Origin of the sequence: Stenoxybacter acetivorans DSM 19021 (genome assembly GCF_000745895.1) — a bacterium.
GTDB classification, from domain to species: domain Bacteria; phylum Pseudomonadota; class Gammaproteobacteria; order Burkholderiales; family Neisseriaceae; genus Stenoxybacter; species Stenoxybacter acetivorans.
Window position 1 is genome coordinate 1 of record NZ_JQKE01000017.1, and the last position, 47,416, is coordinate 47,416.

Here is a 47,416-nt window from a genome sequence, read left to right on the forward strand (position 1 = left end):
TGACGCTGATAGGGCAGTAAACGGGTTCTTTTATGAATATTCATTACAGTATTTTCCTATAAATACTGTAAACAACGCTAGGAATTCTTACACCTTTTCTTATTTCTTCAGACTTTTCGGTTTTTTCCGGCGGCGGTTGATTGTGCTTTGGTTTTTTCGGAATGTTCTGTGTTTGTGCTGATTTCAGCAACCGCCCGCGCTCGCCGCTGTACTGCTCAGTAAGCGCATCAACCTTGAAATATGTCCAGCCCTCAATTGAGCCTTGACGCAAAATTGCATCAATATCCAAGCCGCGATTGTGCAGCACAGTCAATGCCCGTATATGGCTGTTTTTACCGGCTTGCTTAAAGGGTTTACCGCGCTTGGTTTCCGCTACTTCCAGCCATTCTTGCCATAAATCGGCATTGAGCCATTCAGGCAGCTGGTTTGGGTCTTTTTTAAAGAATGTCGCATAAATAGAAAAAGGTTTTCCGAGCTTTTCAAAAAGCAGCTGCTCTAAGCGAGCAATATTCAGCCGCCAGTGCATTTTTCCATGAACTCCGCCACGGCGGTATTCAATCACACCCAAATCAAGGAGAATACGGCGGGCTTTTTCGTAGGCGCGGCGGGTGAAGCCGAGTTTTTCGAGCAAATCCCGAGCGGTTTCCCACGACCAGCCACAACGATGCCCGTACTTGGCAGGATCGTGTTCCATGATGCCGCGCATTTGCAACAGATAGTCCACCATGGCGGCGGCTACTCCGATGCCGTCGCATAACACCAATGTTTCGGCGTAGCGTTGGTAGCGTGGGGGGAGGGCGATAGGGGTCATTAGTTTACTGATTTTTTTGCAAATCTTTGTGTAATTTTAAAAGTGCCTCACCGATTTGATATTTTACGCTTGCCTGTTTTCCTGTAGAAAGAAACGAAATTGTTCCTTGAGAACAATTACTTAACTTTGCTATTTGATATTGCCGTAAACCTGAATTTTCTAAATCATGAATAATTTTTTGCCAATTCATAGTGATAATCCTTATTAAATTCCTCTCATTCTTATTATATATTAGCAATCTAATTATTAGCAATAGCCAATCCACTTGATTTTACAAATAAACTCTATTTAGGAATTTTTAAAAAGACGTGTGAAGTTATGAGTGATATTGGACATCGTATTAAAAAACGGCGAGAAGAAATAGAGCTTAGCCAAGCAGAATTGGCAAGGCGATCTAAAGTTAGCCAAGGAACGATAGCACAATTAGAAACAGGGCGAAATCAAAGCTCTGCGAAAATTGTTGAGTTATCCTATGCTTTAGGCGTATCTCCTGAGTGGTTGCTCTATGGTAAAAATACTCCCACCATTCCTGAGCGTTCAACCAACATCATTGAAACACAATCATTTCTAACTTCAGAGAAAAGTAATTCGGGGATTAAACCAAAACTACTAGAGAAAAAACAATGGGATGCTGATTATATTGAATTTATTCAAGCCAATGATGAGAGTATGTCCCCTGTAATAGGCATCTATGATGACGTTGCTGTAAATAAATTAGACACAACACCCCATGAAAATGGTGTATTTGCCATTCGACGGAAAACAGGAATAATTATTATTCGTAGATTGGTGGTAGATTTTAATTATAGTTGGATTTACCGTTGTGATAACCCTGATAAAACCAGATTCTCTGATATTCCACGCAGTGAAGCCGATACGGTAATTGGTCGTGTTATTTGGCGGGGTGGCTCAGAAATGTTTAATTGTTAAAAAGAAAAAAGCAACTGACCTATGTGTCAGTTGCTTTTTTAATTTTTAAATTGCCTCATGTTGGATAGGAACAATTTGAAGCGTATAGCCAAGCGGGGTCAGTATTTTAAAAAGGGTGTCAATTTGAGGAGTTGCTTTTAGGCTTTCCAAACGCGCGATCGCTGGTTGCTTTACTCCTGAAACATCTGCCAACGCTTGCTGTGAAAGTCCGCGAGCTTCACGCGCCTCAATCATTTTTCCAATGAGTTCAACCTCAAAATAGATGCGCTCCCTGTCTGCGGGACTCACACGTGTTTCATCATTCATATAGTCTGCAAAATTTCTAACTTTTTTTCGTTTTTTAGTTTCCATTTGGTTTATTCCTTTCTATAAAATCTTTCATTTTAGCTCGAGCCTTTTCAATTTCTTGAGGTGGTGTTTTTTGCGTTTTTTTGATGAAATAATGCAACATTATGAATTTTTTGCCTGTCCAATGAAAGAAAAAAATACGATTAGAAAGTGGACGCAATTCCCATAAGTTGCCGTCTATATGTTTAACAACAGGCTTTCCTACTCTAGTCCCATACCGCTCCAACAAACCGAAGTAAGACAGTATTTTATCGAGATTAATTCGTGCCGTTTTACTGGTTGCACTCCGTTCTCCCAAGTCATCTAAATAATCAACAAGTTCTGAATCTCCATTTTTATCCTCGTAAAAATCAATGTGATACAAACTCTTATCACTGTCTTTCATACCCACTCCTTGTTATTTATTGAAATAATAACGAATTTGTTATTAAAAATCAAATAATATTTAATTTGCACGTTGCTGTATTTAAAATTACAAAACTATTTACAATAATAAATTAGAATGCTAATATAACCGCATCGAAGCAACACCTGCTCTTTAACAACCCAGTCCGACTAAGCCCGCGCCACCAGAAAGCGGCGGCGGTAACAAGGAGAAAAGATTACCGCCCTTGCCCTGAAAAGCAAGCAAGTTAGCGGTACGGCGCGGCTGTTCAGTCGCCGCGCAAGCTGTGAATAGCCCGACTGCAATAGACAAAAAATCTCACTAGCGGGGAACTGAACCGACTCAACTGCGAAATGCGGGTGTTTGATGCGAATATACCGTCAAACCCGAGCGTGGTCGTAATAAAACGGCAGTAAGCAATCAAATTCGGCAGATTGGCAACAGTCTGCCGATATGTGATTGTTTTTTTTAAGGCGATATAATATACGATTCTAAGACTTAATAACGATTGACGTTATTAACGAATTGCGTTATTATAAATTCATGATTACTGATTTTTACTGCGAAGAAACCCAAGCCCTTTTCGAAGGGAATCGAGTAAAACGTTTCGCCAACATTGAAACCGTTGCCATGCGTAAATTACAGCAACTACATGCAGCAACAGATTTAAATTTTCTACGCATTCCACCCGGAAACCACTTAGAAGCGTTGAGCGGCAACCATAAAGGTCAATACAGCATACGTATTAATAACCAATGGCGGATTTGCTTCATCTGGCAAAATGGACACTCAACCCATGTAGAAATCGTTGATTACCATTGATTTAATGGAGAAAATAATGAATAAACGCCAAGTTCCTTTGATTCACCCCGGTGAAATTTTGCTTGAAGATTGGTTGAAGCCAATGAATATTAGCCAATACGCACTGGCAAAAGCCATTGATGTATCGCCGCGGCGAATCAATGAAATTGTGAAAGGCAAACGTGCTATTACCGCCGATACAGCCTTACGGCTGGCTGCTTTCTTTGGTACTGATGCACAAAGTTGGCTGAATCTACAGAGCCATTACGAAACAGAGCAAACACGCACGATGATTGATGACGTGCTCAATCGTATTCACCCTTATACTGAAGCAAGAGTACGCCAGTCCACTTTGATAGGCAACCGCTAAAATTAAAATGAGGAAGATTTCATTACACTTGTTGCCTTTTTAAGTAATTTATCCGATTACCCAAGCCTTTTTCTTCAGGAAAGAGGCTTTTTTATTGCCTTTTACTTTTTCAGGAAGCCATGATGGAAAACCCCGCAAGTAATAAGGGCTATCTACCCGCAGCCCTGCTGCATTTTTATCGTGCCGTCGGTGCGTCTGCTTGGGAATTTCGCAAAGCGGTTATGTTGGTGGAAGTTGAAACACGCTGCTGCTTCTTTCAAAACCACCCTGATTTGATTGAACCGTTGCGCCAACTGAACACTTATCTACTGACAGTCAGCGCGTATTGTCATCATGATTTTGGTTATGGTTTCGGCTTTGACGGGGTTGCCCGCGACATCAAAGGCGGCAGCAGTATTTTACCTGCTTTGCCCGGATTGCCCGACAGTCCGCGCTTAGCATTAGCACAATTGATTGATTTCAAAGCATTCAACCTGAAAGATAAACTCGCTTTTGCCTGTAAAAAAGTGCCGCTGGCGACTTTGGGTGAGGTTGAACATATCCGCACCATGTTAGCCGTATGGCGGCAATTTACTGAGTGTGTGGCAACAAAATACAGCGGCAAAGAATGGTTTGAGTATGAACGCCACAACTTCACGCTGGTTGATGAACTGATTAACTGGCTGGGTTGTGTGCGTTTGCATATTGACGCAGGTTTGCCGATGAAACGTGAAACTGTGCAATGGCAAGAAATCAGCCCACCCGTGCCATTGGTTTTTCAGGCGGTAGAGCAAGAATTCGGGCGGAAGCGTCCGATGTATTTGTAAGTTGGAAGATTAATATTTTTTAGGGTTTTGTAAAAAGCACTTTGTTTTCAAAGTGATTTTTACTGTATAGCCTGACAGCTGTCGGCAAAAATCACACAGCGGGACGACATAGAAAGATGCTGCTATGGAAACTACGGAAATGATACAGAACGTGATGAACATTATCACAGTTATACTGGGCGCAATAGCTATTTGTATGGCTTTGGTCATGATAATCGGCAATTATTTTGAATATTCATATTATGAGTGTGAATATTATGTAGTTAACTTTATATTAAAATTAATCTTAATAGTTATTATGGTTACCATCTCTCCGATACTGCTTATCGTATGGATTGTGAATAAATCTCTGGTACTGGCTAGAATGTTGTGGTGTATCGGCATAAAAGATACTAAAAAACATGAAGATTAGAATACTTTTCCTTTGGTATTGATAATTTCAATTTTGGTAGTTACATTATTTGGAAATTTATTGGCAAAAAATTTAAGTTTAATAGAACGTTTGTAATTTTTCCATTTTTTAGGTCTGGGTGGTATTCGCAATTTCAACGTGATCCCTTTGTTTTCCGGATCATTTATCTTTTTTTCTGAAAAGACAGATATATTGACATCGGCAAACCGAAATTTATCAAAAATGGTACATTTTCCTTTTAATATCTTGAAGAAGAAAAATTTATCTTTCTGAATAAACCATTTTTTGATACCAAACCAACTGGGCTTTGATAATCTAATCCTGTATGGTTCAGTCATTTCTTCCCAAACGTTGACAGTACACTCTTTTTTGTGTGGTTGAAACGTTTGAAGTATTTGATAAGTAACCTTACCACTGGTAACTGGTCCAATTAAGGTGATCCGTTTGATGGTATACATCTGTTTCTCTAATCGGTCTAAGCGAATGGTAATTTCTGTATAACCTTTGCCATCTTCTGGTTCATCGATTTCGTAATCTATGTCAGGTTGAATATCAGAACGCTTGCTGACTTTAATTGCATGGTATGCAATCCAAGCGGCAATCAATGCTGCAATGAAGGATAGCACTGTTGCAATATCTGCTGCCTCGTCCCAGTAATTCCAACTGACTAATTTTTCTAATACGTAAGTTATCAGTTCCACTGGGTTGCTCCTTGTGTATGGATTTGAATGTGAGAACCTCAATCATAGCACAAGCCAAGCAACCCGCCTTTTACCCAAAAGTACTTTGTTTTCAAAGTACTTTTTCTTTTTCTGTTCTTTAATTTTCAGGAAGTCCATGATGAAAAAACTGCTTATCTCCTTAACCGCTGCTGCCTTATTGTCGCCGATAGCTCACGCTGAAAACACCGACGGTGATTTACTCACTGGTGATGTCCGCCTCGCTTGTGAAGCAATCTTGTGTTTGAGTTCGGGTGATCGCCCCAGTGAATGCGCCCCATCATTAAAACGGTATTTCAGCATCAACCATAAGAAGCTGAGCGACACCCTGCGTGGACGTAAAAATTTCTTAGAGCTTTGCCCGGCAAGCAATGAAGAAAACATGCCCGAACTCATCAATGCCATTGCCAACGGCGCGGGGCGATGTGATGCCAAAGAATTAAATCGCATCAATCAAAGAATCATTACAGTTGAAAATCCCGAATGGAAAAGAAGAGGTTGTGATAAACCGGGCTACGGAAAATGGCGGCTCTGCGACAACATCAAGCCTTATATGCAAATCACCATTATCGAAAACAAACTGCCGCAATACTGCTCCGCATACTTTGATCATGCGTGGACAGATTTAAAAGGCAAAGGCAGTACTCAATACCAAGGCAATCCAAAAGAGGGCGGGCATTGGGTTGATATTCAATAGGCTGCCTGAAAGTTTCACTCCGTAATCCATTTAATCAAGTGGGAATGGATTACTCTTTTTACCGCCGTGTGTTTCCTTAAAACTCACGGCGGCTTTTTCTTGATAGAGAGAAAGACATGGCTTGGGTGTATTGTTCCTTGATCCACCGACAAAATCACACAGCCGTGTCTTTCTCTCTGTACAGAGCAAGAGCAACAACAATCATGTTTCATTCATTTCATTTTTTAAGGAAACCAACATGCAACAAGCACATTTTATTTTGCAGGGAAAAGGCGGTGTCGGCAAATCACTGGTTGCGTCAATATTGGCACAATACCTGACGCAAACTTTTTCAGGCAGCTTACCGGTACATTGTTTTGACACTGATCCGGTAAACCAAACATTCAGCCGCTACAAAGCCCTGAATACACAAATGGTCAAAATTCTTAATCAGGACGATAACATCGACAGCCGCTTATTTGACGGACTGATTGAGGAATTACTCACCGCAGAGGGTATTGCTGTAATTGATAACGGTGCAGCGACTTTTGTGCCGCTGGTGGGCTATCTGAAAGAAAACGGCATTATTGAGTTCTTGGAAGCCAACGGTGTACATGTTATTTGCCATGTTGTAGTAACGGGCGGACAAGCTATGGAAGATACTTTTTACGGCTTAGCAGCGGTACTACACAAATTGCCCGTGAAAGTCATGGTGTGGAGCAATGAGTTTTTCGGTGCGATTGAGCAAAACGGTAAATCACTGATGGATCTCAAAGTGATGAACGATAACCATGACCGCATCGTTGGTGTAATTCGTATTCCTCGCCGTACTGCCGACACATTCGGCAAAGACATAGAAAATATGGTGAGTGCCAATTTAACGTTTGATGAAGTTGAAAAAACACCTGAATTCGGCATCATGAGCCGCCAACGTCTATTGACGGTAAAACGAGATTTATTCACGTCTTTAGACCAATTGTCCTTTTCAGGCAACCTGTTGTAATCGTGTTTACAGAGATACAGAGACGCATATATGCGTCTCTGTTTGTTTAAGGAAATATCATGAGTGAACCCGAAAACAGCATTGCATCGTCAGAAAAAAATGTGCCTGAAATCATCAACAGGCTCATCAATGAAACTTTTATTGCCACAAAAACCCAGCTGGACAAAAACGACCCTTTAATAACTGTGTTGTATATGCAGCACTTATACAACCAAGAATTAGTCGAACATTTTCAGGCAACAATACAAAACTTACTGAACAAAGACGACATCAAAAAGCAAAACTTTGAACAATTTTTTGACGACAAATCAACCGCTGTTATTGAAGCCGTAGACAAATTGGAAGAAGTACGAGACGCATTGCTGGAACAACTGGGACAGAAACATAAAATCGCCGTATCCACTGCTGCCGATAAATTGTACGGCAACATCAGTGATCGCGTAACCGCCCAAGCCCGCGACATATTGCGCACTGGGAAAACCGCGCAATGGTTCAGCATTATTATTGCGATATTGCTTGCGGTTGCGGCAATGATTTCAGTGGTTTTGCTGAAATAAAAAGGAGCAAATCATGAAAATCGAACGAAGCACAATTATAGACGGTGAGCTACATCTTTTTTGTACCGGCTGCCAAGAATATTTGCCCGCCGATCCCGAATTTTTTTACCGCAACAAAAATAGAAAAACTGGATTTAGATCGCGATGCAAAGCCTGTTATTACGAAACCCCGTCCGCGATCGCTCGCGATACCGCCCACATTCAACGAGGACAAGTAATCGGCGGCTTATTTCGCGAAAGCGTAATTACCCGTGTTCTTGCCCGCGACACCAAGAAGCAGGGAAGGAATTGAAATGGAAAAAATTGAATATATCCGCATCGTTGCATTCTTGCGAAGAGTACCAACAAAAAAACTGGCTGAAAAATTAGATCGCGTGGGCTGGACGCGTTATTCCGCGAGTGTGTACGTCCGTATGACTCGTACAGATCTTATAGGGTTTAGGGTTGAAGAACTTCAATTTGCAATTAGAGACCACCCGCCAGAAAAAATAATCACCATGCCTGAAGAGAATTTTGTCGCGTGGCAACCGTACTGGGAAGAAAACAGATACATGCAAAACCCCGAGGATTAAAAACATGAAAACATTTAACGTAGCGCAAGCAGCAGCACTCTGTCATTGCCACATGGAAACCATACGCGAACATATCAGAAGCGGCAAACTCGTTGCTGTTCGCATTGGTCGCAGCTACGTCATCACTCAACCCGCGCTTGACGCGTTCCTCAACACTTTAGAAAATGATGCCATGCGGGCATCACTTCAAAAACGGAGTGAAGAAAAATGCCGATTTATCAACGAAAAAACGGTACTTGGTACATCAATCTCACAACACAAGGCGGCAAGAGAATTAGATATTCTCTTAACACCCAAGACAAGAGGCAGGCGCAAGAGCTGCACGACAAAATCGCGCATGAGCAATGGCGTGTAGAAAAGCTCGGCGATAAGCCAAAATATACTTGGGACGAAGCCGCCGCTCGGTGGATAAAGGAGAAGCAGCACAAACGAAGTATTAATGACGACAAAACCAAAATCAGACGACTTGCCACATTGCGCGGAATACCGTTGGAATTATTAACGAGAGATTTTGTCATGAAAATGGTTGCCGAATTGCCATGTGGTGATTCCACCAAAAATCGTTATCTGACATTGATTCGTTCTGTTCTAAACAAATGTTCGGGAGAATGGGAATGGCTGGATAAAGCACCCAAATTTACGTTATATCGCGAACCAAAAAAGCGAATCAGATTTTTGACTCGTGAAGAAGCGGACAGGCTGATATTGTCATTACCGGAACTGTATGCGGATTTGGCAGAATTCAGTTTCATGACAGGTTTGCGACAAACCAACGTGTTGCATTTGGCATGGTCTCAAATTGATTTAAATCGCAGAATTGCATGGATACACGCAGACCAAAGCAAATCGGGAAGACCAATCGGTGTACCTTTAAATAACAGAGCAGTCAGTGTATTGGAAAGGAGGTTTGGCGCACATAAAACTTTCGCATTCGTCAATGAACGCACACAAAAACCATTAAATGGGATTTGTTCCAAAACATGGAAAGAGGCATTGCAAAAAGCAGGATTAACCGATTTTCGTTGGCACGACATTCGCCATACGTGGGCAAGCTGGCTGATACAATCGGGTGTTCCGTTAATGGATTTAAAAGAAATGGGTGGTTGGGAAAGCATCGAAATGGTACAAAAATATGCCCACTTAGCACCCATGCATTTACATAAAAATGCGGTTCTGCTTGATGCACTTTAACGAAAATTTGGCACAAATTTGGCACACGCCAAAAATAAATCCCCGCAAAATGTAATATTTTAAGCGAGGATAATCAGAAATTTCACTAATTTAATCAGCAAGATACTGGCGGAAGCGGTGAGATTCGAACTCACGGAGGGGACAAACCCTCGACGGTTTTCAAGACCGCTGCATTAAACCGCTCTGCCACGCTTCCGTTCTTGAGAGGGCGCATGATACGCGAAACAGCATCTGTTTGCCAAGTGTTTTTTCAGCAAAAATAGCGGCAATGCCGTTTTTCAGCGAATAAACACCCATTCGGTTTCATTGGACATGGCTTCATTGTAGCCATAACCCTCAGCGTCAAAGGCTTTGAGCTGATGCACATCAGTGATGCTGTTTTCGGCGGCAAAACGAGTCATCAAGCCGCGTGCGCGTTTGGCGTAGAAACTGATGATTTTATATTGTCCGTTTTTTCCATCTTTAAATATCGGTGTGATGATTTTGCCGTGAATACGGGCTGCCTGAACGGATTTAAAATATTCCTGCGAAGCCAAATTCACCAATACGGCATCATCGCCTTGCTGTGCCAATGCCTCATTAACTGCCCGATTGATGTGATTGCCCCAAAAAGCGTATAAATCCGCACCGCGCGGATTGGCTAATTTGGTTCCCATTTCCAATCGATAAGGCTGAATCAGGTCAAGCGGACGCAGCAAGCCATACAAACCCGACAAAATTCCCAGATGTTGTTGTAAGTACGCCACACTCGCTTCAGGTAAACTGTGCGCGTCCAAACCTTCATACACATCGCCGTTGAATAAATAAACGGCTTGCTTGGCATTTTCCGGCGTAAACGGTGTTTGCCAACGAAAAAAGCGTTCGGTGTTTAATAAAGCCAGTTTGTCGGAAATACGCATTAACTGCGCCAACGCTTGCGGCGGCATGGCTTTTAAAACAGGCATCAATTCTTCAGCTTGATCCAGCAAACAAGGCATGCTGAAAGCCGATACCGGCACGGCAGCGTTTTCGTTTAGATTTTTGGCGGGAGACAAAATTAAATACATAGTCAAAATTTTCTGTAAAGGCGTGATTAAATAAAGTAATTGCTACAGTATAATCCGCGCTCGCAACGGATTTGCCGCACTGCCGCAACTCAGTATCATCTGCGCCGCCATTGCGAAAAAAGCATAAACCGAGGCGGGAATATTCCGCGCACCGACACTCTCAACCATAAAAAGCAGATTGCCGCATCACAGCCAACAACCCGCAATAACCGCTTAGCGGTGTGAATACATTGTTGGGTTATATTTTACTGCAATACTCAAACGGGATAATAAACGCAATGAGTTGGACGACAAACGACAGTGCCGGGCTTTACGGCATCAACCACTGGGGCAGTGATTATTTTTTCATCAGCGATGCAGGCGAAGTCATGGTGCGTCCGAATGCACAATCCAATACGGCAGTGAGTTTATTGGTTTTGGTGGAAGGATTGCATGAACGCGGACAAGATTTGCCGATGCTGCTGCGTTTTCCCGATATTCTGCAAGACCGTGTCGCGAAACTATGTGCTGCATTCAATCGCTCAATCCGCAAAAATGATTACCAGGGCAGTTATACCGCGATTTATCCGATTAAAGTGAACCAGCAGGAAAGTGTGGTGAAAAACATCATTATTCCGAAAAATGATGATGTTTCCATTGGCTTGGAAGCCGGTTCTAAACCGGAATTGATGATTGTGCTGGCGTTTGCGCCCAAAGGCGGCACGATTGTGTGCAACGGCTACAAAGACCGCGAATTTATCCGTTTGGCACTCATGGGGCAGCGGCTGGGACATCACGTTTTTATTGTGATTGAAAAAGAGGCTGAAGTGGATTACGTGATTGAAGAATCACGCAATTTGGGTGTAACCGCCAACATCGGTTTGCGGGTGCGCTTGTCATCACTGGGTTCAGGCAAATGGGCAGACACCGGCGGCGACAAGGGTAAATTCGGTTTATCGGCAACACAACTATTATCAGCGGCAGAAAAACTCAGCCGAGCAGGCTTGGCGCAGCACGTGCGCTTGATGCACTTTCACATGGGCTCACAAATTGCCAACATCAGCGACTACCGCGCCGGCTTCAAAGAAGCGGTGCGCTATTTTGCCGAATTACGCGCCTTGGGTTTACCGATTGACCACATCGACGTTGGCGGCGGTTTGGGCGTGGATTACGACGGCACACATTCGCGCAATGCCAGTTCAATGAATTACGACATCGGTGAATATTCACATGTGATTGTGTCCATGCTGGCAGAATGCTGCGCCGAAAACAATTTACCGCAGCCGCATATTTTTTCGGAATCCGGCCGCGCCATGACCGCACATCACGCCGTGTTGATTATGAATGTAACCGACGTAGAGCGGCTACCTGAACAGATGCCGCCGCTGGAAAGCACCGACAACCTGAGCTTTCCCACCAAAAAACTGCTGGAAAAATTGAATGTTGCCGACAGCGAAATGGTCACGGAAACCTATCACCGCATCAGCCATTATTTATCGGAAATCACCGAAGATTATGTGGCGGGCAAAATTCCGCTGGCAGAAAAAGCCTTGGCAGAGCAGCTGTATGCCGTATTGTGCCGCCGATTAAGAGCGCAGCTGCAAGCCGATTACCGCAGCCAGCGGCAAGTATTTGATGTATTAACCGATAAGCTCGCTGACAAATATTTCTGCAATTTTTCGGTATTCCAAAGTTTACCGGACACTTGGGCAATTGGACAAGTATTGCCGATTATGCCGATACACCGCTTAAACGAACGCCCTACCCGCCGCGCCGTATTGCAGGATTTAACCTGCGATTCCGACGGCAAAGTCAGCCAATATGTGGATCGCCAAAGCATCGAATCCAGCATGCCGATTCACGCACTGAATGCGGGTGAGCCCTATTTGCTCGGCGTGTTTATGGTGGGCGCGTATCAGGAAATTCTCGGCGACATGCACAACTTATTCGGCGACACCGATTCGGTCAATGTGCTGGTGCGCGACAACGGCACGGTGGAATACGTTGGCATGGAAGAACACGACACCATCGAAGACATGCTGCGTTATGTGCATTTATCGCCCGATGAAGTGCTGAATAAATTTGAAGAAAAAGCCCGCTTTGCCAAACTCGACAGCGTAAGCCGCAATCTGTATTTTGCCGAATTTTGCCGAGGCTTAAAGCAATCTTCGTATTTGAGCAGCACGGAATAAGGCTGCCTGAAAACCCCGCTGCCTATTATGAACCTGCAAACGGTGCGCTCATTTGCCGTTTGCAGCCGTTGCTTTGCCAAATCAGTTACTTCCTTACTGCCGCTTGTCGTCATGGCACGGGTTGTCTCACATCTTGTTTTCCGGTTGCGGCACATTTCAATTTCTGCATAAATTTTTTGACAACATTTGCTCAACCAATTGTTTTAATTGTTGTTTATTTACAATACATCAATATCACCATGAAATACCCGAATGTATTTTCAGGCTGCCTGAAAACCATGATTGACAAAATATAATAACGTCTGAAAATACCAATTGCCCAAACCCAAGAAACAGAAGCATAATTGTATTGCCTATCTCTTGAAAGGACAGTCAAATGAATCAATCAAAGCTGGAATTACTCACGCCGCACAACTGCCAAGTTATCTTTATTGATCACCAGCCGCAAATGGCATTCGGCGTACAATCCATCGACCGCCAAGTTTTAAAAAACAACACCGTTGCCTTAGCCAAAGGCGCAAAAATCTTCAACATTCCCGCCATCATCACCACAGTAGAAACAGACAGCTTCTCCGGCTACACTTATCCGGAGCTCTTGGACGTTTTTCCCAATCAAAAATTGCTGGAACGCACCTCAATGAATTCTTGGGACGACCAAAAAGTGCGCGACGCACTGGCTGCCAATCAGCGCAATAAAGTGGTGGTATCCGGTTTATGGACCGAAGTATGCAACAACAGTTTTGCCCTCAGCGCAATACTTGAAGGCGGCTATGAAATTTATATGGTAGAAGACGCATCGGGCGGCACATCAAAAGCCGCGCATGACTATGCCATGCAGCGCATGATTCAAGCAGGCGTGATACCGGTTACTTGGCAGCAAGTGGTGCTGGAATGGCAGCGCGATTGGGCGCGCAAAGAAAGCTATGATGCGGTCATGAAGTTGGTGAAAGAGCATTCGGGCGCATACGGCATGGGCGTGGATTATGCCTACACCATGATACACAAAGCCCCGCAGCGCACCCAAACCGCTCACGAAGCCATTGCACCCGTACCTGCCAAATAATTGGGTGTTGCCGCAAACTTGAGTTTGTTTTCAGGCAGCCTGAAACACAAAAACAGTTGCGGCGATTTCTCACAAGCAATCGTCAGTTCATTGTTTACCATTGCCATTTTCAAGCCGAGTTACCCGCTTTGGAAATGGCTTACCGTATCGGTTTCATTTTTTCGCCATAACAACCGATCAATTTATCGGTATGTCTTCAGGCTGCCTGAAGCATAAAAATGACTTTATTTTCCTTTCACCGCCACTGAAACCACCGCAACCAAACAGGTCATTTATGAACACCCCGCCCTCTCCCGACAACAATACACCAGCACTGCCAACGCAAGCCGTTGTCAAACAAAATCCGTTTGCCTACAAAGCCTTTACGGTGTTGTGGCTGGCAACCGTATTGTCCAATATCGGCACATGGATACACGATGTCGGCGCAGGCTGGCTGATGACGTCATTGTCGCAATCCTCTCCTGTGTGGGTATCGCTCACGCAAGCCGCCACAACGCTGCCTGTATTTTTATTGGCTCTGCCGGCAGGCGCATTGGCAGACAAGGTAAACCGCAAGTACATGCTGATGATTGTGCAGACATGCTTATTGTTGGTGGCAAATATATTGGGTATCGTGGTGGCAGCGGGTAAAGCCACGCCTTTAATATTGCTGTTGTTCACCTTTTTTATGGGCGTCGGCGCGGCAATGACTTCACCCGTTTGGCAAGCGATTGTGCCAAGTTTGGTGCCGCGCGCCGCCTTGCAGCAAGCAGTGGCGATGAACAGTGTTGGCGTAAACATCAGCCGTGCCATTGGTCCGGTATTGGCGGCAGTGTTGATTGGCTCTCTGGGTATTGCCGCACCGTTTTTTGTTAATGCCTTGAGTTTTATGCTGGTATTGCTGGCACTTTTCTGGTGGCAGCCGCCTGCCGCCGCCGAAAAACGGCTGCCGCCTGAAGCACTGGCAGGCGCAGTGCGGGCCGGCTGGCGTTATGCCCTGCACAGCGAATTATTGCGCGCGCCCTTATTGAAAGCAGCGGGATTTTTTGTGTTTGCCAGTGCTTATTGGGCATTACTGCCCTTGATTGCCAAACAAGTATTGCACGGCAATGTCAGCCTTTACGGCATATTGCTCGGTTGTATCGGCATCGGTGCAATTGGCGGTGCATTATTACTGCCCGCGCTGCGTAAACGGAAATCGGCAGATCAATTATTGCTGCTGGGCGCAATCGGTACGATTTTGACTTTGTGCGTATTTGCCTTGGTGCAAAACAATTACGCTGCGGGTGCAGTCTGTTTGATTGCAGGCGCATCGTGGATTGCCGTACTGACTTCTCTGAACACATCGGTACAAATCTCCCTGCCCGATTGGGTGCGCGCCCGCGGCTTGGCGGTGTTTATCATGGTGTTTTTTGGTTCTCAAACACTGGGCAGCATCATTTGGGGTCAAGCGGCGTCTCATATCGGCATTCAGGCAGCCTTATTATTGGCGGCGGCTGGTTTGGGTTTGGCGATGTTTATCATGCGTCGGCTGCATTTGCCCAATGATCAGACGGTTAATTTAGCGTCTTCTCTGCATTGGCCTGAACCCTTGGTTGATGCCTCGGTAACACATGATCGCGGCCCGGTCATGATTACGGTAACGTATCAGATTGCGCCGGAAAATACCGCAGTGTTTTTAAGTGCCGTTTACCGTCTGCGCAAAGAACGCTTGCGTGACGGGGCATACAGCTGGGGCATATTTGAAGACACCGTACAAAAAGGGCAGTATCTGGAATATTTTATCGTGGCTTCATGGCTGGAGCATCTGCGCCAGCACGAACGGGTTACCGAACACGACCGCGACATTCAAACCGAGCTGCTGCAATACCATTGCGGCGATGAACCGCCCAAAGTGGCACATTTTGTTGCACCGTATCCGGACAGCATCAACGCGGCGGATAAATAATCAAAATAGATAAATAATCAACATAATCGGTTAATGTGATTTAGAAATTGGTGCGTTTTCAGGCGGCCTGAAAGATAAAAAAATGCCGCCTTGCGCACAACACAGGAGCAGTATCATGAATGCAGACATGATTTTAATCAACGGTCAATTCAGCACCTTAGACCGCAGCAAACCGCAAGCCCAAGCGGTTGCCATAACCAACGGCGTATTCAGCGCAGTGGGCAGCGAAGCGGAAATATTGGCGCACCGCGGTGAGCGCACTGCCGTTATCGACCTCAAAGGCAAACGCGTGATTCCCGGTTTAATCGACAGCCACCAGCACATCATTCGCGGCGGGTTGAGCTATAACTTGGAATTGCGCTGGGACGGCGTACCGACGCTTGCCGAAGCCATGCGCCGCTTAAAAGAACAGGTTGATAACACCCCTGCACCGCAATGGGTGCGCGTCGTGGGCGGATTTACCGAACATCAGTTTGCTGAAAAACGATTGCCCACGCTTGATGAAATCAACGCCATTGCCCCCGACACACCGGTATTTATTCTGCACTTGTATGACCGCGCTTTACTCAACCGCGCCGCTTTGCGTGCCGTGGGCTATACCGCCGACACCTCCAATCCGCCCGGCGGCGAAATTCAGCGCGATGCACACGGCAATCCCAACGGCCTGCTGCTGGCACGACCCAATGCAGGGATTTTGTATGCCACGCTGGCAAAAGGACCGAAACTGCCGCCGGAATACCAGCTCAATTCCACCCGCCACTTTATGCGTGAACTGAATCGGCTGGGCGTTACCGGCGTAATTGATGCAGGCGGCGGCTTTCAAAACTATCCCGAAGACTATGAAATCATCGCCAAGCTGGCACAAGACAATGAATTAACCGTGCGTATTGCCTACAATTTATTCACCCAACACCCGGGTGCGGAATTGCAGGACTTCCAAGGCTGGGTATCATCACTCACCGCCCACCGCGGCAATGACTATTACCGCCACAATGGTGCGGGAGAAATGCTGGTTTATACCGCTGCTGATTTTGAAGATTTCAGAGAGTCGCGCCCTGAAATGCCGCCAAACATGGAAACCGATTTAGAACCCGTGGTGCGGGTGCTGGCAGAAAACCGCTGGCCGTGGCGGCTTCATGCCACCTACGATGAAACCATTTCCCGCGCCTTAGATGTGTTTGAAAAGGTAAACCGCGACATTCCGCTGCAAGGCTTGAATTGGTTTTTTGACCATGCCGAAACCATCAGCAAGCGCAATATTGACCGCATCGCCGCTTTGGGCGGCGGCATCGCGGTACAGCACCGCATGATGTATCAGGGCGAGTATTTTGCCGAACGCTACGGCACAAAAGCCGCGGAAAACACCCCGCCGATTGCCGACATGCTGGCAGCAGGTATTCCCGTGGGCGCGGGAACAGACGCCACCCGTGTTGCTTCCTACAACCCTTGGGTTTCGCTGGCATGGCTGGTAACGGGGCAAACACTCGGCGGATTGCGCCTGTATCCGCGCAGCCGCTGTTTAAGCCGCGAAGAAGCCTTGCGCTTATGGACTGAAGCCAACACATGGTTTTCATCGGAAACGGGCAAGAAAGGGCAAATCAAAGTGGGGCAATATGCTGATTTGTGCGCATTAAGCAGCGATTATTTTCAGGTTGCCGAAGAAGAGATTCGCCACATTGAAGCCGAATTTACCGTGGTGGGCGGCAAAATTGTGCATGGTGCGGGCGATTTCACCGATTTTGCACCGCCTTTACCCGCCGCCATGCCCGATTGGTCGCCGGTGAATCGGTTCGGCGGCTACTACCGCCCCGTCCCTGCCGCCAAAACCAAAGCCATTGCTGCCTGCGGCTGTGCCAACGCTTGCAATGTTCACGGTCATGCGCACACCGCTGCCGACAACCGTGCAGTGTCTGCCGATGGACAAAAAGCATTTTGGGGCGTGTTTGGGTGCAGTTGCTGGCTGTGATGCGATGAAGATTCTACACAGCATAATAACAATCATTCGCATAAAAACTGTCTTTACGAAAGCGAGAAAATGAGTAGAGAATTCATCGTATTACTGGGTGCCAATCAGTATCTCAGAGAACGGGCGCTGGCGGGTGCCCGTCAATGCACACAGGCAGAGGTGTGGATTGCCGACCCTTTGGCTGTTTTGAACAAAAACAGGTATTTTGACGGAAGCCTTCCTGCCAGCCCTTATGATGCAAAAAGCATTATTGAGCAGGTTGAGAACATGAATAACATGAAACTGCTTTCCGTTATTCCGCTTAATGACTGGGTTCTTGAAACGGCAAACAAAGTTAATGCTCATTTTGGATTACCTGCGCTTAGCGAGCAGACAGTGGTGCGTGCCAGAAATAAATTTGCAATGAAGCTGATGTTTTCTGAGCATCATATTCCGATTGCGGATTACTTCCTTCTGAGTAACGATGATGAACTGCCTGCGGCATTAGCACATGTTGGACTCCCTGCGATAATAAAACCCTATGATTTTGGCGGCAGCGGCGGTGTTTTTGTGGCAAACACCCACGAAGAAGCGGTTAAATATCTCGGTGAATCCAGAGAACTCATTTCCATGCACAAAGATGCGTTCAAAATAAAAGGTGATAAGTATCTTATCGAGGAATACATCAATTCAGTTGATGAAGTTTCCGTTGAAGTGATCTGTTTCAGAGGGAAATACAAAACAGTAACCGTTACGGAAAAATATCTTTCTCCTGAACCGTGGTTCAGCGAGCTGGGGCATCTTGTTCCCAGCTTCCGCCATAAGGACGAAGAACTCAGGTCGCTTGCGGAAAAATCCTGTGCGGCTTTGGGTATTGAATTTGGCATGGCCCATGTAGAAATAAAAATAAGAGATGGTCAATTCTATGTCATTGAGATTGCCGCCAGACCCGGAGGCGACGGGATTATGGATCAGGTTGAAACCGCCTTTGGTATCAATCCGTATGCGTTGCATATAGGTGCTTATCTGGGACAGGATACGACGGAGACGCACATACCTGAACCATCAGGAACAGCTGCCATTGCCTTTCTCAAAGCGAAAGAAGGGGTAATCACCAAGATTAATCGAGCGGAAGATCTTGAATACGATAAAAACCTGTTTTCGCTGAAGATAACAACTGAGGTTGGCAAAAAAAGCGAACCGCCAAAAAATTGGAGTACCAGAGAGGGCGTGGCAGAGTTTTACTGGTACGGCTATTTTGAAGACAAAAAAACACTGCTGCCCCTTGATAAGGCCCGCGCAATATCGGCGAAATTATTTGAGGTGGAATAAATAAGTGTATCTTTATATATTAACATCGGCTCTGTATCGGCTCAGCTGCGGTGCGCTCATCATCGCTGTTAATTGGTTAATGGTAATCAGCAGCTCATCACTTGGCTGGCTGGCGACAACGGTGGCACTGACATTTATTCCGGCAATGGTTGTGCCGCTTATCTGGCGGGGCAGCAATGGAAATTTATCCGGCAAGACGCTGACTCAATACAGTCTGCTGGCTGCCGCTGTGATTTCTGTCATCATGTTTATGACAGACAGTCAGTATTTTCTGTTGGGTCTGAATACGGTTATCTGGTTTTTCTTCTTTGTCATGGAATCCAGCTGGGAATCATGGTTTGCAAGCGAGTGCAAAAACCTGAATGATAAGGAAATAGAGCGATTCAGTTCAATAACCATGACTGCCAACCAGGCGGCTTTGATGATTGGTCCTGTTGTTGTTGCCTACATATTTGAAAATCAACCCGAATATGTTATTTTATCCTGTGCAGTATTGTATCTTTTCTGCTTTATTGCCCTGTGGTTTGCAGGCTCAGATAAGCCTGTTTTATCCAATCATTCAACAGGCGAAGCTGAACCGAGTGATAAGTTACAGCACCTTAAAATTTCAGGTGTTGAAGCGGCACTGCTGCTTATCTGGCCTACTCTGGCAATGTTTAATTTTATGCTGCCTGCTCAGGTGGTGGCTGCGCACGGCAGCATGACTCAAGTTGGATTGCTTGATGCGCTGATGGGTGTCGGCATGATTGTTTCCGGCTTTGTCGTTGCCCATGCGGGATTAAACAGAATAATCGTCAAGTATCAATTAACCTCGGTGTTAATCATTATCGCCATGCTGTTATGGGGTTTGGGTGGCAACATCGTATGCTGGTTATTGGCGGTATTTCTCTTGGGGGTATCATTCAACAGCCAGAGAATTATCGTCCGAGGTGAACTTGCTAAAAAATATCACCCGAATCTTGTCGGTAAAATTGTTTCGGGTGCAAATGCCTTTTCCTTTATTTTAATATCATTCTCATTGATGGTATTTCACGGTAAAATCAATGTTAATTGGATAATTCCCTTTGTATTCAGCTTGTTAATGGGCGTAATTATCCCTTTAAAAGGTAAATCAGAAAACAGCGCAGAACGCAGCCGCTGATACTGCCGAATGCTGGTTACCATAAACAGGCTGCCTGAATGGGTGCTTTGTTTGCTTTTCGATAACAATTGCACACACAATTCAGGCAACCTGATAATTAAAAAATCAACCCAAAATCATTTCATTGCATCGCTCAGTGCTTTCACGTTGTAGCGAAACATTTGTATATAGGTTGCTGCCGGTGCACCCGCACTCAATGAATCGGCATACAGCACACCGTTTACTTTAACACCGGTTTCTTTGGCAATGCGCTCAATCACACGCGGGTTTTTGATGTTTTCGGTGAACACCGCTTTGATATTTCGCTGTTTGATTTGACGAATAATCGCCGCTACTTGTTTGGCAGACGGCTCTGCTTCTTCACTGACGCCTTGCGGTGCTAAAAATTGCACGTGATAGCGGTTTCCCAAATAATTGAACGCATCGTGCGAAGTAATGACCTTGCGTTTGGATTCGGGAATGGTGTTGAATGTTTGTTTTGTCCACACGTCCAGTTGGTTTAATTCGGCTTGAAAATTTTTCAGCCGCCGCTGGTAGTAAACCTTACCTGCTGCGTCTGCCTGAATCAGCGCATCGGCAACATTTTTAGCGTAATCTTTCATCAAAACCGGGTCTTGCCAAACATGCGGATCAAGTTCATGGTCGTGGTCATCATGACCGTGTTCATCTTCCGGCATGGACAAGGCTTTGATGTTGGCGGCGGCATAAAACAGCGGCACTTTGCTTTGCTCGGCGGCACGCACCAAATTGGCGCGTTCAAATCCCAAGCCATTGAGTAACAACACTTTGGCTTGGCGAATTTTGCGTACATCAGCATTACTCATGGTATAAACATGTGCGTCTTGCCCGGGCGCAATGATGTTTTGCACCGTTACGCGCTCGCCGCCGATTTGCTTTGCCACATCGCCCAAGATGCTGAAACTTGCCGTTACCGGTAATGGCTCTGCCATCAGGCTGCCTGAAAGCAGGGTAAGCGCAAATCCAAATAATCGTTTTTTCATTTTTTTCTCTTATGTATATCAATGCTGTATAAGAATCAATGCGCACGATGGCGGCGATGCCGCCACCAGCGCGGCAGTAAACCGCTTTCTTGCCCGAAAATCAGCGACAACACATAAACCAAGCCGCAGCACAAAATAATGGCGGGACCTGAGGGCAATTCCACGTAATACGAAAACAATAAACCCGCCAAGCCGCACGATATTGCCATCAGCGTTGCCAGCGCAATCAAACCGCCCATGCTGTTTGCCCACAACCGCGCACTGATGGCGGGTAGCATCATCAAACCCACTGCCATCAGCGTTCCCAATGCCTGAAAACCGGAGACCAAATTCAGAACCACCAGCACCAAAAACGCCAAATGCCACACACTGCCGCGTCCGCCCACCGCCTGCAAAAACAAGGGGTCAATGCTTTCCAGAAGCAAAGGGCGGTACATCACCGCCAGTGCCAGCAAGGTGATGCTGGAAACCACTGCCACCAAAGTTAATGCGGGCAAATCCACCGCCAAAATTGAACCAAACAATAAATTCAATAAATCCACGCTGTTGCCGTTACGGCTCACCAGCACCACCCCGATTGCCAAGCTGCTTAAATAAAAAGCGGCAAAACTCGCGTCTTCTTTGATGTTGGTAAAACGGCTTGCCAAGCCCGCCAGCAATGCCATTGTTAATCCGGCAACAAAACCGCCGATACTCATGGCAGGCAAACTCAATCCTGCCATTAAATAACCCACTGCCGCACCGGGTAAAATGGCATGCCCCAGCGCATCGCCCACCAAACTCATGCGCCGCATCATTAAAAATACGCCAATGGGCGCAGTGCTGACCGCCAAAAACACCATTGCCGCCAAAGCATAACGCATGAAATCAAATTCAATAAAAGGCTGAAACAGCCAGTTAAACATAGACATAAACTCACTTTGTTTCATTTGCGGTTTTAAAAATAACCATTATTCGGAACGGCTTGCTTTTAAAACACAACCCTGTTTTTTTATCCGCATTGTTTGTCGAATGCAATATCGCTGACAAATTTTGGTTCAAGCCGCTATACCGCGCACCATTCGGCACTGTCATGGCGGCGCATGGCATCATTGGCTGCCTGAAAATGCGCCGCGCTTAATACTTCATCGGTTTTGCCTGCCGTCACATACTCCCGCGCCAACATTAACGCATACGGAAAATATTGGCGTACTTGTTCATTATTGTGCAGCACCGCAATCAACAAACAACCTGTCTGCGCTTGGTGGCGGCACAACATCTCCAGCAATACTTCGGTGGTGCGCACATCTACTGCGTTAAAAGGCTCGTCCAGCAGCAATACTTTGGCGTTTTGCACCAATAACCGAGCAAATAAAACCCGCTGAAATTGACCATTGGATAATTGTCCGATACCGTGCGCGAAAAAATCACTCATGCCCACTTGCGCCAAGGCGGCATGAACGCGTTTATGCTGAGTCGGCGACACACTGCCGAAAAAACCGATTTCATGCCACAATCCCATTGCCGCCAATTCATAAACGCTCAAGGGCTGGCTGCGGTCAATGTCGGATTGCTGCGGCAAATAAGCAATGTCTTTGCACGTGATGCCCTGCCAATCCACACAACCCGTATCGGCTTTAATCAAGCCCATCATCGCTTTTAATAAAGTGGATTTGCCCGCACCGTTCGGACCGATAACCGCCCACATTTCACCCATACCGAATTGCACGTTTAAATGATGTATTGCCGGACGGCGGCGATAACTGACCGTTAAATTACGAACCAACACGCTCATATTGACTGAACCGCCCAATAAAAAATACCCCACAGCAGAACCAATAATATTGCCGCCCCCAGCAAACGCTTCGCCAAGCCCGTCAATAATAATGAAAACATATTATTTCCTTAAAAACACATCGGCGGCAGAAAAAACCAACGTTTTTTCTGCCGCTTTATTTTACGTCCTGTATCAAAAATACAGCAACTTGCTGTAAAAGCAGAACTCATCTCGAAATAACACTGTAAAAATACAGTCAATTCACTAAAAATAGCACACACCAGCATCAAGAGCGATTGCAAATATCGCGGCAATTTGCTGTTTCCGCTGATTCAATCAAAATATTTGGGTTATGACAACCAAGGCATTAAAATGTCTGGAAAGGAGTCATGATCTTATATTTTACCTTATCAATATTTTCATACGCTTATTGCGGCAGCGGGCGCAAACGGCAAGGAGTGATTACATCCAGTTTGGGGTCGTATTTTTCTGTTTTCACCTCCAAAATTCCAAGCATAGTATGAAAAAGATTATCATGGCTGTATTTGTTGTTTTGAGCCTCATTTTTGATACACTCATAATCAACATGGTCATATTTTTTCATATTTTCGCTCATCCACAACGCCATAGGTACCTCTTTTTGCTCTGTTGGGGCTATTTTGTAGGGAAAACCATGCAAGTAGATATTGTTTTCGCCAAGAGATTCTCCGTGGTCTGATAGGTAAAGCAAGCCCGATTCAAGCTCGGGAAATTTTTTAAGACTGTCTATCACAGAAGAGATGATAAAGTCGGTATATAAAATCGTATTGTCATAAGTATTTATAATGGCTTCCCTTGAGCATTTGCTTAAATCTGCCGTATCACATGTAGGCTTAAATACCTTAAATTTATTAGGATATCGTTTGTAGTACGTGGGTCCGTGGCTTCCCATAGTATGCAACACTATCACGGTATTTTTCGTTATCTGTTTAAGTCTGTCTTCAAATCCATCAATCAGGGCTTCGTCTATGCAATATTCGCCGTTACAATATTTCGGATTATTTGTTTTCACCATATTTTCCGTATAAACACGATTGCAAACGCCTTTGCAGCCATCGTCATTTTCAAGCCATATAATGTTATATCCGCTTTGCTTTAGCAGATCCATAACATTTTCCGTAAAAGCAGCGTCATTGTTGTTGAATTTGCTCGCGCTCATGTGCGAAAACATACATGGTACAGAAACCGCTGTTGCCGTTCCGCAAGAGAAAACCTCTTTAAAATACGCCATATCTTGTTTGGAAAGCTGCGGATTGGTTTCTTTTTCGTATCCGCCCAAAGAGAAATTTAAAGCCCTCGCTGTTTCTCCCAAAACCAACACAAACACGGTAGGATAAGGATCTTCAAACGGCACAAGCTTAGCATTCTCGTCAAGCCTCATAAATTGCCTTTTCGCCAATGCCTCAATTTGGAAATAGCGAACTAAAGCATATATATGATTGGCTGGATTTATCAGTTTGCGTACTTCTCTATTATTGCGTCCGAAAGAGGCATAATCTTTATAAAAAGCGAAAGCCAATACAGCAGTGGTGGAAAAGCATACTAGAAGCACAAAAGTACCGCGTTGCAATTCCTTGAAAAACGGCTTATATTCTATTTTTATAAAAAAAAGAGCTATGGCGGGCAATATTCCAAGCATTAACACCCACGCCAAAAGCCCAAGAGTGATGAGGTCAAATGCTTCACGGCTATTTGTCTCAAATACATTTCTTATCATATCAGAGTCTATGTATATGCTGTATTTATACATCATATAATTCGCAGTGCTTGATATTATCAACAACAATCCCAAAAGCGGTTTTGTTATGTACGGCAAAAGAATTATATTAAATATCGCAGCAAGCAGAATAAATAAAAGAAATGGCATAGAACAAACAAAAAGCAGCGTCTGAAAATCTTCAATCTCAATATGCGTCAATATATATCGCCAAAATGAGAAATTCAATATAACCGTAAAATATGCCGCAGCGATAGCAATCAACCAAATTCTCGTTAATGAAAATCTTAATTTTTCGAATTTCATAAATTTTGTTCTCTCGCTAAATTTATATTGCACGGAGGAGATTTTAGTTTAACACAGATAAAACTGTTTAAAAAAACCGTTACCGTTTTGAAAGTAAATCGTTGTACCACTGCAAAAACGCATCGAGCGGCACATAACCCAGCAAAGGTTCACTGCGGCTGCCGTCGGCATACACCACGAACAAGCCGGGCGGACCAAATAAGCCATATTCTTTAAGCATGGCTTGCTGCACGGGTGTATTGGCGGTTACATCAATTTGTAAAAAACGATCCTCGTTCAACAACCGCTTCACTTTCGCATCACTGAAAGTATAAGCCGCCATTTCTTTGCACGACACGCACCAATCGGCGTAAAAATCCACCAATACCGGTTGTTTGGCATCTTCGGCAAATGCGGCTTCCATAGCGGTGCGTACATCGTCCGGGTGGAAAAAACTGCGGCCGAAATGCGCTTCATCAGACGGATACAATGTCAATGCCCGATGAAAAATCGTACTTTCTTGGCGAACCGAACCTGCTGCAAAATACACCGCCGCCACCAGCAACAGCACGCCCAACAGATTGCTGACCGTTTTCAGGCTGCCTGAAAACACCCGCGCCTTCACCAATAACAAACCGGCGGGAATCAATAACAGCAAAACATAAGCAATCACCACCACACCATACGGCAAAAACGGCGTGGCCAAATAAATCGCCGCCGCCAGCAGCAAAATACCGAATGTATATTTAATGCCATTCATCCAACTGCCCGAACGAGGCAAAATATGCGAACCGAAAACCGCTACCGCAATCAACGGCAAACCCGTACCCAATGCCAAAACATACAAAGCCAAACCGCCCAATACAGCATCACCCGTTTGCCCGATATAGCCTAAGGCAAATGCCAAGGGCGGCGCCACGCACGGGCCGACAATCAACGCCGAAAATATGCCCATCACCAACACTGAAACCAATTTACCGCCGCCTAAACGGCTACTCTGTGTTTGGAAAAACGCTTGAACACGATTGGGCAGCTGAATGCTGTAAACACCAAACATCGCCAGTGCCAGCAACACCAATACCGCCGATGCCGCCAACACCACCCAAGCCTGTTGCAGCCACACCGTAACCAATGCGCCCGTCAAACCCGCCGTGATGCCGACTGCCGCATAAGTAATCGCCAAACCTTGCACATACAGCACCGACAACAGCAAAGCGCGGCGTTTGCTGTGATTTTGTCCGCCCAGCACAATGCCGGAAACAATCGGCAGCAAAGGATACATACAGGCAGTTAAACTCAAACCCAACCCGGCGACAAAAAACGCCAACAAGTTGGCGCTCAAGGTTTCCCAAGACAGCTTAAACCGGCTACTGTCCGTGTTCACTGGACGCGGCGGCAGCGTGGGATTCACCGAATTTTGCGGATTATTTTCCAAAAAAGGCTGTCCTGCCGATACACTTTGCCGCCGATATGTTCCGTCGCCATTGATGTAAAACACCGCCGCCGCCGGCGGATAACACACACCGACATCAGCGCAGCCTTGATATTCCAACGTTACCGTAAAAGGTTCATCGCGCTTTGCATTCGGCTGATACAGCCAATTTACTTCGACTTCATGGTGATATACTTCTTGTTTACCGAAAAATTCATCGTTTTTTTCCTGACCCGCGATTGGAAATTGCCCGTCGGCAACCAATTGACCGGCGGGATCGGTATCAGCGAAAATTTTCTCGCGGTAAAGATAATAACCCTCGGCAATGGCAATTTTTGCCGATACCTTGTCGCCGCCAACCGTTAGCTGCGGAACAAAAGCCTTATCGGCACTCAATAATTTACTTGCATCAATTGCCCATGCTGCCTGAAACAAACCCAGCAGTAAAAAGGCAAGACCGAGCCATTTTTTCAGCATAAAAAAACCATTTTAAAAAACAAGCCGTTTCTTATATCACATCAACGCAACACCGGCACTACTTCTTACGGATAAATACTGTGTATCGAAAACCGTTTACAGTGCTTGCGGATTGTTTAAAATTTTATTGTTCAATTGGAATCAGCCGTCAATTCGGCTACGGAAATTGAATCATTGCGTATGCGGAATGATTGTGTATTGATTCAAAATTTTCACTCTCTACAGTGAACGCATCAATCCGCGGATCGGCTTTAAGGGCGGTGGCAATATCGCGCACCATGTCTTCCACAAATTTCGGATTGTCGTAAGCGTGTTCGGTAACAAATTTCTCATCGGGTCGTTTCAGCAAGCCGTACAACTGGCAAGAGGCTTGCGATTCCACCAAATCAATCACTTCTTCAATATTCACCACCCGAGTACAGCATAAAGACACGGTAACGTGCGAGCGCTGATTGTGCGCGCCGTATTGCGAAATTTCCTTGCTGCACGGGCAAAGGCTGGTTACCGGGACCATCACCTTCAGGGTGTGGCGGTATTGCCCGCTGCAGATTTCACCGCTCAGGGTTACATCGTAATCCAAAGTGCTTTTAATGCCGGAAATCGGTGCGGTTTTTTGACGGAAAAACGGAAAATTCAGGCTCAGCTTCCCCGAATGCGAATCCAGCCGCTCCAGCATTAATTCTGTGAGCCGCCGCAAACTGTCAAACGCAACAGCGTGTTCAGATTCTTCCATTAGCGCCACAAAACGCGACATGTGCGTGCCTTTTTGGTCGGCGGGCAAAAACACAGTCATCGTAAACCGCGCCACCGTATGCTGGCTGCCATCGTCAGAGGCAATCACCACCGGCAAGCGCAAATCCTTAATGCCCACCTGATTAATCGGCATATTGCGTTTATCAAGACTGCTTTGCACATCGGCAATGGCATTCATGCGTTGAACTTTCTGCTGGTATAAACGTGGGCTAAATGTGTGCGCTTACCCAAATCTCAAGCCCGCACCGACTCCCCGGGCATTTTTCGATGCCAATCACTCACCTGCTGTATCTGATGCGCTGCATTCAGCAATTTCGCTTCTGCAAAATAATTACCAATGAATTGCACCCCAATCGGCAAGCCGTCGGCAGAAAATCCGGCAGGCAGTGTGATGCCCGGCAATCCTGCCAAATTTACAGAAATAGTATAAATATCAGATAAATACATTTGAACAGGATCATTAATATCGCTGTTCAGCTTTGGTGCGGCGGTGGGGGCAACGGGTGCGAGAATCACATCACACGCTTTGAAGGCTGCCTGAAAATCATTGGCAACCAAGCGGCGCAGTTTTTGCGCTTTCAAATAATAGGCGTCGTAATAGCCGTGCGACAACACATAAGTGCCAATCATGATGCGGCGTTTGACTTCGCTGCCGAAGCCTTCGGTTCGGGTATTGCTGTACATTTCGTCCAAATTATTAAAATGTGCGGCACGATGCCCGTAACGTACGCCGTCATAACGCGATAAATTGGTGCTGGCCTCGGCAGAGGCAAGTACATAGTAAGCGGGAATGGATAATTCGGTTTGCGGCAAGCTCACGTCCACCATTTGCGCACCCTGCGCCTTAAGCACTGCCACCATGCTGCTGATGGCTTGCTGCACATCGGCAGCCAAACCTGCGCCGAAATACTCTCGGGGCAAACCCACTTTTAACCCTGCCAGCGGACGGTTTAAATCACGGCAATAATCTTCTTTTGCGCGTTCTAAACTGGTGGAATCACGCGCATCAAAACCCGCCATGGCATTTAACAATACCGCACAATCTTCAGCGGTTTGCGCCATCGGTCCCGCCTGATCAAAACTGGAAGCATAAGCAACCACGCCGAAACGGCTGACAATGCCGTAAGTCGGTTTAATGCCGGTAATGCCGCAGTGAGATGCGGGCTGACGAATCGAACCGCCGGTATCCGAACCCAATGCCGCCGGCGCAAGACGCGCCGCCACCACGGCAGCCGAACCGCCTGAAGAACCGCCGGGAACATGGTTTTCATTCCACGGATTGCGCGTTGCGCCGCGAAACGATGTTTCCGTGGTGGACCCCATGGCAAACTCGTCCATATTGGTGCGCCCCAAAGTAACCATGCCTTCATTCAGCAGGTTTTGCACTACGGTAGCGGTATAAGGTGAAACAAAGTTATCCAGCATTTTGCTGCCGCACGCACTTTTCCAGCCCGTTTGACAAAATATGTCTTTATACGCCATCGGCACACCGGTAAGCAGGCTGCCTGAACCGCTTTGCAAACGCGCATCGGCTGCCTGCGCTTCTGCCAAAGTGCGCTCTTTGTCTAAAGTAATATAGCCGTTAATGGCTTCATTTCCGGCTGCAATGGCTTGTAAATAATCCTGTGCCAACTCAACGGCACTGACTTTTCGGGTTTGCAGTAAATCACTGCATTGTTTGACGGTGTAATTATTCATGGTGGTTGTATTTGATGTAGTGGAGTATTTAAGAATTGTTTACCGCAGATTGTTTACCGCGGATTATTTACCTCTTTACAGGCAGCCTATTGTTTCAGGCAGCCGCTGATTGGGTTTACTCAATCACTTTGGGTACCAAATACATACCATTTTCCACCAAAGGCGCAACCGCTTGGTAACGATCACGCTCATTGGTTTCGGTAACCGCATCTTCCCGCAGGCGCAAAGCGATTTCGTGCGGGTGTGCCATCGGTTCGACACCGTCGGTATTGACACTTTGCATCTTTTCCACCAATTCAAAAATACCGTTCAGTTCGCTTAATGTCTGCGCCGCTTCGGCATCAGACAAATTCAATCGGGACAACTTGGCAATTTTTTCCACATCAGCCAAAGTTAAAGCCATGTTAAAATCCTCTTGTCGGTTTAATAAACCCGAAAACTACGCTATCATTACGCGTTTTTAAAGATGTACGGTGCAGTACTTTTAAGCACCGGAATTCGATGATTATAACCGAAAACAGACAAACCGCACCCGCATCGGACGCTTCCGCACGCTGCGCAAAACACGTTTTCCCATACTTTTAATATATTATTATTTACACCGGAATTTGACACTCTTTAAGGATAAGCCATGTTTCGCTTCTTCACCCGCTACTTTTCTAACGATTTGGCCATTGACTTAGGCACAGCCAATACTTTGATTTATTTAAAAAACAAAGGCATTGTTCTGGACGAGCCTTCAGTGGTTGCCGTGCAAACCGAAATTTCCAGCGGCAAAGAAACCATTTTGGCAGTGGGCAGTGAAGCCAAAAACATGCTGGGGCGCACACCGGGCAGTATCCGCGCCATTCGCCCAATGAAAGACGGCGTTATTGCCGACTTCAATATTACCGAAAAAATGCTGAAGCATTTCATTAAAAGCGTCAATAAAGGGCATTTATCCGCCGCTCCGCGCATTGTGATTTGTGTTCCTTGCGGTTCAACCCAAGTGGAGCGCAAAGCCATTCGCGATTCGGCTTTGGCGGCAGGTGCTTCTTTAGTCAATTTAATTGAAGAACCCATGGCAGCTGCTATTGGTGCAAATTTACCCATTGAAGAACCCACGGGTTCTATGGTTGTGGACATCGGCGGCGGCACCACTGAAATCGGTGTTATCTCTCTTTCCGGCGTTGTCTATTCCCACTCTATCCGCGTAGGCGGCGATGCTTTCGATAAAGCCATCATCAATTACGTGCGCACCCACTTCGGCACCACCATCGGCGAACCCACTGCCGAAGAAATCAAGAAAAATATCGGTTCTGCTTTTCCGGGCATGGAAGTGCATAACATGGAATCCAAAGGGCGCAAACTCGACGAAGGCATTCCGCGTTCATTTACCATTTCGTCAAATCAAGTTTTAGAAGCCTTGAGCGAACCCTTAAACCAAATCACCCAAGCCGTGAAAAACGCGCTGGAACAAACACCGCCGGAATTGGGTGCTGACATTGCCGATCGCGGCTTGGTATTAACCGGCGGCGGTGCTTTACTCAAAGGCTTGGATCGCATGTTGTCCGAAGAAACCGGTTTGCCGGTGATGATTGCCGAAGACCCGCTCACTTGCGTTGCGCGCGGCTCAGGCAAGGCTTTGGACATGATTGGCAAATTGAATTCTATTTTTATTAACAATCCTTAAACCCAAATTTTTAATTTCTGTTTATTTTGTTTAAACCATGTACAACAATGACAGCTCACCCAGTTTCGCGAATCCGCGCCTGCGCCCTGCCAGCAAGCTTGTGTTTCTTGCTTTGGCAGCGGTGGTGCTGTTGCTGTTGGATCACCGCTATGCGCCCATTGCCCGTGCCAAATCGGTGGTTGCCACTGCGCTTTATCCTTTGCAATGGCTCGCCAATCAACCGATAAACGGTGTACGCCGCGGCGTTGCGTTTTTACAAAACCAGCACCACCTGCTTGCCGAAAACCAAAGGTTGCATGAAGAAAACGCACAATGGGCTCAGCGTTGGCATTTACAGCAAGCCCAGCTGCAAGCATTAACCCACTTAGACGCCATACAGCACTTAAAAAACCAAGCCTTGCCCAATTCTATTGTTGCCAAAGTCATTTCCGTCGGCAGCAACACCGATTCCGATTTATTGGTGATTAACCAAGGCAGTCAAAACGGCATCACCGCCGGCGATCCCGTTACCGATGAACACGGTTTAATCGGACAAATCACTGCTGTACAGCCATTCAATGCCGAAATCACTTTGGTTACCAGCAACCGCACCGTTATCCCTGCCATGGTCGCACGGACAGGAGTGCGTACCTTAGTGTACGGCAACAGCAACAGCATTGATTTACCCTATTTCCCTGCCGATGCCAGTTTGAAAACCGATGATTTACTGATTACCTCCGGTGTGGACAGTATTTATCCTGCGGGTATTCCCATTGCCCAAATCATCAGTGCGGAAACCGGCAACGGCTCGCCCTACTACCGAGTTGAATTGCGCCCTGCTTCAGACAGCCGCCGCAGTCAATTTGTGTTGATTTTGCCGCAAACCAAACACAGTGAACCATCGGTTGAACCGAAACCGCAAACTGCTTCGGAAGTCCGGTTATGAACAATATCCGCAGCTTTTTTTTACGCAAACCCAAACGTTTGGTCATTGCCAGCTTGATTGTTTCCGTATTTTTAGACTTTATTCCCTTTGATGCGTCATGGTCGTTTTGGCTGCCTGAATGCACGGTATTGCTGTTGCTGTACTGGACACTGCACCGTCCGCAGGACGTTGGGCTGGGTACGGCTTTTTTAATGGGCTTGATCATTGATATAGGCACGGGTTCACCTTTCGGACAGCATGCGTTGTCTTATATTTTTGCCGTATTTTTTATCCAGCAGCAACGCCGCTTTGTTTTGTCCTATACCTATGGTTTTCAATGCGTAGTGCTGGCGGGTGCTTTATTGATTAATACCATCACCACCACCTTGATTCATTTTTTTGAAGCCCATTATTTCATCGGCTGGTCGGCATTTGTTTCTCCGTTCACAGGCGCACTGTTGTGGCCATTATTGAATAAATTCATGCTGTTTATCTCCAATCATCAGTCTGACTAAAAACAATATTCAACAATGAAATTAAAATTCCAATCAACCAAACCCCCACCGCCGCCGCGCAATCTCAAGCGCGATCATGTCCTGCGCATTATGGTGGCTTTAGGATTGATTGTACTGTGTTTTTTTCTGCTGGCAACGCGGTTTTTCTATTTGCAAGTCATCAAACACAGCGAATATTCGGCACAAGCTAACAACAACCGCGTATCGCAGATTCCCACCGCGCCGATACGCGGTGAAATCATTGATGCCAACGGCGTGGTATTGGCACACAATTATCCTGCCTATTCATTGGAAATTATTCCCAACCAGCTGGCAGGGGAATTAAGTGAAACCATTGATGCCTTGCGCCAATATGTCAGTATCACCGATGGCGATCTCAAACGTTTCCAAAAATTCCGTACCGACTACCGCTCTTACGAAAGAATTCCGCTTAAACTCAAATTAAGCATGACGGAAGCCGGACAAGTTGCCGCGCAGCTTTATCGATTTCCCGGCGTGGAAGTAAACGCACGCACATTCCGTGATTACCCTTACGGCGAATTAACCGCCCACATCATCGGCTACATCGGACGCATCAGCGACAGCGATGTCAAAGAGCTGGAAGAAAACAAACGCATTCAAAACTATCGCGCCAGCACCCACATCGGCAAAATGGCTTTAGAAAACTATTATGAAAGCCAGCTGCACGGTTTACCCGGCTATCAAGAAGTGGAAAAAGATGCGCAAGGACGCATTGTGCGCACACTCAAATCCGTACCCTCCGTCACCGGACACACTTTGCAGCTGGCTTTGGATATTCGCATGCAAAAAGAAGCAGATCGGCTTATGGAAAACCGCCGAGGTGCATTGGTGGCGATTAATCCGCAAACAGGCGGTATCTTGGCATTGGTTTCCAAACCTTCATTCAATCCGTCTTTGTTTATCGACGGCATTGACACCGAAACATGGAAAAGCCTGAATGAAGACTGGCAGCGGCCGCTCATCAACCGTGCCACACAAGGATTGTATCCACCTGGTTCTACCTTCAAACCGTTTATGGGCATGGCGGCACTGGAAAGCGGACAAATCACCCAAACCACCGTTCTGCCCTCTCCGGGTGCGTGGAGCATTCCCGGCTCTTCTCACTTATTCCGCGATTCCGTGCGCCGAGGGCACGGCTCTGCCAATTTAAGCCGCGCAATCCAAGTATCGTCTGACACATTTTTTTACCGCTTGGGCTACGATATAGGCATTGATAAAACCGTGCCGTATCTGGCGCAGTTTGGTTTGGGTTCGCCCACAGGCATTGACTTAAATCACGAATACCAAGGCATTTTGCCCTCGCGCGAATGGAAAGCCAAACGTTTCGCCAAATCCAGCGAAAAAGTACGCTCATGGCAAGCGGCAGATATGGTGAGTTTCAGCATCGGACAAGGCTATAACGCCTATACACCCCTGCAAATGGCACACGCCACCGCCACACTTGCCAACGACGGCGTGGTGTTCCGCCCGCATGTGGTGAGTAAATTACTTGATCACAGCAACCAGCAAATCACCCTCATTGACCCCAAACCCGTCAAAACCCTGCCTTTTGACCGCAGTAATTTTGAATACGTCAAAAATGCCATGGCATCGGTGTTAAAATCCGGCGGCACTGCATGGCGCGTGGGTACAAATCTGCACTACACCATGGGCGGAAAAACCGGCACCGCACAAGTGGTGCAAATCAAACAAGGCGCACGCTACAACGCTTCCGAATTGGCAGAGCAGCACCGCGATCACGCTTGGTTTATTGCTTTTGCACCGGTGGAAAATCCGCAAATTGCCGTGGCAGTTATTCTCGAAAACGGCGGCTGGGGCGCAACCGCCGCACCGATTGCCCGATCCTTATTTGATTTTTATTTGCTGACACTCAATCAATTGCCGAAAAACCAAACACCCGCTTCAGCAATACAAACAGCACCCGTTATCATCAGCAAACCCGGCAATACCATTGACAGCACCGCTTTGCAGACAAATCTTCTGCCAAACAACGCCGCCTATGCCCCGCCGCCGTTGATGAATGCCTTCCAAACACAGCAAGACACCGCATCGGTGAGCCAACCATGAATCACGATACTTTTCTGCTGAAACGCCTCTGGCAGCACTTATCTGCCCCCATTGACGTATGGCTGTTTTATACCATGCTGGTTATTTACGTCATGAGTCTGTTTCTGCTTTACTCCGCCGACGGGCACGATTTTGGTCAATTGGAACAAAAAACCATTCACACCATTTTGGGTTTTGTTATCTTATGGTTTGTGGCACAAATGCCGCCGCAAATTCTCAGCAATTTTGCCTTGCCTGTTTATCTTTTGGGCATGGCATTATTGTTGTGTGTGGAATTTTTCGGCATCACCGTCAATGGCTCAACCCGCTGGCTTAACCTTGGCTTAATTCGTATTCAGCCGTCTGAAATCATGAAAATCGCCCTGCCGATGATGATTGCTTGGTATTTCCAAAAATACGAACTGAGTTTGCGCTGGTATCACTATTTATGCGCTTTTATCTTAATTGTGATTCCGGTTGCCTTAATTTTAAAACAACCCGACTTAGGCACTGCCACCTTAATTATGGCATCAGGCATATTTGTGGTATTTTTTGCCGGGCTGCCATGGAAAGCCATTTTCACTGCTACTGTCGGCTTTATTGCCGCCACACCAATCATTTGGTTATACGGCATGCACGACTATCAGCGCACACGCGTTCTGATGCTGATTGATCCCACTCAAGACCGATTGGGTTCAGGCTACCATATTCTGCAATCCATGACTGCCATCGGTTCGGGCGGCTTCTGGGGAAAAGGCTGGCTCGGCGGTTCTCAAACCCATTTGGATTACATTCCCGAAGCCACCACCGATTTTATCTTTGCCGTGTTCGGCGAAGAATTCGGACTTATCGGCAACCTGCTCTTACTGGCGGCGTATTTCTTGATTTTGGCACGCGGACTTTACATCAGCTACCGCGCCCCCACCCTCTACAGCCGCACCCTCGCCGGCGCATTCACCATGACCTTTTTTTGCTATACCTTTGTTAATATGGGCATGGTCAGCGGTATCCTGCCGGTAGTCGGCGTACCGCTGCCTTTGGTGAGTTACGGCGGCACAGCCACTTTGTCTGTTATGGTCATGCTCGCCATGATTATGGGCATCAGCAACCAACAACGCATAAAGAAATAGAGGCAGCCTGATGAGTTTTGAAGTAACCAAAATCCTGCTTGCCTTTTTGGTATTGATTAATCCACTGGCAGCATTGGGCTTGTTTCTGGATCATACCGAAGGCTTAAGCAACCGTGAACGGCAGCACATCGCCAAAATTTGCGCCGCAAGCGTGTTCATCATCATCACCATCTTCACCCTTATCGGGCAATATATTTTAAAAGCACTGGGCATTTCTATCGGTTCATTTCAAATTGCCGGCGGTATTTTGGTATTCTTGATTTCACTCTCCCTAATCAACGGTGCAGCCAACCCGACCAAACCCCAAACCGATAAACTGGACATCAACCGAAGCAGTTTTGCCGTTGTCCCCTTGGCCATGCCGATGGTTATCGGTCCGGGCGGCATTTCCACCGTGGTCATCTATGCTTCAGGCAGCCGCCACTACCTTCATCTTTTATCCATACTTGCCGCCGGCTTAATTTGCAGCTTAATTTGTTACTTTACACTTCGGGCAGCCGCCAAAGTAAGCCACTACTTAGGCACAACCGGCATGAACATTCTCAACCGCATTATGGGTTTACTCCTCGCCGCCGTCGCCGTGGAAATCATCATTTCCGGACTAAAAACCATTTTCCCGAGCATCGCTTGATTGACCTGTACCGCAGCCCAATACAGCCAAACAACTGTTTTTTGCACATGGACACGACTTGTCATTCCGATTTCTACCGTACAAGGCTTGATTGTTTCGGATTGCAACATGATGAAAAAGAAAGCAGTTTAGCCAAACAAAAAGGCAAACCGAAGTTATTTTTTATATTGCAAATAAGAATGATTATTGATTATAATCAACTCATGAGATTTGACAGCCCCATATTCAACCGCTTAGACATCACCGCCGCATTGGCTGCGGTGATTGTGCATGTTTTTTTGCTGGCATCTTTGTGGCAAACGCACAAGCCGAAATTGGATTTTGGTACGGAAGAATTGAGTTTTGTTGATTTATCGGCATTTTCATCTGCTGCGCCATCTGCTGAAAATAAACCTTTGCCCATCAAAACTGCTGTGCCGATTCAACCCAAAACCGCGCTTGCCAAGCAACCGATAAAACAATCTATTATCAAACCCGTGATTCAGCAGAATGCACAAGATGATTTGACACAACCCATTCAAAAGCAATTTGATAAGCCTGTGTCCAAACCGCAATCAGATATGCAAGAGGATACGCAAGCGGTCAATCAAGCAATGCCGGCTGCTGATGCGGCGAAAATAAATGTACCGTCAAGCAACAACAGCAACGATGAAATGGCGGGGAGTCAAAAACAGACCGACGGCGGAACAGGCGGCGGTAAAGTAACACCTGCTACGCATTTGGGCGGGCATCTGGGTAATCTGCCGCCAAACTATCCGCCTGATTCTCGTGATAACGGGGAAGAAGGCAGCGTGGTTTTGCGCGTTGCCGTGAGTGCCGAGGGCAGAGCAGACCATGTGGCAATTAAAAAAAGCAGCGGCTTTCCGCGTTTAGACCGCGCCGCCAGACACGCAGTAAAACGCTATCGTTTTCAGCCTGCCACTCGCGGCGGTGTGGCGATTCCTTATGTTTATGTATTTGCGGTGCATTTTAATTTAAGTAATGGGTGATGCCAAAATACATGTGCGGCGGCAGACAACACAATGCCATGCAGATTGCCTGTTGCCGCATTAAAGCAAAAACGATGTGCTTATTCGCTGATACAAGGTGCGAAGCCGTGAACAGTAATGTGGATAAGGTGATCGTAATTCTATGTTTTTACGGGATAAAATAAAATGAATTTGGGCTTGGTTTTTCAGCAAGGCGATGCGGTATTGATTGTAGTCTTTTTGATTTTGGTGCTGATGAGTATTGTTACATGGACGGTTATTATCGTGCGCAGTATCAAATTGGTTCGTGCCAAACACGGCAATCTTGCGGCACAGACGGCAATTTGGGCTTCAGGCAGCCTGAATGAGGCGCAGCAGTTGGCACAGCAGCATGAGTCTCCGATAAGTGATTTAACCGTATCAGCGATTGAGGCACGGCAGCGTTATCAACACAGCGGACATGGTTCGCTGGCGGCGGCTGTGCCGCTGAATGAATATTTGGTGCGCCAAATTCGCAACAGCATGAGCCAGATTTTGCGCCGATTTGACGGCGGCTTAACGGCGTTGGCATCAATCGGGGCGACTGCGCCGTTTATTGGTCTGTTCGGCACAGTATGGGGTATTTATCATGCTTTGGTGAATATCAGCGTGAGCGGGCAAATGAGCATCGCCGCCGTTGCGGGTCCCATCGGTGAAGCCTTGGTGGCAACCGCCGCCGGTTTGTTTGTCGCCATTCCGGCGGTATTGGCGTACAACACACTGGTGCGTGGCAACAAAACTTTGGCGCAAGATATGGACGGCTTTGCCCACGATTTGCATGCACAATTATTGATGCCCGATAAAACAGGTAAATAAGGAAAAATCATGGCTTTTGGTCAATTAAATTCAGGTGAAGACATGCCGATGGCGGAAATCAATGTAACGCCCTTGGTTGATGTGATGCTGGTGCTGCTGATTGTGTTTATGGTAACCATGCCGGTATTAACGCATTCGATACCGCTGCAGCTGCCTGTGGCTTCCGGTAAAAATACATCCGAGCCGAAAGAGCCGCTGCGCTTATCCATTAGCGAGCGCGGGGAGTATGTATTGGGTGAAACCACTTTTGGGCTACCTGAATTAACACAACAATTCAGAGAAGCCAATCAATCCAATCCCGATACGGTGCTGGCGATTGCCGCAGACAAAGGCGCGGCATACGATTATGTTGCCCAAGTTTTGGCGGCAGCGCGAGACGCGGGCTTGCATAAAGTGGGTTTTGTAACCGAAGAAAAACAGTGAAACAAGGAAAATATAGCTGAACTACCAAATTTTTCAAAATGACTGTCTGGAAAAACTACGGCTAATTATCTGAAATCTGCTGAATGTAAGTCATGTTTGCTTTTTTGAAAAAATAATAGTATAGCTATATATATAGAAAAGCGGACTCACACAACAAATGCAATAAATAATTCAGCAAGTCAATCCACTCGCAGTCCTGACAACATTTCTTTGGACGATTGTCTGCCGCAGATAAATCTTGGTTTGTTGTTTAATCGTTGCATGGCTGTTGTATGATTTTTTCCACTCCTGCATCACTCATCTGATTTATGCAAAGCCGCCTGTGATTACTTTTCTCATGTAATTGGCTAGCAGAGATTGATAAGTAAATAATTTTTCTGTTTTATAGAAAATCTGCAAAAAATCCCATGCTTAAATAATATTTAATCATTTCACAGCAATAAAGATATTGCAATTGACCACATAATTACGCCGATAAGAAAATCCAATATTTTCCACGAGATTGTTTTTTTAAATAAAGGCAGCAGAACCCTTGCACCGTAACCCAAGCTGAAAAAGAAAACCCAGGAGGCAAACATTGCACCCAATCCAAACAGATAGGTATGATTGGGGAATTGAATTGAAATAGAGCCAATCAATATAATTGTATCCAGATAGACATGGGGATTAAGCCATGTAAAAGCCAGACACAATAATAAGATTTTATAAGGGGAATTTTTTTCAATATCACTGGGTATCAATGATTCATTATTATTCAGAGCCGAATAGAAATTCTTTGCGCCATAAAAAAACAGAAAAGAAGCACCAAAATATTTTGCAAAATCTACGATTATCGGGAAACCGCGAATAATTTCAGAGAAGCCGGCAACACCTGAATAGATTAGAATAGAATCAGATAAAGCGCATGTAAAACATACCAAGAAAACGTATTGACGCTTTAGCCCTTGTTTTAAAACAAAGGCATTTTGTGCGCCAATCGCTAAAATCAGAGAAAAGCCAACACCAAAACCATAGAGAAAAGCCGTCATAATCAATTTTCCACATAAAAAATATTAAGATGCACTTATAAAATTATAGAATAGGTTGATTTTTAAATTGTTAATTGTGAAATCATTATCTTGGCAATCCTAAATATTACTCGTGATGACAGCAGGGTAAGTTTTTTAATTTCACTGCCAACAGACGGATCAAATTCAATCGACCAAACCTCCTGCCATATCATCGACAAGTACATGACACCATTCCAATGCGTCGGCTTCGTGCTTTTTATCCGCTGTCATGACTTTGTAACCCTCATCAAAGGCGATGGTCATTTTTTTTGACATTTTAAACATGCCTTAAAGCGTAATACATATGTAGTATAAAAGAAAGCCTTTCAGCCTTAATCGGGATCATCGAACAGGCACTTCCTTTTTCCCGCTTGAAAAAGAAATTCCTCTTTTGGCTTTATTTGCCTGCTCATAATAAAAACGAAGCAAGAGGTTGTATCAAATCAAAATACGCCGCGGTGCAACGCCATTTTGGCTTTAAAAATCTGCCGCCGTAAACGAATGAACCCTGCCGAAATTTCCCTTTTTCCGCTACAATGCCCGCCATGAAAACGGCAGCCAATCTTTTTTTAATCGGTTTAATGGGTGCGGGCAAGACCACTTTGGGTCGCTCTTTGGCGGCTCGGCTTGATTTTGACTTTTATGACAGCGATTTGGTCATCATTGAACGCACCGGCGTGAGCATTCCCACTATTTTTGATATGGAAGGCGAAGCGGGATTTCGTGCGCGCGAAGCGGCGGTCATTGATGATTTAACCCGCTTAAACCGCATTGTTTTGGCAACCGGCGGCGGTGCAGTGTTGTCAGCTGTCAATCGGCAGGCACTAAAAAATCGCGGCACAGTGGTGTATCTGCACGCCCAGCCGTCATTATTGCTGGAGCGCACGCGGTTGGATAAAAACCGTCCTCTGCTTCAGGTAGCCGACCCTTTGTCCAAACTCACCGAGCTTTATCAGGCACGCGATGCGCTTTATCGCGCCGCCGCACATTTGGTTATCGACATTCACAATCAGCATTGCCAACACACCATTCAACAATTGCTGTCTCTTCTGAAAAGTGAAGGCTTCCATGCAAACCTTAACCGTTAATACCCCTTCCCATGCCTACCCGATTTTTATCGGTACTGATTTGGCAAAACGCGCCGATGCGGTGCTGAAACCTTATCTTGGCAGCAGCCGCGCTGTTATTATCAGCAATGAAACCGTTGCGCCGCTGTATTTGGCGCAGTGGCAGCGCGCGTTAGACCAAATCGGCTGTGCGCATTTCAGCATTATTCTGCCCGACGGCGAAGCCTATAAAAACTGGGAAACTTTAAACCTGATTTTTGACGGGCTGATGCAAAACCGCGCCGAACGCAAAACCACACTGCTGGCATTGGGCGGCGGTGTCATTGGTGATATGGTTGGGTTTGCTGCTGCGGTCTATCAACGCGGTGCACCGTTTATTCAAATTCCCACCACTTTGCTGAGTCAAGTGGATTCTTCCGTTGGCGGGAAAACTGCGATTAATCATCCGCTGGGCAAAAACATGATTGGTGCGTTTTATCAGCCGCAAGCGGTGATTGCCGATTTGGGCTGCCTGAAAACCTTGCCGCCGCGCGAATTTTCCGCCGGTATGGCAGAAGTCATCAAATATGCTTTGCTGGGCGATGCCGATTTTTTAAGCTGGCTGGAGCAGCACATCACCGCCTTAATGGCACAAGAACCCGAAACGCTGGCTTATGCCGTGGAACATTGTTGCCGCATGAAAGCCGACATCGTGGCACAAGATGAAAAAGAACACGGCATTCGCGCTTACCTGAATTTAGGGCATACATTCGGACACGCCATTGAAGCCGAGATGGGCTATGGCAACTGGCTGCACGGTGAAGCGGTTGCCGCCGGCATGGTGCTGGCATGCCGCTTATCCGAGCAATTGGGCTGCCTGAAAACGGCGGATACCGAACGGGTGATGCGGCTCTTAAAAGCGGCGAATTTACCCATCGAACCGCCTGTCTTTACATCGGAAAAATGGATAACCCATATGCAGCACGATAAAAAAGTGGAAAACGGCGTGATGCGTTTTGTGGCTCTGGAAAGTTTAGGCAAAGCCTGTGTATTGAATGATGTGAATAAAGAGCAATTGACGGCGGTTTTAGAGCCGTTTTTGCCAAATTAAACAACATTGACGCGAAGGGGGCGGAGAATTCATCGTTTGTTGCGGCGGATTTTTTTAACGGCATCGTTTCCGCGCAATAGCGGTGGGTATTTTGTACTGAAAGCAGTTTTTATCAGATTTTATTACTATCATTTATAAAGTGAACCGCCGCAGAAATCGGTTCATGCTGCAAGGAGAAAACGCCGTGGAAAAAATTTGGTTAAAAAGCTATGAAGAAGGTGTCCGCGCCGAAGTAGATGTGCATGCTTATGCCTCTGTTTGCGCTGTTTTTCATGAAAGTGTAAGAAAATTCGGCAATCGGCCAGGGTTCAGTAATTTTGGTGTTACCAAAACCTATGCCGAAACCGCTGCTTTAGTAAACACGTTTACTTCTTATTTGCAAAATGTGCTGAATATTCGCAAAGGTGATCGGGTTGCGGTGATGATGCCCAATGTTTTGCAATATCCTGTTGCGGTTTTCGGTATTTTGCAGGCAGGCGGTGTGGTGGTGAATATTAATCCGCTCTATACCCCGCGTGAATTGGCGCATCAATTGCACGACAGCGGCGCAACCACCATTATTGTGCTGGAAAATTTTGCCGACACGCTGGAAAGTGCTTTGGCGGAAACGGATATTAAAAATGTCATTATTACCAGCATGGGTGATTTGCTGGGTGGTTTAAAAGGTGCGCTGATGAATTTTATCGTGCGCAAGGTGAAAAAAATGGTGCCGCCGCACCGCATTGCCCATGCGATTCCTTTTCAGGCAGCCATGAAACAAGGTATGGAAAAGCCGTTTATTTCCGTGCCGCTGCAATTGGAAGATTTGGCATTTTTGCAATACACAGGCGGTACAACCGGCGTTGCCAAAGGCGCGGAACTCACGCACGGCAATATTGTTGCCAATATGCAGCAAGCAGCGGAGTGGATAAAATCAAAATTGATTGATGGCAAAGAAGTGGTGATTACCGCCCTGCCGCTTTATCATATTTTTTCGCTCACCGTGAATTTAATGATTTTCACCAAACACGGTGCGCACAATGTGTTAATCACCAATCCGCGCGATTTGCCTGCGTTTATCAGAGAATTAAAGCGTTACCCTGTATCGGTGTTCACCGGTGTGAATACCTTATTTAACGGCTTAATTCACCGTCACCGCTTTTCCACCCTTGACTTTTCCACGTGGAAAATTGCATTGGGCGGCGGCATGGCGGTGCAGCAAGGCGTGGCAAATGAATGGAAACACATCACCGGCATTCCCATTATCGAAGCCTACGGCTTAACCGAAACCAGCCCGGGTGTATGTGTGAACCCTTTAAATGCAACCGAATACACCGGCTGTATCGGTTTGCCGATTCCCAATACCGACATCGAAATCCGCAATGAAGCCAATGAAGCCTTGGGTGTGGGTGAAGCGGGAGAATTGTGGGTAAAAGGACCGCAAGTGATGCGCGGCTATTGGCGGCAGCCTGAAGAAACCGCCAAAGCCATTGATGCACGCGGTTTCTTTGCCACCGGCGATATTGTTATGATCAGGCAAGACGGTTATCTGCGGCTGATCGACCGCAAAAAAGACATGATTGTGGTGTCCGGGTTTAATGTGTATCCCAACGAAGTGGAAGATGTGGTGTCTTTGATGCCCGGTGTGCTGGAAGTGGCTTGTATTGGCGAACCCAATGAAAAAACGGGAGAATCATTGAAATTATTCGTGGTGAAAAAAGACCCCGCGCTCAGCCAGGAAGACATCATTGCCCATTGCCGCAAAAACCTCACTGCTTATAAAGTGCCGCGCAATATTGAATTTTGTGAAGAACTGCCCAAATCCAATATCGGTAAAATTCTGCGCAAAGATTTGCGTAAATCGGCGTGAGTTTTCAGCCGCTGCCGTGTTTTGTTTGTCATGATGATGAGGTGCTTTCAGGCTGCCTGAAAAATCTTTGCTTTTGGCGATAGGTTATTTGTATCACTGTTGTTTTTAAAAAAGGTTTTACCCCAAGCCCGTTGCGGGCTTGGTTTCTATTTGCCGTAAATTGGTTTATGATAATACAGCTGGTGTCATACAAATCAGTTGATTAAACCGTTGCCGCTGTGCCGCCGTGATGTCAATATGATTTAAAGCAAGCCGCCAGAAATCAGAATAAGAACCCTGAATCATTACAAAAGGAAGTTAAACATGTTAGAAGCCTACCGCGCCGCCGCCGCTGAACGCGAAGCCTTGGGTATTCCCGCTTTGCCGCTCACTGCCCAACAAACCGCAGAATTGGTTGAATTATTAAAAAATCCGCCGGCAACTGAAGGCGAATTTTTATTGGAACTATTGTCGCACCGCGTGCCGCCCGGCGTGGATGATGCCTCTAAAGTGAAGGCCTCTTTCTTGGCGGCAATTGCCGAAGGATCGGTTTCCAGCCCCCTGGTTTCTCCCGAATTGGCAACCGAATTATTGGGAACCATGCTCGGCGGCTACAATATCCACCCGCTGATTGAATTGCTGGATAACGCCAAATTGGCACCAATAGCCGCCAAAGGGCTGAAACACACTTTATTGATGTTTGATTCTTTCCACGATGTGGAAGAAAAAATGAAAGCGGGCAATCCGCACGCCAAAGAAGTCATTGAGTCTTGGGCAAATGCCGAATGGTTTACCGAGCGTAAAAAAGTACCGGAAAAAATCACGGTTACTGTGTTTAAAGTAACCGGAGAAACCAATACCGATGATTTATCACCCGCACCCGATGCGTGGTCGCGCCCCGATATTCCGCTGCATGCTTTGGCAATGCTGAAAAACCCGCGAGACGGCATCACGCCTGATAAATCAGGCGAAATCGGTCCCATTAAATTACTTGAAGAATTGAAAGCCAAAGGCAATTTGGTTGCTTATGTCGGCGATGTGGTCGGTACCGGTTCTTCACGCAAATCCGCCACCAATTCGGTGATTTGGCACACAGGAGAAGACATTCCGTTTGTGCCGAATAAACGCTTTGGCGGTGTGTGTTTGGGCGGCAAAATTGCCCCGATTTTCTTCAACACTCAAGAAGATTCAGGTGCATTGCCAATAGAGGTTGATGTTTCCCAATTGAATATGGGCGATGTGGTTGATATTTTGCCCTACGAAGGAAAAATCATCAAAAACGGTGCAACCGTTGCCGAATTTGCATTGAAATCATTGGTATTGCTGGACGAAGTACAAGCAGGCGGGCGCATTAATTTAATTATCGGGCGCGGCTTAACTGCCAAAGCACGTGAAGCCTTGGGTTTGCCCGCTTCCGAAATATTCCGTCTGCCGCAAACACCGGCAGCGAGTACCGCCGGATTTACGCTGGCGCAAAAAATGGTGGGACGTGCTTGCGGGCTGCCTGAAGGAAAAGGGGTTCGCCCGGGTACTTATTGCGAGCCGCGTATGTCCACCGTGGGTTCACAAGACACCACCGGCCCGATGACCCGTGATGAATTAAAAGATTTGGCGTGTTTGGGTTTTTCTGCCGATTTGGTGATGCAGTCATTCTGCCATACCGCCGCTTACCCCAAACCCGTTGATGTCAAAACCCATAAAGAATTGCCTGAATTTATTTCGTCTCGCGGCGGCGTATCATTGCGCCCGGGCGACGGCGTGATTCACTCTTGGTTAAACCGCTTGCTGCTGCCCGATACCGTCGGCACAGGCGGCGATTCGCACACCCGCTTCCCTCTTGGCATTTCTTTCCCCGCAGGGTCCGGCTTGGTGGCATTTGCCGCCGCCACAGGCGTGATGCCTTTGGATATGCCCGAATCGGTGTTGGTGCGCTTCAGCGGCAAATTACAGCCCGGCATTACCTTACGGGATTTGGTAAATGCCATTCCTTTGTATGCAATTAAAGCGGGTTTATTAACGGTGGCTAAAGCGGGTAAGAAAAATATTTTCTCCGGCCGTGTTCTGGAAATTGAAGGCTTGCCTGACTTAAAAGTAGAACAAGCCTTTGAATTGTCTGATGCGTCTGCGGAGCGCTCGGCGGCGGGCTGCACCGTTAAACTCAACAAAGAACCTGTGATTGAATACCTGAAATCCAATATCGTGTTGATGAAAAACATGATTGCCGATGGTTATCAAGATGCACGGACATTAAAACGCCGTATCCAAAAAATGGAAGCATGGCTGCAAAGCCCTCAATTGCTGGAAGCCGACAAAGACGCGGAATATGCCGCCATTATTGACATCAATATGGACAACATCAAAGAGCCGATTTTGGCGTGTCCGAACGATCCTGATGATGTGAAATTCCTGTCAGACGTAGCGGGAACAAAAATTGACGAAGTATTTATCGGCTCGTGCATGACCAATATCGGGCATTACCGCGCCGCTTCCAAATTGTTGGAAGGCAAAAGCGATATTCCCGTGCGCTTGTGGGTTGCCCCGCCCACCAAAATGGATGCCGAAGAATTGTCAGATGAAGGTCATTACAGCGTTTTGGGCAATGCCGGTGCACGCATAGAAATGCCGGGCTGTTCATTGTGTATGGGCAACCAAGCTCATGTGCGCGAGGGCGCAACAGTGGTGTCCACCTCCACCCGCAACTTCCCGAACCGTTTGGGCAAAAACACCCAAGTGTTTTTAAGCTCCGCTGAATTGGCGGCCATTGCCGCTAAACTGGGACATATCCCGAGCATCAAAGAATACCAAGAAAGTGTTGCCATTATCGCTGACAAAGGCGTTGAAATTTACCGCTATATGAATTTCAATGAAATTGAAAGCTACGAAAAAGTGGCAGAAAGCGTTGCCGTTTAAGCGGTTATTTTTCGGTATTTGTTGATTTAAAACACGCCGTGTATTTCAGGCAGCCTGCTTGGAGTATGCGGTGTGTTTTTGTATTTGCTTTACTTATTGCTACCCTTAATTAAATATTGCGTATTTTATGGTCGCTTTTTGCATCATGTGTCGTTGCTCATCGATTAAAAGGTGTTTATATTAATTCCATCTATAGCTGTACTATTATTTTTTTCAAAAAAGAAAACATAACCTATTCAGCAGATTTCAGATAATTAGCCGTAATTTTTCTGGCTAGTCGTTTTGAAAAATTTAATAGTTTAGCTATATGTTTTTTTCCTGCCTTTTTTATTCAGATCTTCATTTACCTTACTAAATTAATTATAAATAAAAAAATGACAATTAATACAAAGATTAAGTGCGAATTATCAGCAAGTATTTGGGTATTGAATAAAAATAGGGTTTTCAACTTAAATCTATACTAAGACAAAGCTAACTTCAAAAAATAGACGATGTACAAATCCGATATTGAATCTGTGCATCGTTTATATTACTGATGATAAAATTTTTGCCCAGTATGCTATTTAAGCGCAAGGTGCAATATTGGAAAAGGTCTTCCCTGCTCATCTTGCTCAGAGCGGCCAATAATCTGAGAACCTATGTTCAATAACGTTTAAGTAAAGTATGCAAATGGGAAATGATGAAATCATTTTCTTGATGTTTGCATTTAATCTCGTAATCCTTACTGAGTAACCTTGAATGATTTACCCAAGCAAAGGTTCGTTCAACAACCCAACGTTTAGGTAAAACCAGCCATTCAGGCGTGATTCGGGCAGAAATATCAACGCCAATGCCCAATTGGTCAGCGACATTTTCCTCAAAAGTCTTGCGGTAACCCGCGTCAGCACTAAACCGTTTGATGGTTGGGTATTTTTCAAATGCCTTTTTGGCAACCGAAATACCG

General features: G+C 46.1%; 47 protein-coding genes, 1 tRNA gene and 1 pseudogene. 31 read left to right on the forward strand and 18 right to left on the reverse strand.

Annotated elements, in window-relative coordinates; translation table 11 throughout:
* Window positions 1-43 precede the first annotated feature (43 nt).
* Together Q384_RS02795 and Q384_RS02800 are read right to left on the reverse strand one after the other, a co-directional pair.
* Window positions 44-811: a hypothetical protein gene (locus Q384_RS02795; RefSeq protein ID WP_037585843.1), complete on the reverse strand. Its 768-nt coding sequence runs from the start codon at window positions 809-811 to the stop codon at window positions 44-46.
* A 4-nt stretch (window positions 812-815) separates the two neighbouring features.
* Window positions 816-1,001: a helix-turn-helix domain-containing protein gene (locus tag Q384_RS02800; RefSeq protein ID WP_037585845.1), complete on the reverse strand. Its 186-nt coding sequence runs from the start codon at window positions 999-1,001 to the stop codon at window positions 816-818.
* Window positions 1,002-1,129: 128 nt separating this feature from the next.
* On the opposite strand from Q384_RS02800, the gene Q384_RS02805 reads away from it, so the two are divergent.
* On the forward strand, window positions 1,130-1,741 hold the full coding sequence (locus Q384_RS02805; RefSeq protein WP_037585846.1) for an XRE family transcriptional regulator: 612 nt from the start codon (window positions 1,130-1,132) through the stop codon (window positions 1,739-1,741).
* 45 nt (window positions 1,742-1,786) lie between these two features.
* On the opposite strand, the gene Q384_RS02810 is transcribed toward Q384_RS02805, so the two are convergent.
* A complete protein-coding gene (locus Q384_RS02810) occupies window positions 1,787-2,092 on the reverse strand; it encodes a helix-turn-helix domain-containing protein (RefSeq protein WP_037585848.1) in 306 nt (101 codons plus the stop codon).
* Window positions 2,082-2,474 (reverse strand): type II toxin-antitoxin system RelE/ParE family toxin, encoded by a 393-nt coding sequence (locus Q384_RS02815; protein ID WP_211251069.1) that lies wholly within the window; start codon window positions 2,472-2,474, stop codon window positions 2,082-2,084. Before Q384_RS02815 ends, Q384_RS02810 begins: the two co-directional genes overlap by 11 nt.
* 543 nt (window positions 2,475-3,017) lie before the next feature.
* Between Q384_RS02815 and Q384_RS02820 the strand changes: the two genes are divergently transcribed.
* The 3 genes from Q384_RS02820 (at window position 3,018) to Q384_RS02830 (ending at window position 4,451) form a co-directional block, all read left to right on the forward strand.
* Window positions 3,018-3,296 carry a type II toxin-antitoxin system RelE/ParE family toxin gene (locus tag Q384_RS02820; RefSeq protein ID WP_037585849.1) on the forward strand — a complete coding sequence of 93 codons (279 nt, stop codon included), beginning with the start codon at window positions 3,018-3,020 and terminating at the stop codon, window positions 3,294-3,296.
* A gap of 16 nt (window positions 3,297-3,312) precedes the next feature.
* The gene (locus tag Q384_RS02825; RefSeq protein ID WP_051940340.1) at window positions 3,313-3,645 is read left to right on the forward strand and encodes a HigA family addiction module antitoxin; all 333 of its coding nucleotides are present in this window, start codon (window positions 3,313-3,315) and stop codon (window positions 3,643-3,645) included.
* A gap of 119 nt (window positions 3,646-3,764) precedes the next feature.
* Window positions 3,765-4,451, forward strand: a complete 687-nt coding sequence (locus tag Q384_RS02830; protein ID WP_156956411.1) for a hypothetical protein — start codon at window positions 3,765-3,767, stop codon at window positions 4,449-4,451.
* Between the two features lie 408 nt (window positions 4,452-4,859).
* Here the strand turns inward: Q384_RS02830 and Q384_RS02840 are convergent, their stop codons facing one another.
* A complete protein-coding gene (locus Q384_RS02840; RefSeq protein ID WP_037585852.1) occupies window positions 4,860-5,564 on the reverse strand; it encodes a hypothetical protein in 705 nt (234 codons plus the stop codon).
* Window positions 5,565-5,703: 139 nt separating this feature from the next.
* Here Q384_RS02840 and Q384_RS02845 point away from each other — a divergent pair, with 139 nt between their 5' ends.
* The 7 genes from Q384_RS02845 to Q384_RS13750 all read left to right on the forward strand — a co-directional run bounded on the left by Q384_RS02845 (window position 5,704) and on the right by Q384_RS13750 (window position 9,581).
* On the forward strand, window positions 5,704-6,279 hold the full coding sequence (locus Q384_RS02845; RefSeq protein WP_037585854.1) for a TrbM/KikA/MpfK family conjugal transfer protein: 576 nt from the start codon (window positions 5,704-5,706) through the stop codon (window positions 6,277-6,279).
* Between the two features lie 238 nt (window positions 6,280-6,517).
* Window positions 6,518-7,261 (forward strand): nucleotide-binding protein, encoded by a 744-nt coding sequence (locus Q384_RS02850; protein ID WP_037585855.1) that lies wholly within the window; start codon window positions 6,518-6,520, stop codon window positions 7,259-7,261.
* 59 nt (window positions 7,262-7,320) lie between these two features.
* Window positions 7,321-7,818: a hypothetical protein gene (locus Q384_RS02855; protein WP_037585856.1), complete on the forward strand. Its 498-nt coding sequence runs from the start codon at window positions 7,321-7,323 to the stop codon at window positions 7,816-7,818.
* Window positions 7,819-7,831: 13 nt separating this feature from the next.
* Entirely contained in the window at window positions 7,832-8,110 is a 279-nt protein-coding gene (locus Q384_RS13745; protein ID WP_037585857.1) for a hypothetical protein, read from the forward strand.
* Between the two features lies 1 nt (window position 8,111).
* A complete protein-coding gene (locus Q384_RS02865; RefSeq protein WP_037585858.1) occupies window positions 8,112-8,390 on the forward strand; it encodes a hypothetical protein in 279 nt (92 codons plus the stop codon).
* 4 nt (window positions 8,391-8,394) lie between these two features.
* Window positions 8,395-8,745 carry a helix-turn-helix domain-containing protein gene (locus Q384_RS12865; RefSeq protein ID WP_156956412.1) on the forward strand — a complete coding sequence of 117 codons (351 nt, stop codon included), beginning with the start codon at window positions 8,395-8,397 and terminating at the stop codon, window positions 8,743-8,745.
* The gene (locus Q384_RS13750; protein ID WP_245608495.1) at window positions 8,634-9,581 is read left to right on the forward strand and encodes a tyrosine-type recombinase/integrase; all 948 of its coding nucleotides are present in this window, start codon (window positions 8,634-8,636) and stop codon (window positions 9,579-9,581) included. The genes Q384_RS12865 and Q384_RS13750 overlap by 112 nt, the downstream gene beginning before the upstream one ends.
* 106 nt (window positions 9,582-9,687) lie before the next feature.
* Here the strand turns inward: Q384_RS13750 and Q384_RS02875 are convergent.
* Window positions 9,688-9,777, reverse strand: a tRNA-Ser gene (locus Q384_RS02875).
* An 82-nt stretch (window positions 9,778-9,859) separates the two neighbouring features.
* Complete coding sequence (gene yaaA, locus Q384_RS02880; RefSeq protein ID WP_037585859.1) at window positions 9,860-10,627, reverse strand: peroxide stress protein YaaA; 768 nt, start codon at window positions 10,625-10,627, stop codon at window positions 9,860-9,862.
* A 278-nt stretch (window positions 10,628-10,905) separates the two neighbouring features.
* Between yaaA and speA the strand changes: the two genes are divergently transcribed.
* The 7 genes from speA (at window position 10,906) to Q384_RS02915 (ending at window position 20,206) form a co-directional block, all read left to right on the forward strand.
* The gene (speA, locus tag Q384_RS02885) at window positions 10,906-12,798 is read left to right on the forward strand and encodes an arginine decarboxylase (RefSeq protein ID WP_037585860.1); all 1,893 of its coding nucleotides are present in this window, start codon (window positions 10,906-10,908) and stop codon (window positions 12,796-12,798) included.
* 376 nt (window positions 12,799-13,174) lie between these two features.
* Window positions 13,175-13,861 carry a hydrolase gene (locus Q384_RS02890; protein WP_037585861.1) on the forward strand — a complete coding sequence of 229 codons (687 nt, stop codon included), beginning with the start codon at window positions 13,175-13,177 and terminating at the stop codon, window positions 13,859-13,861.
* Entirely contained in the window at window positions 13,862-14,077 is a 216-nt protein-coding gene (locus Q384_RS02895) for a hypothetical protein (RefSeq protein WP_037585862.1), read from the forward strand. It begins immediately after the preceding gene.
* 58 nt (window positions 14,078-14,135) lie between these two features.
* Window positions 14,136-15,788 (forward strand): MFS transporter, encoded by a 1,653-nt coding sequence (locus Q384_RS02900; RefSeq protein WP_084224370.1) that lies wholly within the window; start codon window positions 14,136-14,138, stop codon window positions 15,786-15,788.
* Window positions 15,789-15,903: 115 nt separating this feature from the next.
* Window positions 15,904-17,754, forward strand: coding sequence for an amidohydrolase (locus Q384_RS02905; RefSeq protein WP_037585863.1), 1,851 nt, complete (start codon window positions 15,904-15,906; stop codon window positions 17,752-17,754).
* Window positions 17,755-17,823: 69 nt separating this feature from the next.
* Window positions 17,824-19,065, forward strand: coding sequence for an ATP-grasp domain-containing protein (locus Q384_RS02910; protein ID WP_037585864.1), 1,242 nt, complete (start codon window positions 17,824-17,826; stop codon window positions 19,063-19,065).
* 4 nt (window positions 19,066-19,069) lie between these two features.
* Complete coding sequence (locus Q384_RS02915; protein ID WP_037585865.1) at window positions 19,070-20,206, forward strand: MFS transporter; 1,137 nt, start codon at window positions 19,070-19,072, stop codon at window positions 20,204-20,206.
* A gap of 116 nt (window positions 20,207-20,322) precedes the next feature.
* Here Q384_RS02915 and Q384_RS02920 read toward each other — a convergent pair whose 3' ends face one another.
* The 8 genes from Q384_RS02920 to gatC form a co-directional block, all read right to left on the reverse strand.
* Entirely contained in the window at window positions 20,323-21,207 is an 885-nt protein-coding gene (locus tag Q384_RS02920) for a metal ABC transporter solute-binding protein, Zn/Mn family (RefSeq protein ID WP_037585866.1), read from the reverse strand.
* A gap of 35 nt (window positions 21,208-21,242) precedes the next feature.
* Window positions 21,243-22,118 (reverse strand): metal ABC transporter permease, encoded by an 876-nt coding sequence (locus tag Q384_RS02925; RefSeq protein WP_037585891.1) that lies wholly within the window; start codon window positions 22,116-22,118, stop codon window positions 21,243-21,245.
* 134 nt (window positions 22,119-22,252) lie between these two features.
* Entirely contained in the window at window positions 22,253-22,981 is a 729-nt protein-coding gene (locus tag Q384_RS02930) for a metal ABC transporter ATP-binding protein (RefSeq protein ID WP_037585867.1), read from the reverse strand.
* Between the two features lie 409 nt (window positions 22,982-23,390).
* Window positions 23,391-25,025, reverse strand: coding sequence for a phosphoethanolamine transferase (locus Q384_RS02935; protein ID WP_037585869.1), 1,635 nt, complete (start codon window positions 25,023-25,025; stop codon window positions 23,391-23,393).
* A gap of 79 nt (window positions 25,026-25,104) precedes the next feature.
* Window positions 25,105-26,913, reverse strand: coding sequence for a protein-disulfide reductase DsbD (dsbD, locus tag Q384_RS02940; protein WP_051940342.1), 1,809 nt, complete (start codon window positions 26,911-26,913; stop codon window positions 25,105-25,107).
* A gap of 157 nt (window positions 26,914-27,070) precedes the next feature.
* Window positions 27,071-27,844, reverse strand: a complete 774-nt coding sequence (gene folE2 / locus Q384_RS02945; RefSeq protein WP_037585870.1) for a GTP cyclohydrolase FolE2 — start codon at window positions 27,842-27,844, stop codon at window positions 27,071-27,073.
* A gap of 56 nt (window positions 27,845-27,900) precedes the next feature.
* Window positions 27,901-29,364 (reverse strand): Asp-tRNA(Asn)/Glu-tRNA(Gln) amidotransferase subunit GatA, encoded by a 1,464-nt coding sequence (gatA, locus tag Q384_RS02950; protein ID WP_037585871.1) that lies wholly within the window; start codon window positions 29,362-29,364, stop codon window positions 27,901-27,903.
* Between the two features lie 115 nt (window positions 29,365-29,479).
* Window positions 29,480-29,767: an Asp-tRNA(Asn)/Glu-tRNA(Gln) amidotransferase subunit GatC gene (gatC, locus tag Q384_RS02955; RefSeq protein WP_037585872.1), complete on the reverse strand. Its 288-nt coding sequence runs from the start codon at window positions 29,765-29,767 to the stop codon at window positions 29,480-29,482.
* Between the two features lie 228 nt (window positions 29,768-29,995).
* On the opposite strand from gatC, the gene Q384_RS02960 reads away from it, so the two are divergent.
* The 9 genes from Q384_RS02960 to Q384_RS03000 all read left to right on the forward strand — a co-directional run bounded on the left by Q384_RS02960 (window position 29,996) and on the right by Q384_RS03000 (window position 38,529).
* Entirely contained in the window at window positions 29,996-31,036 is a 1,041-nt protein-coding gene (locus tag Q384_RS02960) for a rod shape-determining protein (protein WP_037585873.1), read from the forward strand.
* Window positions 31,037-31,073: 37 nt separating this feature from the next.
* Window positions 31,074-31,961 carry a rod shape-determining protein MreC gene (gene mreC / locus Q384_RS02965; protein WP_037585875.1) on the forward strand — a complete coding sequence of 296 codons (888 nt, stop codon included), beginning with the start codon at window positions 31,074-31,076 and terminating at the stop codon, window positions 31,959-31,961.
* Window positions 31,958-32,455 carry a rod shape-determining protein MreD gene (gene mreD, locus Q384_RS02970; protein WP_037585876.1) on the forward strand — a complete coding sequence of 166 codons (498 nt, stop codon included), beginning with the start codon at window positions 31,958-31,960 and terminating at the stop codon, window positions 32,453-32,455. The genes mreC and mreD overlap by 4 nt, the downstream gene beginning before the upstream one ends.
* Window positions 32,456-32,470: 15 nt before the next feature.
* Entirely contained in the window at window positions 32,471-34,543 is a 2,073-nt protein-coding gene (gene mrdA, locus Q384_RS02975; protein WP_051940344.1) for a penicillin-binding protein 2, read from the forward strand.
* Entirely contained in the window at window positions 34,540-35,652 is a 1,113-nt protein-coding gene (gene rodA, locus Q384_RS02980) for a rod shape-determining protein RodA (RefSeq protein WP_037585877.1), read from the forward strand. The genes mrdA and rodA overlap by 4 nt, the downstream gene beginning before the upstream one ends.
* Before the next feature lie 10 nt (window positions 35,653-35,662).
* Window positions 35,663-36,283, forward strand: coding sequence for a MarC family protein (locus Q384_RS02985; RefSeq protein ID WP_037585878.1), 621 nt, complete (start codon window positions 35,663-35,665; stop codon window positions 36,281-36,283).
* 179 nt (window positions 36,284-36,462) lie between these two features.
* Window positions 36,463-37,272, forward strand: coding sequence for an energy transducer TonB (locus tag Q384_RS12570; protein WP_169740827.1), 810 nt, complete (start codon window positions 36,463-36,465; stop codon window positions 37,270-37,272).
* 165 nt (window positions 37,273-37,437) lie between these two features.
* The gene (locus tag Q384_RS02995) at window positions 37,438-38,106 is read left to right on the forward strand and encodes a MotA/TolQ/ExbB proton channel family protein (protein WP_037585879.1); all 669 of its coding nucleotides are present in this window, start codon (window positions 37,438-37,440) and stop codon (window positions 38,104-38,106) included.
* 9 nt (window positions 38,107-38,115) lie between these two features.
* Window positions 38,116-38,529 (forward strand): ExbD/TolR family protein, encoded by a 414-nt coding sequence (locus Q384_RS03000; protein WP_037585880.1) that lies wholly within the window; start codon window positions 38,116-38,118, stop codon window positions 38,527-38,529.
* A gap of 431 nt (window positions 38,530-38,960) precedes the next feature.
* On the opposite strand, the gene Q384_RS03005 is transcribed toward Q384_RS03000, so the two are convergent.
* Window positions 38,961-39,557 (reverse strand): LysE/ArgO family amino acid transporter, encoded by a 597-nt coding sequence (locus tag Q384_RS03005; RefSeq protein ID WP_037585881.1) that lies wholly within the window; start codon window positions 39,555-39,557, stop codon window positions 38,961-38,963.
* A gap of 165 nt (window positions 39,558-39,722) precedes the next feature.
* The gene (locus Q384_RS13130) at window positions 39,723-39,863 is read right to left on the reverse strand and encodes a hypothetical protein (protein WP_156956413.1); all 141 of its coding nucleotides are present in this window, start codon (window positions 39,861-39,863) and stop codon (window positions 39,723-39,725) included.
* 251 nt (window positions 39,864-40,114) lie between these two features.
* Between Q384_RS13130 and Q384_RS03010 the strand changes: the two genes are divergently transcribed.
* The 4 genes from Q384_RS03010 (at window position 40,115) to acnB (ending at window position 46,473) form a co-directional block, all read left to right on the forward strand.
* The gene (locus Q384_RS03010) at window positions 40,115-40,666 is read left to right on the forward strand and encodes a shikimate kinase (protein ID WP_037585882.1); all 552 of its coding nucleotides are present in this window, start codon (window positions 40,115-40,117) and stop codon (window positions 40,664-40,666) included.
* Window positions 40,647-41,735, forward strand: coding sequence for a 3-dehydroquinate synthase (aroB, locus tag Q384_RS03015; RefSeq protein WP_037585884.1), 1,089 nt, complete (start codon window positions 40,647-40,649; stop codon window positions 41,733-41,735). The genes Q384_RS03010 and aroB overlap by 20 nt, the downstream gene beginning before the upstream one ends.
* A 184-nt stretch (window positions 41,736-41,919) precedes the next feature.
* A complete protein-coding gene (locus Q384_RS03020) occupies window positions 41,920-43,584 on the forward strand; it encodes an AMP-binding protein (RefSeq protein WP_037585895.1) in 1,665 nt (554 codons plus the stop codon).
* A gap of 303 nt (window positions 43,585-43,887) precedes the next feature.
* A complete protein-coding gene (gene acnB, locus Q384_RS03025) occupies window positions 43,888-46,473 on the forward strand; it encodes a bifunctional aconitate hydratase 2/2-methylisocitrate dehydratase (protein WP_037585885.1) in 2,586 nt (861 codons plus the stop codon).
* Between the two features lie 711 nt (window positions 46,474-47,184).
* On the opposite strand, the pseudogene Q384_RS13135 reads toward acnB, so the two are convergent.
* Window positions 47,185-47,265 (reverse strand): annotated as a pseudogene (locus tag Q384_RS13135) (IS5/IS1182 family transposase); the annotation flags it as partial.
* Window positions 47,266-47,416: the final 151 nt, after the last annotated feature.

What these genes read in the sequence shown, in the direction of transcription:
- Q384_RS13130 (WP_156956413.1), bottom strand. Translation starts at nt 39,863, where the DNA reads ATGTTTAAAATGTCAAAAAAAATGACCATCGCCTTTGATGAGGGTTAC.
- Q384_RS02855 (WP_037585856.1), top strand. Translation starts at nt 7,321, where the DNA reads ATGAGTGAACCCGAAAACAGCATTGCATCGTCAGAAAAAAATGTGCCT.
- Q384_RS02995 (WP_037585879.1), top strand. Translation starts at nt 37,438, where the DNA reads ATGAATTTGGGCTTGGTTTTTCAGCAAGGCGATGCGGTATTGATTGTA.
- Q384_RS02805 (WP_037585846.1), top strand. Translation starts at nt 1,130, where the DNA reads ATGAGTGATATTGGACATCGTATTAAAAAACGGCGAGAAGAAATAGAG.
- Q384_RS13745 (WP_037585857.1), top strand. Translation starts at nt 7,832, where the DNA reads ATGAAAATCGAACGAAGCACAATTATAGACGGTGAGCTACATCTTTTT.
- Q384_RS03000 (WP_037585880.1), top strand. Translation starts at nt 38,116, where the DNA reads ATGGCTTTTGGTCAATTAAATTCAGGTGAAGACATGCCGATGGCGGAA.
- folE2 (WP_037585870.1), bottom strand. Translation starts at nt 27,844, where the DNA reads ATGAATGCCATTGCCGATGTGCAAAGCAGTCTTGATAAACGCAATATG.
- Q384_RS02800 (WP_037585845.1), bottom strand. Translation starts at nt 1,001, where the DNA reads ATGAATTGGCAAAAAATTATTCATGATTTAGAAAATTCAGGTTTACGG.
- Q384_RS02865 (WP_037585858.1), top strand. Translation starts at nt 8,112, where the DNA reads ATGGAAAAAATTGAATATATCCGCATCGTTGCATTCTTGCGAAGAGTA.
- acnB (WP_037585885.1), top strand. Translation starts at nt 43,888, where the DNA reads ATGTTAGAAGCCTACCGCGCCGCCGCCGCTGAACGCGAAGCCTTGGGT.
- rodA (WP_037585877.1), top strand. Translation starts at nt 34,540, where the DNA reads ATGAATCACGATACTTTTCTGCTGAAACGCCTCTGGCAGCACTTATCT.
- aroB (WP_037585884.1), top strand. Translation starts at nt 40,647, where the DNA reads ATGCAAACCTTAACCGTTAATACCCCTTCCCATGCCTACCCGATTTTT.
- Q384_RS02905 (WP_037585863.1), top strand. Translation starts at nt 15,904, where the DNA reads ATGAATGCAGACATGATTTTAATCAACGGTCAATTCAGCACCTTAGAC.
- Q384_RS02960 (WP_037585873.1), top strand. Translation starts at nt 29,996, where the DNA reads ATGTTTCGCTTCTTCACCCGCTACTTTTCTAACGATTTGGCCATTGAC.
- Q384_RS03005 (WP_037585881.1), bottom strand. Translation starts at nt 39,557, where the DNA reads ATGACGGCTTTTCTCTATGGTTTTGGTGTTGGCTTTTCTCTGATTTTA.
- Q384_RS02890 (WP_037585861.1), top strand. Translation starts at nt 13,175, where the DNA reads ATGAATCAATCAAAGCTGGAATTACTCACGCCGCACAACTGCCAAGTT.
- Q384_RS02845 (WP_037585854.1), top strand. Translation starts at nt 5,704, where the DNA reads ATGAAAAAACTGCTTATCTCCTTAACCGCTGCTGCCTTATTGTCGCCG.
- Q384_RS02830 (WP_156956411.1), top strand. Translation starts at nt 3,765, where the DNA reads ATGATGGAAAACCCCGCAAGTAATAAGGGCTATCTACCCGCAGCCCTG.
- Q384_RS03010 (WP_037585882.1), top strand. Translation starts at nt 40,115, where the DNA reads ATGCCCGCCATGAAAACGGCAGCCAATCTTTTTTTAATCGGTTTAATG.
- gatC (WP_037585872.1), bottom strand. Translation starts at nt 29,767, where the DNA reads ATGGCTTTAACTTTGGCTGATGTGGAAAAAATTGCCAAGTTGTCCCGA.
- Q384_RS02935 (WP_037585869.1), bottom strand. Translation starts at nt 25,025, where the DNA reads ATGAAATTCGAAAAATTAAGATTTTCATTAACGAGAATTTGGTTGATT.
- Q384_RS02985 (WP_037585878.1), top strand. Translation starts at nt 35,663, where the DNA reads ATGAGTTTTGAAGTAACCAAAATCCTGCTTGCCTTTTTGGTATTGATT.
- Q384_RS02920 (WP_037585866.1), bottom strand. Translation starts at nt 21,207, where the DNA reads ATGAAAAAACGATTATTTGGATTTGCGCTTACCCTGCTTTCAGGCAGC.
- Q384_RS02795 (WP_037585843.1), bottom strand. Translation starts at nt 811, where the DNA reads ATGACCCCTATCGCCCTCCCCCCACGCTACCAACGCTACGCCGAAACA.
- Q384_RS02925 (WP_037585891.1), bottom strand. Translation starts at nt 22,118, where the DNA reads ATGTCTATGTTTAACTGGCTGTTTCAGCCTTTTATTGAATTTGATTTC.
- mreD (WP_037585876.1), top strand. Translation starts at nt 31,958, where the DNA reads ATGAACAATATCCGCAGCTTTTTTTTACGCAAACCCAAACGTTTGGTC.
- Q384_RS02815 (WP_211251069.1), bottom strand. Translation starts at nt 2,474, where the DNA reads ATGAAAGACAGTGATAAGAGTTTGTATCACATTGATTTTTACGAGGAT.
- Q384_RS02810 (WP_037585848.1), bottom strand. Translation starts at nt 2,092, where the DNA reads ATGGAAACTAAAAAACGAAAAAAAGTTAGAAATTTTGCAGACTATATG.
- Q384_RS12570 (WP_169740827.1), top strand. Translation starts at nt 36,463, where the DNA reads ATGATTATTGATTATAATCAACTCATGAGATTTGACAGCCCCATATTC.
- mreC (WP_037585875.1), top strand. Translation starts at nt 31,074, where the DNA reads ATGTACAACAATGACAGCTCACCCAGTTTCGCGAATCCGCGCCTGCGC.
- yaaA (WP_037585859.1), bottom strand. Translation starts at nt 10,627, where the DNA reads ATGTATTTAATTTTGTCTCCCGCCAAAAATCTAAACGAAAACGCTGCC.
- Q384_RS02850 (WP_037585855.1), top strand. Translation starts at nt 6,518, where the DNA reads ATGCAACAAGCACATTTTATTTTGCAGGGAAAAGGCGGTGTCGGCAAA.
- speA (WP_037585860.1), top strand. Translation starts at nt 10,906, where the DNA reads ATGAGTTGGACGACAAACGACAGTGCCGGGCTTTACGGCATCAACCAC.
- Q384_RS02900 (WP_084224370.1), top strand. Translation starts at nt 14,136, where the DNA reads ATGAACACCCCGCCCTCTCCCGACAACAATACACCAGCACTGCCAACG.
- mrdA (WP_051940344.1), top strand. Translation starts at nt 32,471, where the DNA reads ATGAAATTAAAATTCCAATCAACCAAACCCCCACCGCCGCCGCGCAAT.
- Q384_RS02820 (WP_037585849.1), top strand. Translation starts at nt 3,018, where the DNA reads ATGATTACTGATTTTTACTGCGAAGAAACCCAAGCCCTTTTCGAAGGG.
- dsbD (WP_051940342.1), bottom strand. Translation starts at nt 26,913, where the DNA reads ATGCTGAAAAAATGGCTCGGTCTTGCCTTTTTACTGCTGGGTTTGTTT.
- Q384_RS02825 (WP_051940340.1), top strand. Translation starts at nt 3,313, where the DNA reads ATGAATAAACGCCAAGTTCCTTTGATTCACCCCGGTGAAATTTTGCTT.
- gatA (WP_037585871.1), bottom strand. Translation starts at nt 29,364, where the DNA reads ATGAATAATTACACCGTCAAACAATGCAGTGATTTACTGCAAACCCGA.
- Q384_RS12865 (WP_156956412.1), top strand. Translation starts at nt 8,395, where the DNA reads ATGAAAACATTTAACGTAGCGCAAGCAGCAGCACTCTGTCATTGCCAC.
- Q384_RS02910 (WP_037585864.1), top strand. Translation starts at nt 17,824, where the DNA reads ATGAGTAGAGAATTCATCGTATTACTGGGTGCCAATCAGTATCTCAGA.
- Q384_RS02930 (WP_037585867.1), bottom strand. Translation starts at nt 22,981, where the DNA reads ATGAGCGTGTTGGTTCGTAATTTAACGGTCAGTTATCGCCGCCGTCCG.